Source organism: Bacillus sp. CDB3, assembly GCF_002081505.1.
GTDB lineage: Bacteria > Bacillota > Bacilli > Bacillales > Bacillaceae_G > Bacillus_A > Bacillus_A cereus_AT.
This window is the reverse complement of the sequence record NZ_ALBR01000025.1, coordinates 1-57,671: the sequence shown is the minus strand read 5'-3', so window position 1 is coordinate 57,671 and position 57,671 is coordinate 1. Positions and strand designations below refer to the sequence as shown.

Here is a 57,671-nt window from a genome sequence, read left to right as displayed (position 1 = left end):
AGGTCTCTGGGGCTTCATTATATATTTAGCTCTTTTTGCTTTTTGTTTTGTTTATGTCTATACAGCAATTTTCGGCTTATTAGAGAAATCACTAATAAGGTCAGAATCAATACGACAAGTTGCATAAATGATAAATCAAAATATTTAGCACCTGTAACTATTAAAAGTGTAGAAATCGTGCCTTTTACAATGAAAAAAATAATAATCCATAATCCGCTTTTTTTCCAGTTCATTTTATATTACCCTTTCCTACGTTTAAATTCTTGAAAGATTTAATGATAGTTCTTAAATGTGACAACTTAATAGAAATCTATTATATCAATATAAAAAATAGAATTTTTCACAAAAATCATGTCCAATTACATACGACGATTCCATAATAAATGAAAATGATATTCAGTGTCAATTTTATTGATTATTTGAACACCTATTTTTTCATCTCAATCTCTTCCCACTTTGTTTCTTATAGGCAATAAACTCTTGTCTTCAAACAAAAACACCTCCATTGCATTTGCACACTTAGTATGCGAATGCAAGAGGTGTTTTTTCATGTACCATCAGGTAAGATTTCCTGCTTTGTTTATCAGTTTAAGTTTTTGATACGTAGCTATTTTCTAGTACACGATAACTGGATCATAAGTGTTCAAACTATCATACACAGTTTTTGCAACATTAGGAAGAAGGTTAACACATCCACCTGATCCCCCTGTTAAATAAGCATTATTTGCCCAGTTTGTTCGCCAGCCTGCGTCATGGAATCCTTGACCGCTATTTGTGAATGGAACCCAGTAATCTACTTTAACTGCATAATCAGCTTTACCTACTGCGCTTCCTTTCAACGTGTATGGTGTTCGTTTATATAGGACGTACCACACACCTGGTGATGTATCTTCACTCGTGCTATGTTTACCAGTTACTACATTTGTTGTGACTGCTAATTTTCCATCTTTATAAATCCAAATTTGTTGCTCTGCAATTGAAACTTCCGCATACGTGTCTCCGATGCCATTATTCGATGTTGTTTTATAACCGATACCTTCCTTCTCCCAACCATTTCCGTGAATATTAGAAGCAGATAGCGATTTTTCACCCTTTTCAAAAGCTTGCCCAACTTGTTTTGTTTCTTTTTCAACATCTAGTGCCCAGCCGTAGCCTTGTCCTTTTACTGATATGACCGAACCGGAATGGGTTTTAAAGCTGAAATTTTTATTTAATGTTGATTTAGCATTATTAATTTCAGCAATCTTATTCTTAATATCGCTCGCATCGATTGTAACCTTCATATCCTTTGACATAGAGGCATTTTGAATTAAATCTTTCGCTTTTAAAGGATAAACTTCATTCTGCACTTTATATTCAACTGACTGTTGAAGAAGATTTTGTAGTGCTTTCTCCTCTTTTTTGATAATCGGATCGTCTTCTTTAATAGGCTGTATGTATGTAGACTTCAGATGAATTTCGCTTTTATATTTCTGCTTGTCGTAATCTTTCAGTAGACTAGTAACGTCATACTGTTTTCCTTCAACACTTTTCGAGATAACAATCTTTCCTTGTTCGAGCTTCGCCATAGCATCTTGAGGCGCTTTTAGTTTTTCATTCATAGAGATGAGTTTTTCTTCTACAAGTTTTTTCATCGTTTCACTACGATATTGATCCGCCTTTTCTGGTAGCAATGAATAATTTTTTTCCTTTGAGGAAGGGAAAAATGTCCACTGGCTTTTTAGTAGTTTCTTAACTTGTGGCAAATTTTTTTCCGTAAGTTCTGTTTTTGTCTCTTTTTCATCTAAAATTTGTTGTTGATCGACATAGACTTTGTTTGCTAGTCCAGATGTTTTTAATTTCTGTATTGCCTGATCAGCACTCAAACCACCAACATTGGTATCATTAATCGTAACATTCGAGTTGAAGTGAGTTGCCTGATAATAACTCACTCCCCCAACGAGAAGTGCAATTATACCAACACCCGCTGCGATAAGCTTCCAATTTGTAAAACGTTTTTTTGATCTTACCCGTTTTTTCTCAACTTCTTCAACTGATTCATTTACTGTATTGTTGTTCATCAATCTTTCCCCCGTATACATTAACGTCAATCGATTTTAAAGCAAAACCATTGACTAGTGTACCTCATTTTTCCTGAAATTTCATTATTTTTGACCAGATTTTATCGCATTTAATTGATTAAATTTAGACTTTTTTATAGAAAGACACACTGAATAATCCCTTACAAGTAGTGAATCATTACAATAGATCCGAAAAAGTTAAGTACCATATACTTTTATTCAACTAACTTTTCTCCCATAACAATCTCAAACAAAGTAGCTGCGTTTTTTCCTTCTAATTGAGCATACCGATTATCCCCCGCCATTATTTCTACTTTATCCTTATTAGGACTAATCCAAATTTGATATGACACAGCTTTCGCCTCAATTTTCGGATTTTTAAACTGAAAAATAAACTGATAATCAGCTGAACGCGACATTTCCGATTTTTTATTTTCAAAATGAATTTCATTTAATATTTTCTTTACTTGCAACACCTGATTATTGTCTGTCACTATCTTAAAATCTTCATATTTATCATCACCAACATGTTTCTGCACTTCGATTCTTTGATCTTCATTTCCTAGTATATTTGAACAGCCGGTTACTATGCATATACATATAGCAACAAAAACTAAAACCAATTTTCTAATTCGCATATTAGTCCCCCTCTTTTAATAAAAGGTACCTTTTAGTTTTACATATAAACATTAATAAGGAAGGAGTGCTATTCAATGCAAATGAATACATACACTTGGAAAAGTTATACGTTTCTCATTGTAAGTATATTCGTTACTATTAATCTATTTCTCTTCTCACCTATTTTAGACAGAGTTGGAGTAGAATACGTGGTTCCTTTCGCGTACTTCATATTAGCTTCCGCTGTTATAGCAATTATATTAGCGGTTATCTCATTTTATAGTCGTACTGAAAAGAAAATTTTATCTATTATCGGTTTAACCTTTACGTTATTTAACACAGCAATTATTTTATTTTTCCTTTGGTTCGGTTATCATTTCACGTAAAATATAAATATAATCCGTAACCTAAAAGAAGGATTAGTATTATAGAAATGCTGAGTATCGTGTATATGACCCACCTTAATGTTGTACTCATATAATCACCCCTCTCACGTTTCGATAATTCCATTATATAACAAATAATTCATTGAAAGTTTAGAACGTGCTTTAAAATAAAGTAGGCGAAATAAGGGACACCATTTGACTCCCCTTACTTCGCCTTTAAAGAACAATGAGTGAATCGCTTACTCAAGCAGCTTATTAAGTAATCTTTCACTATTTTTACACAATGATAATTATAGTATTTTTTGACATTTGATCATTATAAATTTAAATGGAGGTTTACTTACCATATTTTTATGTGGCTCCACAATTTCCGTAGTTTCCATCAGTCCATATTTTCCAAAGTCTTGTTGTACCGAGTCAACATCATAAAAATACATTTTTACCCCTTCCATTATCTCGAAGTAGTCTTTACCCAGTTGTTTCCCCTTTCCAAACATTGGGGCATCTTTTGAAATAGTAGTAAAAATCATATATCCGTTTGGCTTTAACTGACTATAACAATCTTTAATAAACTTCTCTCTCTCATCCTTATTCAATAAATGAATAAGTGCATAACAAAATATACCATCATACAGTTTGTTATCAAAAGGCATATCAGTTACTGAACCATGGAAGAAATCAGCATTAAGCTCATTTTGTTTTGCCAATTCAATCGCCGTTTTTGAAATTTCAATACCTGTTACATGTATTCCGTTATCAATAAAAACCTTCGCATTTCTACCGTACCCAATACCAGGAATCAATATATCCTTCACTTTCTTTTCAAGGAAAAAGTCCTTCGCTAAAATTGCGGAGTCTGAAGCTTCAAATCCCCACATCATTTGATTTTCTATAAAACTTGCTTCCCAAAATTCTGTCATACATCAATCTCCTATATATATCGTTGTTTACCATTAAATGTTGAAAAATCATCGCATATTCACGAAATTGTATCAAATTTCAACGTTAATTCAAAACAAAAAGCATTGGATATCCAATGCTTTTTCACACTTACGCAAACAGGGACGTATTCGCATATAAAGCTGGTGAGCCACCTGAATGTACGAATAAAATGTTGTCCTCTTTATTAAATTTACCTTTTCTAATTAAGTCAATGAGTCCCGCTACTGCTTTACCTGTATAAACTGGGTCAAGTAAAATACCTTCAGTTTTCGCAAGTAACTGTACTGCTTCAACCATTTCTGATGTTGGTAAAGCGTAACCTGGTCCTACATATTCATCAAAGCATGTAACTGCTTCGCGTGAAATAGAGTTTGGAATACCTACGTGAGCTGAAGTTTCATCTACAAGTTTTGCTACTTTCTCTTCTTGCTCCGCTTTTCCTCTACTTACATTTATTCCGATTACAGGAATTTTGCTTTGCGTTCCGGAAAAACCAGTAATTAGACCAGCATGCATACCAGCGCTACCACTTACACAAACAACTGAACTGAAATCAATTCCTTGCTCAAATGATTGAGCCATAATTTCTTGCGCACAAGCAATATACCCCATTGCACCAGTAGGGTTCGATCCACCAACTGGTATTACATATGGTGTATTTCCTTTTTCACTTACTTCTTTCGCTACTTTATGCATTTCTTCCATAAGGTCTGTTCCGTTTGGCACAACAATTACGTTTTCAGCACCTAATAAATGATATAAGAAATAGTTTCCGTTAAAGTCTGGCTTTTCTTCTGGCTCAAGCCCTTCTTCTAACACAAGAATACATTTCATTTTTTCTTTTACCGCAGCTGCAAGTGTTAGACGGCAATGGTTTGACTGAATACCACCAGCTGTAATTAACGTATCTGCACCCTTTTCCTGTGCATCCGCAACTAGAAACTCTAACTTTCTCGTCTTATTACCGCCAGCTGTTAAACCAAGTAAATCATCTCGTTTAAAATAAATAGTTGGGCCACCAAGTGCCTCAGAAAAATTGTTTAATTTTTCAATTGGTGTATATGATTCTGTATATTTTTTTCTAGGGAATTTAGCTAAATTCATCAATAACGCTCCTTTTATACTCTTTCACAGTAAATGTAACCCTACTATTATTACATGGAAAAATGATGAAGTCACCTTTCCGGATTAAAAATATATCGAAATTCAGTAAATGAAATTATATCGGCGATATTTTACTTTTACCGGTGATTCAACATAGAATATCGACCTGCCGACAAAAAACGACTTACAAAATCTATTTCTCATCATTCAAAAAAGAGCCCACACATTTAAATGTGGGCTCTCTCCAATCACTTATTTGCCGAAAAACGAAGAAGCTGTGTTAATCCTGGCTCTAAATTCATTTCTCCTTTGTGACGTACGTATACGATTTTGTCGCCATCAAATTTTGGCGGTTTTCCTGGATTATACGTATTCCACTCGTTCGTTCCTTCTACAGTGTACTCCATATATTCTGTTGCACCAACGATTACATTATTTCTATCATCAGCCGTCACATCTGGTGCCATTTGTGCGATTTTTGCATCACTAATTGATAATTTCTTTATATCCTTATCACGTTTATAATCGTAAGCCGTTACGACTACATCGTTACCATATGCTTTTATTTGTAATCCTTGTTTGAAAGAATATCCATCCGGCGCAGTCTTCTCTCCGCCATTTGGTCCAGCCGACATCCAACCAGTTTCAATCCCGCCTGTATTTACAACCGTAAATCCTTTTTCATCTCCGCCTGTAATTTTCTTTTTACCAGCCCAGTCTGGCAAGTTTAAGTCCCAATGCGTATGACTCGTAAAGAAAACAACTTGCGGATAGTCTTTTAATATATCGTACAATTTATCAACGTTTAAATAGTCTTGTAAATACGGGTTTTGTCTTGATCCAGATACTGTATCAGGTAAAACGTGATGAGAGAAAATGAAAATTGGCTTATTTTTATCTTTTTGACTATATTCCTTTAAATTTTGTTTTAACCATCCTAATTGCTCATCACTCATATATACTTCATCCCACATTTTCGAATCGTGGTATTTCATATATTTTTCAGTTCCTAAAAATAAAAGCGGATAACCGTCTAATTCTTTTTTATGATATACCTTATCTTGTCCGCTAAATTTCAGATAGCGGTTAAATAGCGTTTCCTCAGTTACACCATTTGGCCATGTATTTTGAGAGAGTTTCCCATCAGCCGTCCATTTACCTGCATAAAACTCATGATTCCCAACTGTTGACCATACATTTTCCGGGAGCTTATTTTTGTTTAACACACGCTTTACATCATCATATTGTGACTGCTGTCCAGTTGACGTTATATCCCCATTCATAATAAGCGCTCTAGAAAGTGGCGTCACTTTGTTCATATCTTTTAACACATGATCAAAATCCCCTAAATCTCCTTGAATGTCGCTAATAACATTAAAAGTTGTAGCTGACTTTCGAACGTGCTCTTTTACTTCTGCATGTGCTGAAAATGTCGCTAATAACGCCGCCATAACAGCTAATGAAGCAACTGCCTTTTTCATACAAATTCTCCCCCTAATAATAGAATGTACAAATTGACATATTCTGCTTTCTCTTAAATGCTTGTCCAATTCACATTATAAGGAGGGATTGTAAAGATTAATGGAGTAAAAATTTAAGTGTTTTTTAAGAGATTTTGTCTTTTTTACACTACCCATTTAACAATTGGCACCAATTGTTCTATTTACCTATTAATATTAAATGAGTGTAAAATCACACGATAACTCGCTTAGTTTGATACGTTGTGTTTTAATCTATTTTACATAATCTCAATAAAACACTTTACCTTTTTAAATGTTCTTCATTTAATTCGAATAACTCCGGTAAAATAAAACAGCCATCTTTTCTGTATATTTTCACAAAAAGAATACCGTTTTTTCCGTTTTATAGATACAATCTCATTTATTTCTCTTGGTGTTCCGCATTCCATTCACTTAAATAGGATGCATATTCTAATTCATCTGGATTATCATGTAACATAGAAATAAACTCCAATTTATTTCCATCAAAATCCAAAAAGTATACACTTGCAGCTGGCATCCATCTTTGGACAATTGGCTCTTGATTTCCTTTTCCTTGGCTTCCTACCACTTCTATTCCACGATTCTCTAACCACGATCTAGAAGCCTTTAGAAATTCTAAATCTACACCAAAAGCAAAGTGTTTCATCTCAAAATCTTCAATATTATGTACTTCCCATAGTCCAAGCATTTGCTTTTTACTTTCTCCTACCCAAAAGAAAGCCACTTTTCTTTTGGATAGTTTTCTTGCTAATGCTAACCCTAACTTATTTTGATAGAAATCTATCGCCTTTTCTAAATCCCTTACATGTAAATGAGTTTCATATATGTTCTGTATCATTCTACTTGCTCCTTTCTTTATTGGTAACAACGGGTTGAGTAGTTCCTGTAATTCTAAATCCGAAGTATGTATCTCTATATCCAATATACCTATTTACTATTCTATCGAAATTGAAATATGATATATCCAACTGTGGTAGTAAATTCAAATGAAATTTCTACTACTTTTGTAGGAGAAATCTCCATTAAAAAAAGACACAGAGATTTCTCCCCATGCCTACTTATAGCTTTAAAAATTAACTACTGAATATTTTTATTGCGCTCTAATTGGTTTTGAATTCCTGACCTATCAATTTGAATCCAATACTCTGAAATTTTCCCATCTTCTACTCTATACACCGCACTTGCTATTTGAATGATTGGAAGTCCTGTAGGCTGATAGCCATCGATTTCTCCTACATGCATACCTACTTGTTTCCAACGTACATATACTTTACTTCCTTGTACTAAAAATTCTTGAATTTCTAAAGAAAAATTACCGTATACTTCAATCATCTCTCTTACATGTTCAGCATAATCTTCAGGTGTTCTGCAAACTGTTTGTTCTTCTTCAGATACAATTTGATGTGCCAATACTTTTTCTGCCATTAGTTGATTTGAATAATCAGGATTATTCCCTGAACGTACTTCTTCAAAAAACTTTCTAACAATTTGTTCTGGCGTCATTTAAAAACCCCCTTATTAAGAAATCCAATACTAATCATATCATAATTTATCTTAATCTAACTATTAAAGTAAACTGATTCGTGTGTACAATAAAAAGACAAAATCTCTTCTTTCTTAAGATATCCCAATTGTTTCCCCTGAAAATTCACGATACTAATTATCTACTTCTTCACCGCATGAATATACTGCACCGTCTCAAAAGCTTCTAAATAATCGTTTCGTCCTTCAAAATATAATTTATTTATGTCTTCTGGCGATAAATGCTCATAAATGAGTAAGCCCGCCTTTTCTAACAGTGCTTCCATCTCGGCATAAGAATAACATGATTTCATCGGTTCTCCCCCTACTGCAGCCATTTTCACCATGTTTTCAACTCGATTGGATAATCCTTTTTCCATAAATAAGTTTTCATCCGGATAATCGAAAACGATAGAGCTCCCCTCTGGAACCATCTCGAATAAACATTCTATTAAACTAGAAAGCTCTTCTTTTGTTAAATAGTACGTAACACCTAAAAGGCTAAAGAAAGTCTTTTTATTTTCAAATCCTTCATTACGTAACTGTTCATAGGAAAAACCTTTCGTGAAATCCATGGAAACAAAATGAAGATTATTTGGAACTTCAAGTTTTGCTTCTTTTATTCTCTCCTTCTTAAAACCTTGTGTAGTAGGATGATCCACTTCAAATATTTCTATTTTATTTTCTAATTCTTTGTGTCTAAAACTGAACGTGTCTAAGCCAGCACCGAGTATGACGTATTGTTTTGCTCCCAATGTAATTTCATGGAGTAATACTCTTTCACAATATGCCGCACGTGCTAAAGGTGTTGGTGATAATTGAACTTGTGTAATCCATTTTAATATTTCCTTCGAATCATCTTGAAACTTCTCTGCAATATCTTTATTGAAAAAATGTATCCCTTGAACCATATTCATTTCAATATTGTTACGTTCTTTTTGTGAAATTAAATCTTTAGCTACATAATCATCAAAGATTTTAGGACTATCAAATTCACTATGATACGCCCTTCCGAAAGCTGATACTAACGACGTTACACTTGCTTCACCTTTTTTCACGCACATACACTCTCCTTCATTTTCACAACAAAAATAGGGTCCCCCTGGCCAGGAGAACCCTATTATACACGTTATTTTTATATTGGTAAATTATAGCATAAATAAGTTTTTTTGTCAAGTTTTCAACTCTCCTTAACACTTCGAAAAATTGTATGTTTTCAAGAGGAAAATTGAAATTACATACATAATATTCCTATTTTAATGAGCAGGTCCTTTTGAAAAAAAGAAAAACACTCTGAGGTGTCTTTCTTATACTTCATTTTTCACCAATATAAATATTAAAAATTCTAAATTATTCGCCCATCCTTTTTTTAGCAGTATTAGTATCTTGAGATACTGCTATGTGCTCGGTAGCTATAGCTAAACCTGTTTTTGGCATATTAACATAGATTGCTTCAGAAGCACCTTTTTCTATTTGATAGGTTTCATGAAATACACCGACACTCCCATTATCTTTAATCTTATTGTTGTATGATTTCCAAGCATGTGAATGGTTTTTTCCGTGAGCGTAGTTTACTAACTCATCGAATCCTTTCCAGTATTGAATTAAGATTACTTTTCTCCAACTAAATAAAACTTCTGTATGTAAGAAACCCCATTGTGGGTTTTGATACAATTCTTTAATCATAGGTCCCATAGCGTTAAAAACTGGTATCCACTTCCAAAATTTTAATAGGTTATTAATACGCATACCAATAATAAAAACAACAAATTCTTTATCCTTGCTATTGGCTATATGCCTGCCGTTAAAAATTTTAGCTCCCACTTTAATCCCCCTTTTTTACTGAACATAAATAATGTGCAGCTCCCAAATAAACCATAACATTTTCCCATGAATTTTCCAATTACTTTAACATAGATTATGAAAGGCTGTACTTAACAATAAAAGGTATACGTTTCCCACCTTTTTTATTATTAACAGCTATTATTAATATTTACTCTAAATCTCCTTTTCACCAGGAACATTCCCATACTTCAGGGATTTTTTAAAGCTTCAAGTAATTATTCCTTATGCTTCACCTCAAGAGAAATAAACGAAATTAAATTCCCTTCCATATACATATTTCAATAATAATAGTATTGCTTGCCTCTTTCTAAACAGAATATTTTTAGTTCATTTGAGTTAGGACAACATCACATCACAATCCTTCATTTTCACAACAAAAATAGGGTCCCCCTGGCTAGGAGAACCTTATTTCAGACTTTTTTAATATTGGTAAATTACATAATAAATAAGTTTATTTGTAAAATTTTCGGCTCACTACCACTCCGACACTTTGCATATTCTCTAGCAGGAAAATTGTCGATTCACACCGAACATTCCTGATTATAACAATACTTATGGAGGCCAATATGAAAAGATTAGTCATCATCACAGTAGGAAAAACACACAGCGGAAAAACTACATTTGCAAGAGCGTTAGAAAAAGAGTTACCCAACTCTTTCGTTATGGATCAAGATAACCAAGCCGAATTTATTAACACGCATTATGAAAAATTACAGCCGACTAAGGGCCCTAATACATTTAAGCATGGTCTTTCAAAATTCATCGTTGATTATGCAAAAGAATATACAAATTTACACCTTATCATTTGTAATTCCAATCGCAGTAAAAACGGAAGATTATATTTACTAAACGAATTATTTCCACAAAACGAATATGTACGTATATTAGTACATTTTGACATCCCAGATGATGTACTTTATGAAAGAGTGGCTCGAAGCACGCGAATTACAAATATTTTTAGAGGTAACTATTCCAGTTTCAAAGAAGTTCTCAATCGTCAACAGGTTGAATCCCTTCATGAAGGTGTAATAGATCCTGTAGAAAACGAGGCTGATTATTTGTTTGTTATTCGCAATAATAAAGATGTAAACTCTACTATCGAAGAAATTGTTCATCTTGCTGAAGATTTATCCCCTATCCCAAAATAAGAGACTATAAGAATTACATAATCACAGATTATTATGCAAATACTTCCTCTAAGCGCTGAACATGGTATATAATGATATAATAATCTGCTTTTATATGCTCAATTTTACACAATAGAGTTTATTCATAGGAAAGAGGTACAAAAATATGAAAACAAAACAAACAATCGCTGCGTCTACACTAGCTTTAGCAATGATTGCGGGATCTACCCCTACTCATGCAGAAGTAAATGATGCTACTCCCCAGCAAAGTACTGGAGATCGATTAGCTGAAATTAAGCAACATAAACAAGAGTTAGATGCGAAATTGCAGCAACACAAAGAAAATGTGGATCAAACATTAAATGAACTTAACCAAGTTAAGGAAAATGTTGATACAAAGGTTAATGAACTACATGAACGTAAACAAGTTGCAGATGAAAAAATCGGCGAGATTAAGCAACATAAACAAGAGTTAGATGCAAAACTTCAGCAAGATAAACAGATTGCTGAGGATAAAATTGCTGAAATTAAAGAGCATAAAAAACAAGTAGATGACAAAGTCGCTGAAATTAAAGAGCATAAGCAAAATATCGATACAAAGGTTAATGAGATTAAGGAACATAAACAAACTGTCGATGAAAAAGTGAATGAAATTAAGCAGCATAAAGAAAACATCGATCAAAAGGTTAATGAACTTAAGGAAGTAAAAAACAAGTAGATGAAAAATTAGCCGAGTTAAAGAAAGCGAAACAAACTGCTGAGGACAAACTTGCTGAAATTAAAGAAAACAAGCCGAATGCAGGTAACACGTTAGAAGAACTTAAGAAAATCAAACAAAATTTAGATAGTCTTTCAGCTAACTTAGAACTAGCTAAACAAGATGTGAAAAACAAACTAGCTGAGTTACAAGAGGCTAGACAGGACTTAATAAATAAAATAAATGAAATTAAACAAGCAAAACAAACTGTTTCAGACGATTTAACACAGAAAAAACAAGACCTAGATATTAAAATAAACGACTTTAAACATACTGAGAAGAAAATTGACGACAAATTAGCTGAGTTACATACAACGAAGCAAAATGTAGATAACAAAATTAATGAAGTATCGCAACCTAAACAAACGACAGCGAATAATAACAATACTACTGTTCCAGCGAAAAATAATGCTAGAGAGCTCCCTAACGCTGGTAGTGAGCAATCAAGTAACGTGCCACTCGGAATGTTATCTATCTTAGGCGGCGTTTTATTAGTAACACGAAATAAAATTAAAACGTTATTCTCAAAATAAAGCCATTATACCTATTTTAAAATAATTTATAAAAAGGACAACCGCACATATATGTACGGTTGTCTTTTTTCTTTATATTAACTTCCCATCTCTAAGCGTCAATATACGATCACATACATCGAGCATTCTTTCATCATGTGTAATCATAATTGCTGCTTTTTGACTTTCTTTCACTTCACGTTTCATCATTTCAACAACTTCACGTGCACGTTTTGAATCTAAGCTTGCAGTTGGTTCATCAGCTAATATTAAATCTGGGTTGTTCATGAAAGCACGAGCGATTGCTACCCTTTGTTTTTCCCCACCAGATAGTTGATTTGGATAATGTTTTTTTCTTTCTCCTAATCCAAATGCCGCTAATAAATGATCCGCACGCTTTTCTGATTCTTGTTTACTTTCTTTTTTTAGCTTTGCAATATAAAGCAATTGCTCTTTTACATTTAAATATGGAACGAGATTTGCAAATTGGAAAATGAAGCCGATTTTTTTCAAACGAATGTCTGTCATTTCCTTTTCGGATAACTGTGTAATATTTTGCTCACGAATGTAAATATCCCCTTTTGAAGGTGATAGTAATGCACCCGCGATTGATAATAATGTACTTTTCCCTGATCCAGAAGGACCAACGATTCCGATAAATTCTCCAGCTTTCACATCAAGCGACATCGGATGAAGGGCTGTTACTTCAGTATTCCCTTCTCCGTACACTTTACTTACTTTGTCTAATTTTAATAATGAAGTCATTACATCCCGCCTCCAATTGCTTCTAATGCATCAACTTTTAATACTTGGTATAACGAAATAAGTGTTCCTAAAATACTAATTACGATAAAGATTGCTGCATATTGTGCAATCATCGGTGTTGTTAATAAGAACGGCATACCCGCTGGTAAAATCTGTTCTAATCCTTGTACAAGAACAATACTGATTACCATCGCAACGACTGATAAGAATAACGCCTGTACGACTAAGCTATTTGCTAAATAAGAATTTTTCGTTCCAATTGCTTTTAATACACCTAATTGCTGTGTTTTTTGCAGTGTAATTACGTAGAAGAATACACCGATTAGTAACGCAGCGATAACAAGTAAGAATGCAATGATCATCGTTAATGTTCCTTGCTCTTCTTTAAATCCTGGAATGCTTTGTAATACTTCTTTTTTGTCGATAACATGTGCATTTTTAATTTCTTTATCTGTATTAAGCGCAATTGCACTATAATCTTTTTGATTTGGTTGAGAGATAGAGCCCCATACGTCTTCATTTACATAAACGACTGGTGTATGGCTAAACATTTGATCTTTCGTAAATCCAACGATTTTAAATTCTTTCTTTGAAACAGGATCAATAATTGTATCCCCAATATCGATTCCTTTTTCTTTAATTGATTCGTCAGCAACCATTTCGTTGTTTGCTGTACCTAATTTCTCGCCTTTTACAATTTTCGGTTCTAAAAATGAATCCCGTTCGCTTGAGAAAATAGCGACATCAACTTTTTTTGAACTATCTTTCTTTTCATAAGTTGAAATTTTCACACGAAACGGAACTGCTTCTTTCTCGCCTACTTGATTTACTACGTTATCTACATCATCTTGTTTAATTTGTGAACGAAGTAATTTATTTTCCGCATCATCTGCTAAAACGAACTTATTTGCCTCCATATTTTGAATCGATGAAGCATTATCATATGATAATCCATTTGCTAATCCTGAAATGACAAGGACTAAAAATGATAATAACACCATAATAAGTCCGATTAATCCGTATCGTAATTTTGATTGTTTTAATTCACGCAGAGCTAAAAACATTTCGCTCGCTCCTTCCTCTTACTTTCTATGCACTTATCATAAAAAAGAAATATGAACGGAATATGAACAGAAGATTACATAATGAAAATTAAATTTTCAGAAAGTATTGAAAATAATTACAATCCTTGATACAATTCAGTCAAATAATATTGACCGAGTAATTTAATTCAAGGAGTTGATTATGTTGAAGCCCATGTTCACACTAACTACTTATAGCCAACTAAAAGCAATGAGCGATCCACTACGTGTCGAAATGATGATGCGTCTATGCGAACGTCCTTATACAGGACAATTACTATCTGAGAAATTCGGCATTTCAAGGGCAAAAATTCATTATCATTTAAAAGAATTAGAAAAGAATGGTTTTATAGAAATCGTTTATACAGAAGAGAAAAATGGCATCGTTCAAAAGTTTTATCAATCTGTCGCGAAAAGCTTCACCCCTGCTGCAGAACTATTACCTCATTTAGAAATATTAAGCGAATCAGGTCGCCAAATCTTTTTACAAATGACGGAAAGAACGAAAAGCCATATTCTCGCTGCACCCGAAGAAGCTTTTACATTAAGAAAAGAAAGCGAAGACCCTGCTGATTGGAATTATGTTTCATCTTGCTGGGAGTTTGATGCTACGCCAGAACAATTTCAAGTGTGGGTGAAAAAGTTTTATAAATTGATGTCTGAATTAAACGAGATCACAAAAGACGCGGATAAAGATCCAAATAGTAAATCTTATTACATTTCTACTACTGCACTACAAATCGACGAACGAGCAATGCAGCGCTTTGTGAAAAAAGAAGAAAAATCGTAATACGATTTTTTTTACATCAACGGTCAATTTTATTTTACCGAATAAATTTATTTCAAAGGAGTAGATAAAGTGGACGTATTAAAAAACCGGAATTTCCTCTTATTATTTTTAGGGAGAATTTTCACAAACATAGGAGATAGTTTGTATTATGTAGCAGCGATGTGGCTCGTATATGAGCTGAGTGGTAATCCTTTTTATTCTGGATTGGCTGGTTTTCTTACATTATTACCTTCTACACTTCAATTTCTTACCGGTCCATTCGTTGATAGATGGTCAATAAAAAACACCCTCGTAATCACACAAGTTCTGCAATGTATTCTTATTTTAATTATTCCTATTACACACTACTTCGACCTATTAACAGTCCAACTACTACTCATCATTATGCCCATCGTAGCTTTTATCGAACAATTCGCCTATCCCGCACAATCGAAAGCTTTACCACTTCTACTGCATAAAACACAATTATTAAAAGGAAATTCACTCTTCTCATTTGCATATCAAGGCATCGATTTAATTTGTACGACTCTTTCTGGAATATTAGTAGCACTATTTGGCGCCATTACTTTATATGTAATCGACTCTTTTACATTCGCGATTACTGCCCTTGTGTTCTTTTCATTAAAAATGCCAAAGCAAACAGAAACGAGCACATCACTTTCAACTAAACAATATTTCTCTGATTTAAAAGAAGGTTTTTCGATCGTCTTTCGTTCATTAATGGGCGTCTTCTTAATCGGTTCAGTTGTCGCTAATTTTTCAATCGGTATGACGATGGCCATACTCCCTTCTTTCGCTGATTCTTTAGGTGGCGTGAAATTATACGGCTTCTTTTTAGCCGCTATATCAGCCGGCAGTTTAATTGGAGCACTATTCAGTTCATGGGTTGGCAAACGTAATGTTGGCCGCGTCTCCATTATTAGCTTTGCGGCTGGCGCTTTCTTTTGGTTTCTCTCTACGATCGTACCGTTTCAATGGCTATCTACTTTCTTATTCGGCCTAGCTTGGGTACCGATTGGTGCGACCAACATATTATTTGCGACAATTAGTCAAATTGTAATTCCAAATCAATATATTGGACGCATCAACTCAGTCATGCGAAGTATGGGCACAATTGCGATGCCACTTGGTTCTTTAGTTGGCGGATACACTGCGAATGTATATACTAGCCAACTCATTTTCGCACTCGCTAGCATCGGGATTTTATTTATCTCTCTCGTATGGCTAATTCATCCGAAATTACGAGCATTGCCGAAAGCTGATGAGATTACAGCGGATACTTTTGAAGTTCGGTTTAAGGAAGAACGCGGGAAAGGTGCGGCTTTATAGCAGAAAGACAATATTTTCTTTCTGCTATAAAGCTCAACCAAGCATAACCCCGTTCTAAATTTAGGATGGGGTTGTGCTTGGTTAATTTTAGATATAGTTTTAAAAATCAACGTTTTATTAAATTAAACCTTAAAAATTTAAAGTACTACATAATGAAACAACATTTAAAATTACTCATACTTACTTTAATCGCAATATACGTTTAGACGTAGAACCGTCAAGAAAATACGTAGATTTACAATACTAAGAAAGTTCCAGTGAACCTAGAGGATCTAATAAAATCACTTTCCGTAAACTAATATGTTCGGAACCTAAAGAAAGCCTAAAGTACAATTGAACTTCATAAAAAATACACCCCATCAAATTTGCTCACTTTCTAGCAATATTTAATGAGGTATATCGATTGTTCTGCTGTAAAGTTTTATCTATATTAATTATTTTCTTGTGATTTTTGCTCATTAATTTCTTTCACTGCCATATGAAGGAAATTGCGATATTCTACTGAAAAATGACGAGCATGATCATCAAAGAAAATTTGTGGGCAAGCCGCTGGCCACCAGATATTTAATCTCATTTCAGCTCCAGTTGCTGTGTCACGAAATTCTGATAATCCATACCCCCCATATTGTCCCCTCTTCAAGTTGAACACCAGCATAAGATTTATGTGGATAGTCACTATTGACTTCATCAAGTACAAATTGTGGTGTTTTATCTAGTCTAACTACACTTGCACTAGTTGGAAGGCCGCCTAACGTTTCAACGACTCCTGAAGATAGCATAATATAATGTTCTGGATGCGCTGGGAACACTACATTTTTAGCAATATCTCGACGTTCTTCTTCCGTACCTGTGATTGTTTTTCTCATCTTACCGTATTGCCATTTAAAGTAGTCAGTTGCTGTAATCCCTTCAACTTCTACTTTAACAAAGCATTTTTTAAATTCTCCATTTGATTTTTCTAAGTACTCCTTAATAAGTTTCGCACTTTCGTCTAATTGACCTTGGAGTAACTCTTTCATTTGTTCTGGAGAAATTAGACTTTTTAAATTTTGTAATGCACGACGTGAAGCCATAAGCTCCCATTTATCAACTACATTTTCGTCAGCTTCACCTAAGTCTGTTTTAAATTTCATCTCAATATCATTTTGTTTTTTAGTCATTGTAATTACCTCCATTAAATTTTTTCTATTTAAACCTAATTGTAAAAATCAGATTTTATTTAGAAACTTCCATCTTTTTTTTGCTTTTTAGGCATAAACCCAAGCCTAAACCAATTACTGCAACCACAATTGAGTATAAGAAAGTTTCATTGTTTCCAGCAATAAAGGCATCTATTAAAATGGTTTCTTTCAGCTTTTGAATCGCATCAGCTGACATTCCAATCATCTCAGATTTATGTTCTTTTAACATTTCTGTACCATGAAACTGTGTACGATTCGATATCAACGTGACAATAAGACTTGAAGTTATTGCTCCAACTGTTTGACCTAATGTACTGTTCATCGCAGTACCATGAGATACTTCTTCTGGCTTTAATGCATTGAGTGCATTTGTTTGAAGGGGCATTTGAACCATCCCCACGCCAATTAAACGAATTGCATACGTTAAACAAATAACCCACGAAGCCGTTTCTAGTCCTAGATTCCCTAAGATGACAGATGCCACTATCATTAAGGGAAAACCAACTAAAATAAGGGGACGAATTCCAAAACGATCAAATAACTTACCGTTAATTGGTGCTAGTAACCCCATAATCATCGCACCTGGAAGCATGATTAATCCTGATTTTAATGCTGTCATACCTTGAATGTTTTGCAAAAATAGCGGTACAGGAATCATCACCGAATACATTGCAAAGATAGTTGTAATGAGCACGAAAATAGATAATGTATATTTAGGATTCAGGAAAATTTTAAAGTTTAAAATTGGTTTTTCTAAAAAGTTTTGACGAATTACAAAAGCTGCAATTCCTATAACCCCCATAATTAAACTAACGATAACTACTGTAGAATCCCAGCCTTCTTTACCCGCTGTACTAAAACCATAAATTAGACCACCAAAACCAATTGCGCTTAGAATAACAGATAGTACATCCAGTGAACCTGGTTGTGTTTCTTTATCCTTCTTCATAATTTTATATGAGACCACTGTAATAATTAGGGTAATGGGCCAAATCATATGGAATAACCATTCCCATGAAGTTACCTCTAAAACAAGCCCTGAAATTGTAGGTCCAATCGCTGGAGCAAACATCAAAATTAGCCCTACAAATCCCATGGATTTCCCTCTTTTTTCTGGTGGGAATGAACTATACAACAAGTTCATTAATAATGGAGATAAAAGCGAACCTCCAAATGCTTGAACAATACGAGCTATAACAAGAACAGTAAAATTTGGAGCAAAACCTCCAATCATTGTTCCAATTGTAAATAACCCCATACTCCATAGGAATAAATTACGAATTGAATATTTATTTAAGAAAAATGCAGATGTTGGAATGACAATACCACTCACCAACATATAGCCTGTTGTTAACCAAGTTGCACTTGACGCCCCCACATCAAATGTTTTCATGATTGTTGGAATCGCATTGCTCATTAATGTATTACAAAGAATGGCAAAAAAAGCGCCAATCATTACATTCGCTAACAATAACATATTGGGTTTTGTTTGCTGTGCCTGTTTTTGCATATAAAGTTTCACTCCTTCTATTTTATAGACATGTGTTGATTAAAGGTCATATGTATAGTATAAAATAGAATAAGAATAATAAAACCATCACTTTTAATTAAGTGTTTTTAATCCAACATTTTTTTAAAAGTGTCTATTAAATAGGAGGTTTATATGGCAAACAAAATTGATTTACGAGTTATCAAAACACAAAGAGCAATCAAAAACACGTTTATCCAATTAATAGAGGAAGTTGGTTTTGAAAAAGTTAATGTTAGGAAACTCATTGAGCGTGCAGAAGTCAATCGAAGTACGTTTTATCTACACTACCAAGATAAATACGACTTATTAAATAAAATCGAGGAGGAACTGTTAGAAGGACTAAAACAAATTATTATGGATACAACATTAACAAAAACGGTCGAACAAAATTCTACTTCTGACTCACGTTTAGAGAAGATGAATAAGGTGGCATATTACTTATTCGACAATAAAAAAATCATTCGTTTGTTAACTAGTGATAAAGGAGATCCAATCTTTCTAAGTAAAATCGGAGGAATATTTGAATCCATTTGGATTGATAAAAAAGTAGTAATTATTCCAAACATACCAAAAAGATATGCATTTGCCGTTTTGGCGGGGATGTTAACGAATTTAATTGGTGAATGGATTAGAAGCGATTTTGAAGAAACACCAGAACAGTTCTCTCAAATTGCTGTTTACATGACCAAAGAATTACCGAAAAGTTTAGTAGCTAAATACGAAAAAAAAGACTAGCCACTTAGCTAGCCTTTTTTAATTCATCCACCACATTTAAAAAGACAATAAAATTATTTAAATTTAAAACCTAAATTTTATTCAACAATAGCAACCTTTAATGGAATAACTAAAACGTTCAATCAACGATTTACTGGCCATGCCCCCTGCATTTTCCTTAATTGAATAATTTGGCCTGTATGATAAGCATCGTGAAGCATGATGTCCAGCAATTTCCCCTCAAGTGAATTTTGTTCAAGATCTTTTTCGGAAATCGTACTTAATACCTGCCTTAAATTACGTTGAGCATGTTCAGAACGTTCAACGACTTTCTTCCATTCCGTATCATCATTAGATTGCTCAGTAAGATAAAAGGTGTCATTACCATCAAGATTATGTGTCCACTCACGCCCTTCCAAGTTTACAGCAAGTCTTTCTTTGTAGTAAATGAGATGATTAACGTTCTCCCAAATGGTATTCGTTGTCTCTCCAGATGGTGTCCACATAGCCTGTTCGGCTGTAAGTCCTTCTACGGCATGTTTAAACGGTGCATACCAGCTTTCTTTATCGAATGTTGAATCTAGTGTGTTTAATAACAAGTCAATTCGTTTCAAAGTAATCTCCCCCTAAATAGTTACAGTTCTCATCAAACCCTTATAACTCTGTAGGGATTCTACATTTTCAAATAAACTTCCTTCTAATCTTATTCCACAAACTAGTCCAATTATGGAATAGAATAACGCGCATTTTTTCACTTTACACGTAGACTAACAATCAAAAAAAGAAGAGACCATTCCAAATGATCTCTCCCCTTACATTTATTTCGGAAGCTCCACCTGAACAGTCGTCCCTTCCCCTTTTGTACTATACACTGAAACGTTTCCGTTATGCAGTTCAACAATCTTCTGCACGATCGATAACCCTAATCCGCTACCTTCTACGTTTCTCGCTCTCGCTGTATCTACTTTGTAGAAACGATCAAAAATACGATCCATTTCTTCTTTTTCCATACCGATTCCGTTATCGGATATGGAGATCATAACGCTAGATTCTAATTCTTCTACAACAAATTCAACGGTTCCGCCATCGTTTGAAAACTTAATGCTATTCGTAAAAATGTTGCTCCATACTTGATGAAGTAAGTTTTCATCACCTTTTATAACGATGTCCGGCACATCAAATTCGACAGCTATATCTTTCTCACGCCATTTCCATTCGAGCATAAAAATGACGTCTTTAATTTGCTTCTGCAGATTAAATTCTTTTATTTGTAATACTTTCTCTTCTTTATCTAAAGAAGCTAGCGTAAGTAACTGTTTACATAAACTAGACATTCGCTTACTTTCGCCCTCAATAATTCGTAAGTAATGATTTCTTTCTTCTTCACTCATCTTTTCTGTTTGCAATGTTTTCGAAAATCCTTGTATGGAAGAAAGCGGTGACTGGAATTCATGTGAAACGTTCGAAACGAATTCTTGTCTCATTTCATCCAATTCTTTTATACTTTTCGTCATCTTTTGAAAGTTTGTAGATAACGTACCAATTTCATCTTTTCGTTTTACGTCTAATTCAATTTCATATTCACCACTCGCAATTTTTTGCGTAGCCTTCGTAAATTTACGAATTGGACGAACAATATAACCTGCTGCAATCGCTATAAAAATAATACTTAATAACACGATAAAACCAAGTAATACAGCTAAGAAAATTCGCATCTCGCCAAATTGGTTCTGAATGTCAGGGCGAATGAATAAAGCGTACTGTTTATCACCGTGTTGCACTGGTACACCGACACTATTTATTAATTCATTATCGAAAAAACCGGTAATAAATAGGCGAGTCGGATATGTAGAAACGCCATTAAACGTTTCGCCATTCAATACTTTATGAACGGTATCATCACTAATAGACGTCTTACGAAACGCATTGCCGATACGCTTTCCATTCTTTTGATCATCTACAATATAAATTTCATATCCTAATTTCGCAATGGACTGTAAATACGCCTCTTTATTTTCTTCACTTTGCTTTTCATATAACGATTTAACTTCCTCAGCATACTTTAAAATTTTTTCACTATTATACGGTTTTAACTTCACTTGATAATATACGTTCGTTAATAAAAAGCCGATAATACTACTAAGAAGCATAATACCGACTGTCATAAAAACAAATCTAGAATATAGTGATTTCATTTTATTTCAACTCCAACTTATACCCGAGTCCGCGCACTGTCGTAATTTGAAAATCATCCGTTCGTTTTGAGAATCGATCTCGTAGTCTCTTCACATGAACGTCTACTGTTCGTTCATCCCCTTCAAAATCCATTCCCCATACTAATTCAATTAGCTCTTCTCTTGAAAATGTTCTTCCAGGATAACTAGCAAGTTGTGATAATAATTCAAATTCCTTCAGCGGTAGTAAAATCGTTTGACCGTTACACTTTACTTCAACACCTTTACGATCAATTGTCGTTCCGTGAAGTGTAATAATGTCAGCGCTCAGCATTTGATAACGGCGTAATAAAGCTTTCATACGAAAAATCACTTCAGCTGGTTCAAATGGTTTTACAATATAATCGTCCGTACCAGAAACAAATCCTTTTTCTTTATCAACTAACTGATCTTTCGCAGTTAATAAAATAACCGGTATATCATGATACTTCCGGATTTCTTCACATAACGTATAGCCATCCACAAACGGCATCATGATGTCTACTATCGCAAGATGAATATTTTCTTTCTCTAATACGTCTTGCGCTACCTTTCCATCTTCCGCTTCAAAAACTTTAAACCCCTCTTTTTGTAAATGGTAATGTAATAACTCTCTAATATGCTTATCATCATCAGCTAATAAAATATGTATCATCTTCATTAAACCCTCTCTCGTTCATCCTTCTACATCCTTACATTAAGAAAGAATTGGCTTTTTTGCAAGAAAAAGAAAAAGAAAAACAATTACAGCATTAATTTTTTCATGGCAATGAGCTAAATTTTAAAATCCATTAAGTGAAATTATTGAGGTTATCAAAGATACTACGCATTAGAACCACAATACAGTACAACAGATTGTATGATAATGTAGCTTTGGAATAAAGGTTCATAAATAATACCTACAAGCCAATATTTTACGATAAATAAAAAGAATCCATTTTGAAATAGATTTTAAATAGACTAAACTAAGAAGAGGATATTACGTTCAATATATGAGCATATATCCTCTTTTCTTATAAACATTAGATTACTTATACAGATAATAAAAATAAAACTCTATATGTATACCGAATCCAGAAAAGTTTGTATAATTTAGATGACTAACGTATCTCGTAACGGAAAGCGTTGTGAGGTCTTTAGACTGAGCGTTAATTGCTTTAGGCGTACAGTGCTATGAGAGTACAAGAGGTTCTCATAGAGAATAACAACAAAGAATACATATTACTGGATCAAAAAGGATTCCCTGTAATAAATCATTTAGGAGGTGACGATTATTAATGAAACAACAAGAACGTATTATCTTTCGTGAGGTTCAGCGACCACAACAAATTTGGGTATGGATACTCATATTGGGGATTTCCGCACTGATGTGGTATGGATTCATTCAACAAATTATCCTTGATACCCCGTTTGGAGATAAACCAGCTCCCAATGGTGTGTTAATTGCTTTGTGGTTGTTTTTTGGGATTGCCTTTCCTGTATTAATGCTTGGGGTATTGAAGCTAATCATAGAGGTCCGTGAAAAAGGTATTTATGTTCGTTTTGTTCCTTTTCATTTTCAATATAAACAGTACCTTTTCAAAAATATACATCACTATGAAAGCATTACTTACAGTCCACTAAAAAGATTCGGAGGATGGGGAATTCGTTTTAACCTTAAGGGTGAAACGGCCTATAATATGAATGGAAAGAAAGGTATTGAGTTAAAGTTGAAATATAATACAGTGGTAATCGGCACTCAAAAACCGGACGAATTAAAAAAAGCATTGGACTCGGCACAAAAAGCATAATGAAAATTAATCGTCAACAAACGGGCATCATTGTGGAATAAGAAAGGACATTACATATTTAGTCATATAAAATATATAATGTCCTTGAATTTATTTATTTTTTTAAAATTTAGGTCTTGATAATTAAGTGATCAAAATAGATTCTCATATTTTCGCATTAAGATTATTTCATTAAAAAATATTGCTCATTTTCTGCCTTTTTAAAAACTAATTCTTATTAAGCCTTAGAAATATCAACAAACCCTTCTCCAAACACATCACGAACATCGTGTATAGCGATGAACGCAGCCGGATCCGTAGTTTGAACAATCCGCTTTAGCTTCACTACTTCTTGCTTATTAATAACAATATAAAGAATTTCCTTCGGAGTTTTCGTGTAATAGCCATGACCTGAATACACAGTAACCCCTCTGCCCATTAAGGTAGTCACCTTCCCGGCAATTTCATTCGGGTTATCAGAAATAATCGTAATGGCCTTTTTCGGATTCAAACCTTCGATTACAAATTCCATTACTTTCGTTCCTACATATAGCATAATAATTGTCAGCATCAGTTTTTCTGCACCAATGATGAAATAAGATGAAAACGCAACGATTAAATCGAAGAACAGTAGACCATAACTAATGCTCCAACCTAAATACTTATGCGTCATCCTTGCTAAGATGGTAGTACCTGCTGTTGTTCCTCCAACACGAATAATTAGACCAATCCCGCACCCTATAAATATTCCTCCGAAAATGGCATTTACAAGCATTTCATCTGAAGTAATCGTCCAGCCTTCTGTTAAATGAAGAAATAGTGAGTTAGTAACTACAGCGATAATCGTATAAATTGTTGTGATCTTATTTAAAAATTTATAACCGACTATTAACAAAATCGCATTTAAAATTAAGTTAACTAAGCCTGGTGACCATTCAAATAAATAGTACGTAATAATCGTGATACCTGTTACTCCACCCTCACCAAACTCGTTCGGGATAACAAACAAATTGACACCTAACGCAAAAAGAAATGCACCAATAATAATAAAAATAATGTCTGTCGTTCTTTTTTTCATACAGTACCTCACTTCTTATGTAAATATTTATTCTGTCATAAACTCTCACCATTATATCGTGGAATATTCAAATCGAACAGTGGTTTGTTTTTATTTTAATATAGGATGATAAACAAACTTTTCCTAAATACACATATAATTAAAAAAGTAAAACAACTGTATTTATTATGTACTACAAATAAAGTTTTGATTTCACATGCAATTCACGCTAAAAAATGAATATGAACACTCGCACAAACTTCGAATACAAAACAAATAGGCGAAGCTATAGAATAGACTTCGCATCAAGCATTTGATTACAGGGATTTATATTCATACATTCCAGAAATAAATTTACTTATCTTTCTCCATATATTCTTTAATCTTTCGTTCTTCCCACTCTTTTCCGAATATCCCAAATGGAAAAGTTGTCAAACCGTGTATAACGATACCGATTCCCCAACCTCCAAGTGGATATAAAAACCATAATTTACTTGCATCAGAACTTATATTTATAAAAAAAAGCATCAAATTAACTAGTATATAGACCGTTAAATGAATGTAAAACGCTTTTAAATTCTCTACCCTTTTTTTAGCTCGTAAATAAACCTCATCTTGTTCCATCTTTAAACACCTCTTTCGATATTGTGTTTTTTCACCTTCGCTCCAGTGTTAACATCATATTCTAATCGGAAATCCGTTATTCTTAAAAAAACACAAAATAAAAAGGCCCTATATGAAAAGGCCTTTTTAATTGGTTATTACATCTTTTTCATTTGATCTCCCTACCTAATAATTAAAGAATAATCCCTGAAAAACTCCCCTTCAATACTTCTTTTTCAAGTTGATTCATACATGTAAACATCGCAATAATCTTTGTACGATTTTTTTCATCGGGTTCAAATTGTTCAATAATTACATCACAACGAATCGTATCACCGCTAAAAACAGGGCGTAAAAATTCAAAATCCATCTTACGAGCTAATACATTATGATCACCGCCAACTTTCGTAGGAAGCGTTGATGTTAAAAGACCTTGTACAACAAATCGTCCTTGCTCATCCGGTGTAACATGATGAATTCCCTCATCCTTAGATACTTCTGTAAATAAAACAACATCTTCTTTTGTAAAAGTTCGCTCAAAGGTGATTTTTTCGCCTACTTGCAATTTCATCGATACCCCTCCTCAAAAAACAGTTCACAATTAACTAAACTGCTGTTCCCTTTGTTATATAAGAAAAACCGAAACTAAAAATCATTTCGGTTTTTCTAAACTATAGAAGTCTATATTTATCCCGCATTAACGGTCAGTAAGACTCCCGAATGCGAGAAACCTAGGTGGGAGATAACTGCCCGTAAATGCCCGATTGGTTCAACTAATAATCAGTGGGGATGGACAAAACCCCCACTGATTAAAGTTTCACTTTACTTTAACGAATGAACAAACAACCCGCTACGTAGTTTCGGTTCAAACCACGTTGATTTTGGCGGCATTACTTCTCCAGCGTCAGCAATTGCTAATAAAGCTTCCATTGATGTCGGATATAATGCGAATGCTGCTTTATATTCACCGCTATTTACAAGGCGTTCTAGTTCTTCTAATCCGCGGATTCCTCCGACAAAATCAATGCGTGAATCAGAGCGCGGATCATGTATTTCAAGTACTTGGCTTAATAAATGATCTTGCAGGATAGATACATCTAAACCTTTAACGAGATCATTCGCATCAAACGTTTCCTCTTTCACTGTGAGCTTATACCACTTCTCGTTTACATACATACCAAATGTTTTTGGCTCATTTGGTTTATATGGAGAAATCCCTGCTTCTTCTACATAAAAGTATTGTGTAATTTGTTTTAAAAACTGTTCTTCTGATAGGCCATTTAAATCTTTCACAACTCGGTTATAGTCCCAAATAGAAAGTTCATCATGAGGGAATAAAACAGATAAGAAGAAATTAAATTCCTCTTCTCCTGTGTAATGCGGATATTGTTCTCTCCGCATTACACCAACTTTTGCCGCTGATGCTGAGCGGTGATGCCCATCCGCAATATATAGATTAGGAATCTCTTCAAATGCTGCTACTAATTTCGCAATCACATCTTCATCTGCAATCTTCCACGCAACATGCTCGACTCCGTCTTCTGCCGTAAATTTATAAATGGGCGCATGTTCTTCTTTCCAGCTTGCAATTAAGCATTTCACTTCTTCTTTTGTACGATACGTTAAAAAGATAGGTCCCGTATTTGCGTCACACACATCTACGTGGCGAATACGATCTTGTTCTTTCTCATGACGCGTTCGCTCATGTTTTTTAATTGTATCATCCTCATACTCATCAATTGATGTACAAACAACCAGGCCTGACTGCGTTCTTCCTTGCATCGTCAGTTCATAAATGTATAGTGCTGGCTCTTCATCTTGAATGAACACTTCTTCTTGTATAAATTGCTTTAAATTTTCACCCGCTTTTTCATATACGCGATCATCGTACGGTGAAAGTGCCGGATCTAAATCGATTTCTGCTTTATCGACATGTAAAAAAGAATATGGATTCCCTTTTACAACTTCTCTTGCCTCTTCACTATTTAATACGTCATACGGTAAAGCTGCAACTTCTGCTGCTTTTTCTTCTACTGGACGAATGGCCCGAAACGGTCGGATTTTTGCCAAGTTCCTCTCTCCTTTACACAATCATTCGAACGGCTACAACACCTGTAATTTTGCTTATATTTTCCACAATATTCTCTTTAATTATATCATCAATTCCGTTATCAATATCAATCATTGTGTACGCCCAAGAATGTTTACTACGATTAATCATATCTGCAATATTAATATGATGTTCTGCTAAACATCCTGTAATTTGCCCTACCATGTTCGGAACGTTTTGATGCATGATTGTAATACGTTTCTTTCCGATGTACGGAAGTTCTACGTTTGGATAGTTTACTGAATTACGAATATTTCCTGTCTCTAAATATTCACGTAATTGACGAGCTGCCATTACTGCACAATTTTCTTCAGACTCAGACGTAGATGCACCAAGGTGAGGCGTCGCTGTTACATTTTTCATCTTTATTACATTTTCATTCGGGAAATCTGTTACGTAATGTGTAATAATATCTTCTTCTAACGCTTTTTGAAGAGCATTTTCATCTACAAGTTCTCCTCTTGAGAAATTGAATAGACGCATTCCTTTTTTCATCGTCTCTATAGCGTGTTCACCAACAATCCCTTTCGTTTGATTCGTAAGTGGAATATGCAGTGTAATATAATCACAAGTTGCAAAAATTTCATCTAAACTAAATGCTCTTTGCACATGTGTAGAAAGACGCCATGCTGTTTCAACAGATATATACGGATCGTATCCGACAACGTCCATCCCTAAAGCTAACGCATCGTTCGCAACTAAAGCACCGATTGCACCAAGACCGATAACACCTAAACGTTTCCCCGCAATCTCTGATCCAACGAATTGCTTCTTCCCAGCTTCAACAAGCTGTGGTACTTCTTCTCCATCCAACTCTTTCGTCCAGCTCACTCCGTTTATAATATTACGGGAAGACATAATAAGACTTGCGATAATAAGTTCCTTCACTGCATTAGCATTAGCCCCTGGCGTATTAAATACTACAATCCCTTTTTCCGTACAACGCTCAACAGGAATATTATTTACACCGGCACCAGCTCTTGCAATTGCCTTTAAATCTTCTGAAAACGCTTCTTGATGTAAAGAATAGCTTCGAAGTAAAATACCATCTGGATGACCTATTTTGTCTCCAATTTCATACCGATTTCCATCAAAAATTTGCAAACCCTTTTCCGCAATTTGATTTAACGTCTGAACACGAAACATATCCCCATCTCCCTATCTATTTTCAAGCTCAAATTCCTTCATATAAGCTACTAATTGCCCAACACCTTCCGCCGGCATCGCATTGTAAATACTTGCACGCATACCGCCGACTGAGCGATGTCCCTTTAGCGTAACGAAACCGCGTTCTTTTGCTTTTTGTAAAAACTGACTATTTAGCTCTTCTGACGGTGTAGTAAACGGAATATTCATAAGCGATCGATACGTAGGATCAACTGGTGAGGTAAACAATTTAGATTCATCTAAAAAATTGTAAAGAAGTGAAGATTTCATTCTATTTTGTTCTTCAATCGCAGATACCCCGCCTTGTTCTTTCAACCACTCTAGTACAAGTTTCGTTACGTAAATACTAAAGGATGGCGGTGTATTATATAGGGAGTTATTTTTACTGTAAGTTTCATAGTTTAACATTGTAGGACAAGAACGATCTGCCCCACCAATTAAATCTTTTTTTATAATTACAATCGTCAATCCCGCTGGCCCTAAATTCTTTTGCGCACCCGCATATATGAGGCCAAACTTCGTAACATCATATTGTTCTGATAAAATATTTGAGGACATGTCTGCAACAAGCGGCACTCTTTCTAAATGTGGAATATCCACATATTTTGTCCCCTCAATTGTATTATTCGTTGTAATATGTACATAATCTAGTTCTTCATCATTCAGGAAATCATCCATTTTAGGAATCGTAGTAAACTTCTCTTTTGCAGAAGAAGCGATTACTTGCACTTCCCCTACTTTTTCTGCTTCTTGCAGCGCCTTTTTAGACCATGAACCTGTCAGTACGTACCCAGCTTTTTTATACGCACTCATTAAATTTAACGGTATCATAGAAAATTGTAATGACGCACCACCTTGTAAAAATAAAACTTCATACTCATCAGGAATGTTCATTAATTCACGAAGTAAGTTGCTCGCTTCATCAATAATACTTTGGAAATAAGAAGACCTATGGCTCATTTCCATAACAGACATGCCTGTCCCGTTATAATTTACAAGCTCCTTTTGCACTTTCTCTAAAACTGGCAAAGGGAGTATAGATGGTCCTGCTGAAAAATTATACACTCTCTCCATCACCCAGATAACCTCCCTATTTCTCTTTTTTGTTATTATTTAAACTTTCTGAATTATAACCCATATACAATATACGGTCAATTTGTTTTCCGTTATTATGGCGTAAGACGCGATGGAACCGCTTGCATGTGCACCCTGTTTTTTATAAACATACAAAAAAGTGTTAAGTACATAATCGTACTTAACACTCTAGTAATAAAGTATAATAGCTACTTACTCGTAAAGAACCGATCAAAAATTTGATAAATAGCTGAAAGACCAAAGAGCCAATAAATGGTATCCACAAGCGCCGGCATAGAACCAAACCATTTCTCAACTACATTATAATCTAACGCCACAAACAACCAATTCAAACCGCCAAGAATCACCAATATTACTGTAAGGTAAGACAAAAATTTCATTATGATTGCCCCCTAGGTGATAAGATGGTGAAAGGCCTTTCACTAAAATATATGTAATAGATTCTAAAACTTACCTATTTTATAAAAATTATTTTCGATACCATCCATTAATAACTGCCTCTGCTTCTTTACTATGTATTTGATACGAATGATTACTATCATTAGAGCCAATAAACCATATTGAAAAACCTTTAAAATACGGCTTCGGTTCTAATACATCACGGTAAGCACGCCACCCGTTAAGTTGTACATCTTTTGAAAACACATTCGTAACATCTGGGTTCCACGGATTTTGCAGTCCAAGTTCACGTGCTGGAACGTTAAATCCACCAAAATATACTGGCTTTCCTGTTGTTTTATGTAATTTCTCAAGTTGCTGAACAACATTTTGGCCACGATTATATACTGTCGTCGCAAATAAACTTTGTTTTACTTCTTCGTACGATGGATTTCTTTTTCCTGAAACTTCAAACCAACTATCAATACTTACAATGTCCACCTTTTTTAAATACGGACGATTTATTTTTGCCAGAAACTTCGCTTCATAAGATGGATCAAAGCTTGCAGTTAACCACCAGTTCATTTGATACAAAACATTTCCTTTATACTGCTGGCGAACAAAATCGATTGTATCATTCCAATATCCTTCTGCATATTCCATATTAACGAAATTAGAAGCGATTTTCAGCCCGTAAACATTGTACTTACTTGTAATGGAATTAAAAATATCTTGTAAAACAACCGTTTTCCAATTCCAAAAGAAATCGTTAATATTACTCGGGTTCCATTCCGTCTCTCCAATATTTCCTTGCTGAATAAATGGGAACGGTTCCACTATAACTTGAATATTACGCTTTAATAATTCTTGAATTAAAATAATAGCTTGTTGCTTTTGCGCCTGATTAATTACCATATTAGCAGAATTCACATTTGGAATATCAACTTGGATCGGTACATTCACCGTATTTAAATTCAAGCGCTCCACATCTGCTAACACTTTCTCTACATTGCCTACTTCCCATACCGTTACGTTTCCTGATTTTATTTTTCCAGATTGAACAGTATTTAAATCTGCCTGTACATTTCCCTGGAAACAAAAAGAAAACAACATGATACACACTCCTAAAAAACTTATTAAACTCTTATTTTTCTTCACAACTTTCCTCCTATAATTTTTGGCATTCTTGATTATTTTATACAACATTACACATATATTCCAGAAAAATATGAAATGGAATTTTTATTAATAGAAATACTGTTCAACCTCATTCATTATTTATTCATATCAGCCTCCTAAAAATAGTAGGGAAAATTTCAAAAGAGACCCTTACATATAGTAAAAGTCTCTTCTAACATTATCGCGGCTTTAAAGTTAATACTTTCCCTTCAATTCCGTCTGTATTTAAAGTAGTCGTATGATAATCTCCATTGATCCAATCATCTATTTGATCATGACACCAATCGCTTCTAAAATGTCCCGACTGCCCCGGTCCTACTATATGATAACCGTTTGACATATCTTTCGTATCAATAACAAATCTCCAAGAAGCACCATGATTTACAATACCGTTATCTCCGTAACTCGCTGCTTGAACGGTAACTTGACTTCCGCCTATCGGAACTGCTTTCTCACGATTAAATGCAAGTAATGCTAACATACTAGATGATTTCGAAATTGGATGCGTAAAAGCAAGTTGATGGTAATCGCCCCACTTCCACTCTGCAACATCGGGTCCATATTCCTTCTGTAATTTCTTCATTACATTCTCGTACGATGTATGCACAACTTTCGTGAAACCTCCGTACTTCGTAAACCAAGCGCTATTTTCTCCTGCTACTTGTTTTCGAATCAATTCATCAACAACTTGTGACTTCCCTTCAAATAACTCCATCACATCTTTCGGTATTTCTTTTGAAAATAACGTATTCGAAATTTCTTTCATTAACAAATGGTATATTAACGGTGCCGCTTCATCTTTACTATCGTAATAATTCCACTTTGTTAATTGTTTTACGCCTTCTTTCTCTACTTCATTTAAAGATGCTTTATTTAACTCTTTTAAAAATATAGGAGCAAATTCTTTCCCGTATAAATTTTTTTGATCCATCTGTAAATCTTCTAAATCTTTCACCGTATACTTTTCCTTCTCTTGTAAAAACTCTTGAATACGCATTTGCCTATATGGTTGCGCCCACGTATTACTAATATGGTATGGATAATTATCATCAACAATTTTATTATTTGCAGTTGAAATAAAACCTTGTTTTGGATTTATTACTTTTGGAAGCTGATCAAACGGGATATAACCTTCCCATTCATATTCATCTGTCCATCCTGGCACTGGCAAACTACCATCACCTTTTTTACGCACTGGTATATTTCCATTCGCTTTATAAGCAATTGTGCCGTCGTTTGATGCAAATACAAAGTTTTGAGTTGGTGTATGAAAGTCTTGAAGTGCTGTTTCAAACTCATCCCAATTTTTCGCTTTATTCATATTTAGTACAGCCTTTAATTCAGCGGAAGGCTCCAAAGCAGTCCATTTCAAAGCGAATACTGTTTTCGTTTTCTCTTTCCCTTTATCCGCAAACTCTGAAATGACTGGACCATGCCTCGTAACAGTCACGTTATAAGGAATTGTTTTCCCGCCTTTTACTTTAATAGATTCATCAACAACAGTAGCTTTTTCCCACTTATCGTTATACAAAAATTCATTTTCATTATTAGGATTTCGCTTCTCAATATATAAATCTTGCACATCAGGACCTGTATTCGTAACACCCCATGCTATTTTGTCATTGTGACCTAATATAACACCTGGTACTCCAGCGAAAATAACGCCACTCACATTTAAATCTTTCATTTCAAGTTTCGATTGATACCATATTGAAGGTGTCGCAAGAGATAGATGAGGATCATCCGCTAAAATTGGCTTACCAGACGCACTCTTCTCACCGCTTATAACCCAATTATTACTACCATTAAACTCAGGCGGAATTACCGTTTTTGCAAAACTTTGTGCTACATTCACATTTGTATTTTTCAGTTCAGCTAGCAATCTAGGTGCATCTTTCGGATATGTAGGAAATAACTCATTTGCTTGCTCTTTCGAAAGATTTTTTAGCGCCCAATATCGAAACGCTTGCCCGTGCCAATGTCCGCCCAAATCAAACGCCATATACTTTCCAATCGTTAAAGAATCCACAATTGACCATTCAGCAGGCTCATAGCCTAGTAAAGTAAACTCAACCGGCAATTTTTTTTCCTGTTTCGCCTCACGTATAAAAGCGTTCACTCCATCAGCAAATGACTGCAGGGCATATTTCGCTTCCCCATCATATTGACTAACAGAAACTTCTGCCGCCCGCCTTAAACCGAGCGTCCGAAACAACTTATCCCTATCAACAGCTGCTTCCCCAACAACCTCACTTAACATACCAGAAGCTTGTCTTCTACTTAAATCCATTTGGAACAAACGATCTTGCGCTTGTACATACCCTTGCGAGAAATATAAATCATGCGCATTTTCCGCTTTAATATGCGGTACACCTTTACCATCCCGCTTCACCGTAACAGCATGTTGTATATCCTCTAGCTTTATCGTTCCATCTATCTTCGGCATAGATCTAAGCGTATACAAGTTCAAAAAAATCGCAGCACAAATAACTAACAAAAGAACGATACTACTAGACCAAATAAAAATTCTCTTGCCCCTAGTTCGTTTCTTCTTTATGACGACTTCCATATCCATATAACCCCTCCTTTCTCAAACTATTCGCTTCTATTTAAGGAAGAACCTTTTAGAAAAGTTGAAAAACCCCCTTCATTTTCCTATAAATGAAGGGGGAATTCTTAACGTTTGTTACGCCAGCTTTCATTATGACCCAGATTCGACTCGGTCGCTAATTGCACATCATATAATATTTCACTAAAGAAGCGCCTATCTACTTGTTTTGGTACAATGCGTCTCTCATCATCAATTTCGTCATATTCATATGAACCACGGTTCACTGTACCCGCTTTATAAAATTGAATCTCAAATACACATACATCTTCTTCACCTTCATATCCAATCGGCGCTCCGCTAAATGACAGTTGCGCCCCTAATTCAGTGCGAATATCTTCTTTATAAAATGTACAATAAACACCGCCATCTTGAACCGATCCGCGAGTCCATCCAAGTTTCATCATCTTACCAAATAACGAGCGACCATTTAATAAAATACCGCCAAATCTCTCAACAGCAATCTCATCATTTTCCTCTACTACAAACACTGGACGTTCAATTTGTAGAAATGGCTGCACAATTCCGGAATTTGTCAGTTGCTCTTTCCATAGCTCCTTTTCCGCTCCTGATAATTCTAACGGATGAATTAAACCAATAACATTTCCAGGTGAAAGTTCATGATTCTCGCCTATCATTGAATAAAACGAACCATCCTCCACGTAACGGAACATTTTCCGCAACGTTCCTTCCGTATATTCACCCCAAACAAGCGAAATAGCAAATTGCTTCATAATTGGATTTTCCAAAAATACCGATTTCCACGTATTATATGACCAGTAGCGTTTTCGTGATAGAGCGTCTTCCAAACGTTGTTTCTGCATAGAAAGAGCACTTCGGAGTTCGTTCTTTAAAGAGGATAACTCTTTCTTAGCCTCCTCAGCTTTTACTACATCATCTTTTGCATTCGGCTTCGGAAGTGACTTCATACGTTTTCCTTCTTCTGTCTCTAATTCAATTTTCGAATCTGAAGTTAAAATAGCAGTAAAACATCTATTCCCAAAATCAATCTCCTTCTCACCACTTATATCGAAACCAAGATCTGGTGCCAGTTGATCTTCCAACTCTTCTTCTGTTATACCACGTGTTTTCGCAGCAAGACTTAGTGCTTCTTTTGCCGCATTACGCACTAACTTATGCTTATATTTAAATGCCATCGCGTGAATAGACACAAGTGCACGCTTAGATGAGGACAACCCTAGAGCCCGAACAGCATCTGCTGCAATCTTTCCTCTCATATCAAGCACCCATTCATCAATTTTCTTTTTAAGTATACCGACCATTTTATCATCACTATACATGCCATATAACGAAAGAATACCACGTTTCTTCACATCTGCATCTTGAGAAATCCATACTTGATATATTTCTTGTACATATTCCTTCAAGTCTTGTTCATTCAAAATAGTACTAATTACTTCAGCCGCATCTTTCTTCTCAATAACGGAATCTGATATATATTGATTTACATATGCTAGCGGAAGTTTTACATCGGCTATTTCATTTGAATTACGAAGACGAATTTGTGGTTCGTTCCCAATCCATTGCACAAATGAATTTCTTTTTTGTTCCGTTACTATACGACTGCAAAGTTCTTCTATATTTTCTGAATCTCCACCCACTTCAAGTAACGGAGCAAATTTCTCAACAAAAGAAGCATTCTTCTTTTCTTGTAAAGCTTCCTGTACAAGTTGTATATATTTTTCAATCTTATACTCTATTAGTATTTTCATCACATTTTCACGAACAATTTTCTTTTTATTATGAAGTTCAGCTGCTACATCTGTCGCAGCTTCTACATCTTTTGAAAGAATTTTCACTACAGACTCGCGCATTTTTTTAGATGAATCTCCTAAGCATTTGATCAAAATGGGACGCATTTTAATCATATTATCCCTTGCTAACTCTTCTAAAATATACGCTTTGGCCACAGCAGAATACTCATCAAATCGTTCAATGATGTACGCCTGTTCTTTTACAATGACATGAACAAGCGCTTCCTTCGCCTTATTTCTCTCTTCACTGTAGCATGCAGCTTGTTCAACTGCATAAGCGATAAGCTTTTCCTTACTTAACCCATACGAAAGAAGATCTTCTAATACTTGTTTCGGTTCTATCCCTCTGACAGAACATTCGTAAAGAAGTTCGTATAAATTAACACTATCATCATCTCCGAATTGTAGTGTAAGTACAGCTTCCCTCTTCGCTACATCATCTATATCCCAAAGGAGTACAACCTCTAACACTGGCATACCCCAATACATACTTCTAAATTTCGGATTTTTAAGTATTTGCTTCATATCATCAAGTGACACTTTCCCTAATAAATAATCACGATATGTGTCACGTATTGTAGACGATTTAATTTGCAAAGCAGCGACAAAAAATTCTTCTCGCATTTTCCCTCTATTTAACTCATGTCCTTTTTCAGTTAACGTTCGTGCGATAATGAGATAATTAATTTTACTTACATATTGCAAAGTACGTTGAACAAATTCAGAATTTTCTTCCGCCATGAAGCATAGCATTTCATATTCATACGTCTTACAAAATTCCTCATTATTTAAATCATGTTGCCTCAGACGATGCGCAAAAAATCTTTCCTCAGAAATCCAGAACTGTTTACAAAAACTTTGAATTTCATCATACGTTTTCTTATTTACACTGCCAGTTCTTTTATAATTTTGAGGCTGATTGAAAGCTTGACACACGTAACGCGTAGCATGATTCATAAAACCCCAAACGTTTTTCTTCGCTAATATTTCAACATACCGCCTCGCAATATTTGAATACTGATGAATACTAAATAATAGTCGCCAAATATATTCTGGTAAATTTCCACCTAAAAATAATTCCCTATCACTTTCACCTTTTATATATCTTTCAACTGCTTCAATCTTTTCCTTTTCTCCATTCAAATTCAATATAAATTCAGCATGTTCTTCTAATCTCTCGTCCAATAAAAAACTGTATGTACGGAATCTCTCATAATCTACTTCAAACATTACGAGAAGTAACGATAATTGCTGCTGATTTGGTAAAGTGTATAATTGTTCCTCTATATAGTTCGGGTTCTCTTTTGTTAGCCCTTTAAGAAAACCATACGCCTCATTCACATAACTTGAAATATTAGTTAAATATTTACACGCAATTACTACAAGTTTATCTAATGGAAGTGCACTTTTTTCTAAATAAATCTTCATATTAGCAAAATCCACATATTTAAACCTTATTATAAGAACATTTAACAATTGCTCCCCTAACAAATAATAAAATAACCGAAAGAAATCCGGATCTTGTTTATATACTTTCCTAAAATCATTTATAAACTGATTTGCAAAATCGCTTCTTTTTTGATCTCTAATTGTCGTTAGTTGAATATTATTTAAAATCTCTTCTTCTCTCGTTTTTAAATAACGTAATGATAATTTTTCCTGTTCTTCTGTCATATAAATATATTGAAACAACTGAGCTGTATTTGTAGTCAAACTTTGTTCCCCCGCATCTTTTTATCTACTATAAAAATACCCTTATTTAATTGTAGTATAGCATAAAATTCACAAAAACGAACATACATTCTATGTTAAATTAATATAAATTAAAACACACTACTCAAAATACTTCTCCTTCTCTCTAAACTTCCCATTACACACTTTTCTTCACTAGAATCCCCCCACTTTTTTCTATACCAATTCCTCAAAATCCCCTGCACATAAGCGAACGTCCCCTTATTATTCTCAAATGCAATTTTAAGTGCCTCTAGTACTTTATCTCCTGAAACTTTTTGTATCCACTCTTTCAATTCCTTCACGATATATAGAGATAGACTACTTATATTTTGCTCGTAAAATTTATAAACTTCACTATGCGAAGTATCCTTTTCTATATCTTCCTCCTCAGCAACTACTTGTAAACTACTATTATCCTCTTCCTCTGGCATACCAAAATACTGAAGTAATAATGGAATCTTGCATTCTTCTTCAAGACATTTACGCAAAAACTTATGTAGGAACTCTTTACTTTTCACCAGTTTCAGCTCACGTAATACACATTTCTCTATGTTCGCATTAAAAATAGGATTATAGTGTAGCCAATTCATAATGAATAACTCTTTCGTTTCCGCATCATATAAAATCTTCCCGTATTCCACAAACCGGTTCAATAACTTCTCAATAGTCTCCATACTGTAACCAGTTTCAAGCTCTGCCAAACGCTTCGGTAATATGTAAATACCACATTGCTTCGTTTTCGTACCAGTTAACAAATATATGTAAAAGTAACGCTCTTCTGGCGTTAAATCTAATATGAATTCATCTTGCCAAAAGTTCACCTGCACATTACGGTACACCGCCATCAGTTTCCCTCCCGCTCTTTACTAGTAAAAAGGAAAATTCCAATCCTTCAATATAAATATAGGAATGAGCAAACGGTTTTGGCATTCGAGTTCCAAATTTTTTTACTACTACTACGCCGGTTTTATTTTTTCGCACTTGTTTTGTTCTTGTAGTTGTTTTTGTTTTGTTTTTTCTTAGTGATTTATTACTTGGTAGGTGCTTATGAGGGGCTTTGAAGGGGCTTATATAGTGTTTTCATTCCCCTCTTATCTGATATCTAATTACAAATGTCTCCAACAATCTTCATACATTGCAGACAACCATTATGATTCACCTGCTCATATTTACCCGAAAACAAAAAGCACTTGTTGCCTTCATAGACAATTCAGTGCTTAAGGTTGAAAGTTTATAAATAAGAGTGTCTATAATCGACATAGTTGATTGAAATATTTATTTTAGTAACGATAATATGATACATACCGTATTATCTACAACTGAACGTTCTGGGCGAGATTTCATTAACACTGTTAATCCAATTAATGAAGTGACTAGCGTTTGTGCTAAAGCTTTAGCATTCACATCACTTTGCAGTTCTCCAGACTGAATACCTTTGGCGATCAATTCTTGAAATATAATTGAAAGATACATTTGATGTTCTCTAGTCAACACTTCAAATTTTTCATTATGAGGAGAAAGCTCAACCATTGTGTTAATACAAAAACAGCCTTTATTTAATTCTCTTTTATATTCCTCTTCCACCATATTTTCAAAAAATGTACGAATGGCCTCTTTTACAGATTGTTCTTTTTGAAGTTTTGTTCGAATGCTAGTCGCATGTATATTTGTGTATCTCCGTAGTGCAGCTTCAAACAGCCCTTCTTTATCACCAAATGCTGCATATAAACTCGGTCTTTGTATTTCCATTTTAGCAGTTAGATCACTTAATGAAGTAGCAGCGTATCCTTTCTCCCAAAAAAGTTGCATAGCAGCATCCAAAGCTTTTTCTTTATCAAATTCGCGTAGTCGAGCCATTTAACCCCTCCTCTTTTTTCACCTGTTTTCTAAATTACAAATCACGTTTTATGTACCAATCAGTATATTATATATCGTATTAAATTATAAATGATATGTCAAAACAAACTGAAATTACTTTACAATTCATTTGACATATTAACTTATCCCTGATTATATTTTATTTAAGAAATAACATACCGTTCGGTACATTATTTTAAAGATAAAAGGAGATGATATTATGAATGCTAAAGAAAAAATGACAACTGCTCTTACTCAGAATAATGATCAGTTTCAATTCCCTATCAATACAATCATGCCCCGCTATATTATTCTATTATTTTCAATAGCTTGTGGGATGGCTGTGGCGAATATATACTTCGCTCACCCTCTACTTGATTCTTTATCCAATGAGTTTAAGATCAACCATTCAACTATTGGTGTCGTTATTACTATTACTCAAGTTTGTTATGCACTCGGATTACTTTTATTAGTTCCACTTGGTGATTTATTAAACAAAAAAAGACTTATTATTGTTCAAATGCTTTTATCCGTTTTCACTTTAATTGTGATCGGAGTCGCTCCTTCAAGTACCGTACTTTTTATAGGTATGGCCTTAGTCGGAATTCTTGCAACTGTTACGCAGACACTCGTCGCATACGCATCCATTTTAGCTAATCCAAAAGACCGTGGGCGAATAGTAGGTTTCGTCACGAGTGGTGTCGTAATAGGAATTCTACTTGCACGTACATTTGCCGGAACATTAACAGATCTAGCCGAATGGCGTTCCGTTTATCTTACCTCTGCTGTACTTATGCTCTTCGTAATTGGTTTGTTATATCGTAATTTACCTAATCTTGAACATAAAAAAACAGCCATGACCTATCGTAAATTATTACATTCCGTTCTCTTATTATTTGTAGAAGAGCGCCTCTTACGCATTCGCGGAATATTAGCATTGCTCATTTTCACTTCATTCAGTATTTTATGGACTTCATTAGTTTTACCTCTAAGTGCTGCACCATATAATCTATCACATACAGCTATCGGAGCATTTGGTCTTGCTGGAGTTGCTGGTGCATTAGCTGCCACTAAGGCCGGACAACTCGCTGATCGCGGATTCGGAGAAAGAACTACTGGCATAGCCTTATCCTTATTATTACTTTCATGGCTCCTCATTAAATTAATGAACCATTCTCTATTCCTACTTGTTACCGGTGTTATCCTTTTAGATTTAGCTGTGCAAGCTGTACATGTCACGAACCAAAGTATACTTTTCACAGTGCGTCCTGAAGCGAGAAGTCGGCTCACTGCTAGTTATATGATTTTCTATTCTATCGGCAGTGCTACAGGTGCCATTCTTTCCACAAACATTTATGCAAGCTACGGATGGAACGGAGTTTGTATATTAGGTGCATCCGTTAGTGCTTGTGCTCTTTTATTCTGGGCAATGACCTTACGACGATCATGATAAATAACAGGAGAATAATTTATTAGTGCATTTTTTAATACGTGTTTTTCTACAAGGCTATAAAGTGAAGGTTTTGCTCATCCCCCACTGATTATTAGCCTACACCAATCGGGCGTTTACGGGCAGCCCGACTCCCACAAATAGCCGGATAAAATAGCATTTACTTTTTAACATAAATCAACGGCATTTTTATATTAAAAATGCCGTTGATTCCAAATTCTATGTATGCGACTCGCCATTTCATGATAATAGATCATATACTAGCGAAATACATCTATTACAAATTACCTTTAACTTTTCCAACAATCTCGTTTATCGTATTTCGATCTAGCTTGTCACTAATTTCGTATGGCTCACGATCTCCTACTAATTGTACGCCTACGATGTCGTTGCGGTCCTTACCGTATTGCACTTCAATAATAGATCCGCGCTCTATTTGTTTCCAAATGTAACCTGCTTCATCTTTATTGTCTAATGTAATACAGTCCTCAATGTTTTCATTAATTCCAATTAACATATTATCGTCAATATACCCTATCTCGTACTGTTGACGTTCTTTCGCTTTTCCGCTTACTAATATACCCGCGCTACCATATGAGTAATCCATATAGTCCTTTTGCTCCGTTTGTACCGCTTTTGGCTCTTGTACTTCAGTTTTTTCAGTAGTCCCACAACCGGTAAAAAGACCGATTGGCATAACTGCAGTTAATATTACTCTAGTAAATTTCTTTATCATTTATAACTAACCTCACATGATTAAGTTCCAGTTTCATTTATCGCTTTATTAAAGGATAACATGACAGCGCGAAGAAAAAGCCAAATAAAAAATATTTTTTACATTTCCCACTTATATAAGGGACTAGGCCATTTAAACCTAGTCCCTACATAACTTTAACTTTTCTTTACATGCTTAATGATACTTCATTCTTATTTCTTTACTATACCCTGTACAACTTATATGTTAGAAACTTCTTCTTTCATTTTATCCCGCATTAACGCCCGATTGGTGCGGGATAATAATCAGTGGGGGATGCCCCCCGCTGATTAAAGTTTCACTTTATATACCCTATCTCTTTTCTCATCATTCTTGATAAAAGTAAGCTTCCCTTCCGTCACAAAACCTTCTAATAGTAAGCATACTTGTCCATATGCTTTTGGCTTATTCGTTGTGAATCTTTCATCTGATATTTTACCAGCTCGTATTAATTGTTCGCATAGCTCCAGTGCACTTATTTCTTCGGCATTCATTAATTCTAATATATCTTTTTGCAATGGTGATAAAGGTGCAGGTATCTCGGCTACCTCTACCTTTTCTTGTTTATTTTCTTTTTCGTCTTCAAATAAATCTTCAAATGAAATTTGATTCATTACAACTTTTCCTTTCTAACGATTGATTTGTATAACATGAACTGAATCCTATAAAGAGTAGTTATTGTTATGTAGTACTTACCTTATTACATAAATGTCAAACTCATGTACATCGTTTCATATAGTATGTTTTGATTATACCAAATATACGTTCTGTCTTCTATCGTAGATTGAAAAAGAAGCATTTGACTGTCCACAAATTACGAATGAAAAAGGACCTGATATGAATATCAGATCCTTTTTCATTGCTTCTTTTATAAATTTAAGTTCTTGATACATATATCGGTTCATACGTGCTTACATTATCATACACAGTTTTCGCAATACTAAGAGGAAGATTAACACATCCTCCAGATCCACCTTTTCCAGTGGCAGTGCATAATTCTTTTCCTTCGAGGAAGGGAAATATGTCCACTAGATTTTTAATAGAATAAAAGCATATTTTTACTTGCCAGACTTAATTTTTTCGCTATATTCTTCTAAAGTTAACCCTTTTTCTTTTAGATAAACAGCAACTTCTTTTCCTACATAACGATAGTGCCATGGCTCATACTTAATGCCAGTAATATTCTCTTTATCTTTTGGATAGCGGAGAATAAATCCATACTCTGCAGCATTCTTATCTAACCATTTGAATGCATCGGTAGTTTCAAATTTCGCATTTAAATCTTCTACAGTATTCTGCCATTCAACTGAAATAATGTCTAACGCTAATCCAGTATGATGTTCACTTGCACCAGGATACTGAAGATATTCCAATGCCTTAGCACTAGCCTCTTTATCCGACAAACCTTGAGATTTATAGCTTTTAACTGAAGCATCATAATAAGTTTGTTGTAATTTTATAGCTCGATAACCTGATCTTAAATAAAGATTGATTCCCTCTTTTTTTGCAGCTGCTACCATATCTTGATAGGAAGTTGCAATTCTACTATCTATTTTCATATTTGGCTTAGCATTTTGGGTGATACTTGTTAATTCAATTCCTAGTTCCTTTGATAACATATGGTCTCTATTTACAAGGATAATTCTCCAATCATTAACATCAGAGATAGGTAAAACATCTTTTTCCTTCGCATTTATCTCATTTTTATTTTTATCGTTATTATTAGTAGTTTCCTGAGATGTTTGCTTTCCACTACAAGCAGCAAGGCTCCATCCCAGTGCCAATACCAATGCTAAAATTATAAATTTTTTAATTGTATCTCATTCCCTTTTTGTTTATTAGTCTTTATACCAATTTCCCAACACATCTCTAGGAATATCCTTGAAATTCTCCAAAGAAACGGGGCCGACAAATTTTTTAATCCCATGATTTTTAGAATTTTCATCCGAATAATCTTTTAAAAATTGAATTTTAAAATGTGTCTTACCATCAGCATAGTCAGTTACTGTCGGTACGAATGCCGCTTGTCGTATACCAAAAGTTTTATCTTCATACTTGACAAATTGTATATAAGATAGTCCTCCAACCATTGTTTCTAATTTTTCTTGAGCAGAAATAAGGTTTCCAAGAGAATAATAGATTAGCGTTTGATGTCCATCTTTATTTTGTTTCCACTCAACTGGTTGAATTACATGTGGATGATTTCCAATTACTACATCTACACCTAAATCTGTTAAATATTGAGCAACTTCTTTTTGTTGGTTTGAAGGTGTAGAGGTATATTCAACTCCCCAATGCACCATAACAATCACCATATCAGAACTACTCTTTGCCTTTTCCACATCATTTTGTATCGCTTTTTTATCAATTAAATTTAATGCCCAAGACTTATCAGCTGGAATTTTAATTCCATTCGTACCATATGTATAATTAAGTAACGCAAAACGAATCCCATTTTTTGTAATCGTTTTTATTTCATTGCGCTCGTTTTGACTCTCATTAATGCCTACCGGGATAACATCCGGATATTTCTTCCAGTATTCTCTTGTATTCGCAACACCTTTAATACCCATATCCATAGCGTGATTTGTCGCTTGAGTCACTATATTGAATCCAGTATCCACTAAAGATTGACCCACTTCTTCAGGTGTATTGAAAGTAGGATATCCCTGTACTTTTAAATTATTTCCTGCAATCGGGGTCTCCTGGTTCACTATAGCAAGATCACTTGATTTAACAGCTTTTTTGATATTTTCATAAATATAGTTATAATCATATGAACCGTCTTTTTGTTTGCCATCTTTAATTACTGCGTCATGGTATAAATTATCACCCGTTGCTATTAAATTCACTACCGATTTTACTTTTTTATCTTCAGTAAAATTAGGAGACTGTTGAATAGGACTTTTATCTACCCAATTCGGTGTTTTTAATGATTTATCTGTATTTGATTGAGCCGGTGGTAATGATGCTTTAGATGTCTTAACATCTGTATTATCACAAGCGGTTAAAATCACTAAAAAAATAAGACATAATAAAAAAAACTTTTTACTTCTCTGTAAATTATCTAACATGTAATCCTCTTTTCTGTTTTATTACTTATAACCAATTCTAACAAATAACTTTTTAAAACAGCGTATTTTGATTTTACACTTAATTTTGGAAGAACACCCTGTTATATCAACCTCGGAATATACGGAGAATATTTTTCTAACAATCTATCGTTTCCATCAGAATTAATAGATTGCTAGAAAAATATTCTCCGACAGGATGTTGAATTTGATATACCAGTTCCAACTGTAGTAGCTGGTTAATCTAAACAAGAGAGGAGAATAGTTCATATAGCCTCCTCTCTTGCTTTACGTTTGTGAGTGGCTCCAAAAAGAGGGAATCGCTGCCGTCCCCCCTTTAGATAGTGCGAAATCTTTGTAACTAATTTCTTTAAGTTGAGCGACATTCATTACACTGATAACAACAAGTAAGACCCAAGAACTTATTTTACCAATATACGAAAAAAGTAGCAATATTTTCTCCGCCCCATATAAAGAAGCTAATTATGAGAAATGAAAAAGGAAATGGCATTTTATATGGATCGCACTGTGAATTGTACATAAGATTTAGCAAAAACAATAGATAAAGGCTCTGTTGCAAAGTTTTATTTTTAATTTATTATATTAGCTCTACAATCCATGTCCGAACAACTAATTACTTTTTGTTCTTCCTAAAAAATATCCATTCATTCTATTCAATTCCTAATCTCCCTATTTCTTCATTGATCAATAAAAAACAAGCCACCAACTCACAAAGAATGAATTGGATGGCTCTATACTATAAAGAGAATTTGTTATTAAATTACTTCAATTTCCCCTCAAAAACAATCTTTCTACCACACGGTTCAACTTCTGTTTTCCCGTCTTTCTTCACTTCATGAAAGATTGGCTCTTCCATGCGACGAGATGGTGCGTATCCTTCTTGTTCCATGCGTGCTAAGCAATCTGTAATTGTTTCGTTTTCTAGTACTTCAAATTTCTTTTTATTAGGTTGTTTTGTCATGCCCTAACCTACTTTCTATTTTTCTTGATGCGAATTGATTCTTCATGTAAATAATATATAACATTGCGAGAATACCCATTATAATCATAACCGCAATAAAAAAGCTTGTATACTGTATTTTTTCTATAAATACACCTCCTAATACAGGGCCCATAATACTTCCTATACTAAAGGCGATTCCGGATAATATATTACCTGCCGGTAGTAAGTGTCTCGGTAATAAATCTGTCATGAATCCAAGTCCTAATGAGAAGCAAGAGCCAATGACCATACCAGCTAGAAGCATACAAGCAAAGACGATCCAGTAATATTGATCAAATACTGCTGCAAGTAGGAAAATACCAGTACTTACGCTGAACATCCACGTTAAAATACGATCTCTTCCGTATTTATCACTTAACATACCGAGCGGGATTTGTGTAATAATACCTCCAACTGCGAATGCTGGTAATAAGAAGGAAACTTCCGATACAGACCATCCTTTGCGAAGTGCGTATACTGGCAAATTACTATTTAACATCGCTTCAAGTACACCATATGCAAGTGGACCAATAAGTGCAATCCAAGCTAATCCAACGACTTGTTTATAACGAGAAAAGGATGATTCACTTTCAGTTTTCGCCTCATCTTGTGCTGGAAATGCATTTTTCGTTGGTAGTAGTAAAAGCCAGCCAATTAAACAAAGTATAGTAGATACGATAAATGGTGTTGCAAGACCGTACTGAACAGTACTTGCTAAATACGGACCAACGGCGAAACCAATTCCGAAGAATACACCGTATATCGATACTTGTCTACCTATTTTACTCGGGTCCGATGTTGTCGTAATCCATGTTTGTGTTCCAACATGAAGCATATGATCTCCGACTCCAACTAGAAATCTAAGAACGAACCATACCCAGAATGAAAAGGTTTGTGTAAAAAAGAATAATGAAATAATAACGAGAAACCCACCAATCACGATAATTGGCTTCATTCCAAACTTTTGCATCGGTTTTTCAAGAAACGGTGAAATAAATAATATCCCAATGTATAATGCCGTCGCATGAATACCATTAATACTTGAACTAACCCCTTCTTGTTCAAAAATCATTGCAATGGCAGGTAATAGCATGCCTTGTGATAAACCCGAGATTGCTACAATCCCAACCATAATCCAAAAAGTAAAACGCATTGACATCCCTAATCTCTCCCTTTTGTAATCCACCATACTCATTATATACGGTTTACTATATAATAAGAAAGAACTAGTGAACGAAATGATTTCGACTTTTCAACAATAAAAAAGAAGCTAAAAGAATGAGCCTTTTAGCTTCTTAGCCATCCCAAACTTGTGCTTTCACATGGTAATGAAAATGTTTAAAATATGGATTTTCATAAAATAAAGGGCCATATAAGTAGTGATGTGTATGAGCTATTGGTGGCTGCTGCATTTGTAAAGGAACTATAGCTGATGAAACTTGCATATCCATCGGATCTATCATTATTTTTGTATATAAGTGATGATTATATGGCGAATGCGCAATTAAGAGCGGATGATGCATTGATAATCTCCCCTTTTACCTACAATGTTATAGTATATGCAACACCGTTCATTTCGGGGATTATTTCTGTTCTAACCAATACTCTACATGTTTTATAAATACATCTAAACAATCAATAAACGGAGAATGACCGCAATCTTCTAACAATTTTAATTCTGCATTCGGCAAATGTTTTGCTAACTCCTCACCCACTACTTGCGGTACGACATAATCTCTATCACCTTGTATGACGAGTGTCGGAGCTTTAATACGATGAATTTGCTTATTTCCCTCTACAACCCCATTATATTCATCCGAAATATTAAATGTAATGAGCGCATAATTCACATCTACGAAATTACGTTGCGTTAACATATCATCTAAATACTTTTCATAACGATCCGGTTCAGGTTGATTATGTGTATATATTAATAAATTCCATACTGTACGGTAATATAATTTATTCATATTTTTTATCGCATCTAGCACTGGTGCAATTTGTACGGGATCTTGCGCGATTTCTTCTTTCGTTTTTAATAGACTCGTTACGATCGGTTGCCCGTTAATATCTTTTTTAAAGATTGGATAGCCCTTCATTCCTACTGATTCTACTAAAATTAACTTTTCGACAAACGTTGGATGATTCGCTGTAAATTCCATCGCAACACCACCACCCATTGACCAGCCCATTAATGAAAATTTCTCTAGTTTTAATTGATTGATAAATAGTTTTACATCTCCTGCAAAATCTTGTATTGAATCTATCGGCTTATTATATGTTGATTGTCCAAATCCTCTTAAATCAAGAGCGTAAATATGGTATTGATCTTGCAGCTTTTCAATAACTAAATCAAAGTGTTGTGACGATGTCATGTTCCCGTGAATGAGTACAAGAATTTCTGCATTTTGCCTTCCAACTTCCTGATACGCAATCGTTTCTCCGTTCGATAGTGAAACAAACTCCATTGTTGCAGGCTTAATCATCACAAGTTCCCCCATTCTTTTTAATAGAAAGAAAATTCTTTACTTACTTAAAGAATAACATGCAGAATGTATGTTCTCAACAAAAAAGCTATACGAAATTTTTACATAAATCAACATGTCTATTACTAGACAATTATAATAAAAAAGTATATAGTTAGCTAGGTAACTAATTTGAAAGGATCAAACTACATGGACGAAAAACAACATTTTTTTCATATCGTCAGTCAAACTTCTCGTAAATTTACGAAGAAATTTAATGAACGTGTATCTCCAACTGGATTATTTAGTGCACAATGGGCTGTTATATTCCGTATTAATCAAACTGGATCTTGTACCCAAACAGAATTATGCCAGTATTTAAATGTGGAATCACCAACGATGACTCGCACATTAACTCGTATGGAAACGATGGGCTGGATTATTCGTACAGAAGGAAAAGATCGCCGTGAGAAGGTCATTTCATTATCGGAAACAGCACTAGAAATGATTCCAGTATGGCAAGAAGAAGTTGATGCTTTCGAAGAAAAGACGCTAGAAAGTATTAACGAAGAAGAGTTACATCAAGCATTTGAAGTACTACAAAAAATTATAAAAAATTTAGATGATTAAATTGGAGGGATGACGATGCAAAGTGAAAAACTTTGGACGAAGGATTTCCTCGGAACTTGTTTTAGTAGTCTGTTTCTCTTTTTAACATTTTACATGCTTATGACTACTCTGCCCGTCTACGTTATAGACGGACTAAAAGGAAAACCTGAGGAAATTGGTTTAGTTGCAACTGTTTTTCTTATTTCATCTGTTTTATGTAGACCATTCACAGGAAAATGGCTCGATGATTTAGGAAGAAAAAAAATATTATTTATTTCACTTTCACTATTTTTAGCCGCTACTGTTATGTATTTCGGTACGCAAAGTTTATTTTTATTACTTGCCCTTCGCTTCTTACATGGTATTGGATTCGGAATGGCAACAACAGCAACTGGAACAATTGTAACTGATGTAGCACCAGCTCATAGACGCGGTGAAGCACTTGCTTATTACGGTGTATTTATGAGTCTACCGATGGTAATTGGTCCTTTTTTAGGTTTAACAATTATTTCTCATTTTTCATTTACTGCATTATTTATCGTTTGTTCGGTATTTTCATTACTCGCATTTTTATTAGGGTTAGTAGTGAATATTCCTCATGAAAAACCAGTAAGTACACAAACACGAGAAAAAATGAAATGGAAAGACTTAATTGAACCATCTTCTATTCCGATCGCTCTAACAGGATTTGTTTTAGCCTTTTCTTATAGTGGTATTCTATCCTTTATTCCTATTTATGCAAAAGAGCTCGGTTTAAGCGAAATTGCAAGTTACTTCTTTATTTTATACGCACTTGTTGTTGTAATTTCTCGTCCATTCACAGGAAAAATCTTTGATCGTTTCGGTGAAAATGTACTTATTTATCCAGCTATCATAATTTTCACAATTGGAATGTTCATTTTAAGCCAAGCGCAAACTTCATTTTGGTTCCTTGGTGCAGGTATGCTAATCGGTTTAGGATACGGAACATTAATTCCAAGTTTCCAAACGATCGCGATTTCTGCCGCTCCAAACCATCGACGTGGTTCTGCGACAGCTACTTACTTCTCGTTCTTTGATAGTGGCATTGGCTTTGGTTCTTTCATTTTAGGTATAGTCGCTGCCAAATCAAGTTATCATAATATGTATTTTATCGCAGCTATTATCGTTGCGTTCACTTTACTACTTTATTATGGATTACACGGACGAAAACAAAAATTCAAAAAGCAAAGTACAGATGGACAAATATCTGCTTAACGTTTATAAGGAAAGTAAACTTACCCGTTTACTTTCCTTATTTTGTATTTCTTTTAAGACGAGCGTATACTTATAATAGAAACTAAAGGAGGTACATGCATGAATGTAAAGAAATCTCCCCTGCTATTACTGTTACTAGTATTACTATTCGTAGTTACAGGGCTTGGGTTTACTTTTTTTAAACATAATAAAACGACCCCCACTAAAGATAATGTCACAAAAGAAAACTGGTTAGATGATCCTTACTTACGTTGGTCGTATACACATATGAAAGAATTCACTTTAATTAATGAAGTTAAAAACAATCCTGAACAAATTGCTCAATTCCCTACCGCGTTACAAACCTTAGACGATTTTGCTGTGGAGCGTGGATTTGGAAATACGACTCCTCTAAAAAAACTTTTAGACGAAAACAAAACAGATGCTTTTGTCGTTGTACAGAATGGTCAACTTGTTTATGAACGATATTTCAATGAATATAACGAGAGTGATCCTCATGGCATGGCATCATTAGCAAAAGTATTTACCGGTGCAATTATACAATCTCTCGCTGAAGAAAATCGAATTGATGTAGAGAAAACAGCTGACACTTACATAAAAGAGTTAAAAAATACACCATTCGGAACAGCCACACTTCAGCAATTACTGGACATGCAAGTTTCCGCTGAATACCCTACTCACGGATATATGCAGCTAGGACTAGAAAATCAAGATGCACAACTATATTTAGCTAGTAATATTTTGCCCCGAGGTAAAAACTACGAGGGTCCTATGAAAATTTATGATATGTTACTAGAAGCAAAAGAAACTGCACCACCCGGATCCGCTTTTTCTTACAATAACGGATCAACAGAAACACTCGCTTGGATTATCCGAACGATTACAGGGAAATCGTTAGCTGAAAATGTAAGCGAACGAATTTGGTCTCAAATTGGTATGGAAGAAAACGCGTATTACGTTACAGATGAAACAAAAGTAGAACAAGCAAGCGCTGGCTTAAATGCAACTGCTAGAGATATGGCGAGGTTCGGACAATTACTATTAAATAATGGTCAATATAACGGAAAACAAATCGTCCCTTCTGCTATTACAGAAAGTGTGAAAAATGTACAAGAAGGTGAGCTCGCAATTGGTCGTGGTGCTTCCATTTCTTATCATAATCAATGGTGGATTCCACATAATGAACAAGGTGCTTTCGAAGTGTTAGGTAGTTACGGACAAACGCTTTACATCGATCCGAAAGCAAATATGGTAATTGTCCACTTCTCTTCTAACGCTGCGCCTAGTAATGAAATCCATTCGGTTTATTCCGATATGTATATCGATATTGCACATCATTTGGAAAAGCTTCCACAGTAGTGGAGGCTTTTTTTATTTACACAAATCCTATTCCAGTTATCACTTGGTTATTAGAAGTTTCCGAAAGAATTACTCTGTGAGCCACGCCTAAACCCTATTTATCGTGATAATATTTTATAAATTTGAAAACACTAGTGCTTAGGAAAGGAGGGATTGCGAATGTCTGTGAAAAAGCTATTAACTGGATTAATCATTTCACTTGCGATGATTGTAGTTATAACTACTTTAGGTTCGCTCCGTGTATTTGCCGAATCCGACGCTGTGAGACAGCCTATTGAGGTTGAATTGAATGATGATTACTTTAATCCGAGTACCATCACTGTTCCGGTTGGGAAAACGACAACGTTGCTATTAAAAAACAAAGGAAATAGAGAACATACCTTTACGGTGAAAAAGCTCGGAATTGACGTAGAAGTCCCATCAGGAAAAGAAATTACAATTACCGTAAAACCTGAAACTCCCGGTACATATGAACTAATATGTCGGTTCCACTACTTGAAAGGAATGGATGGAAAAGTAATAGTCAAATAACAAGCAGTACCGACCAATCCTTACTTTTTTTATAAAGTGAAACTTAAATTCGCGGGGTGTCCCTCCCCCACGGATTATGAGCTCTCACTAGTCAGTTTTTTACAGGCAGCATAAAATCTTTACGTTGGCGGTACCCATGCCCATCAACTTAAGGTTTTGAAATACCTCCAAAGCAAAAATTTTATCCTTCCACAGCTGTCTATAAGAGTTCAGCTCATTTTTTCGTTTTGCGGAACAACAGATTTTTTAACTTGATAGCAATGGAGTGGTACCCCTAATACCCCAGAAGGAAAAGAAGAGTATAATTCCTTTAACGTACAAGGAGTTCCATATATCATTGTAAAAGATCATGAAAATAACACCCAAAAAAGAAACGAACAAAAATGTTCGTTTCTTTTTCATGGTGTTCAATGCTCAAGAAAACTTATAACCGCATAAGTATATAGAACGACTAGACCAAAGGCACATATTCCCATAATTATAATCGCTAGTGCGCTTTTCTCTTGTCTAAACCCTATAATTCCAAGAATAAATGCACTCCACATTGTTACCTTAACCATTGTAGAAAGGTTGGGAATTGAATATCCACTCAACCAGGTAGAGAAACTTACAATTATGGAAAAAGAGAACAAAGTTAGAACAATAGATAATATATTAATGTGCTTCCCATACTTCAGTTGCATTTCGCTACCCCCCTTTCTTTTCATTAGTGAATAATAGGTAGATGACTATATTTTTATTTTATTCTAAATTTTCTTGAAAGTATACAATGAAAAGAAGAGGCTGTCCCAAAAGTCGCTGAATAGTTACCTTTGGGCAACCTCTTTTCTTTATTTTTTACTTTCCTCTAGTTTAGAGATACTTGCTTCTTTTTCAGGTAACGTATCAACAAAATCCTTTTGAGATTTTAATAGGTCAGATTGTTGTATCCAAGCCTTAAGATTATCTAAAGATTTACGGGCTTCTTTTGCATCGCCAGTAATATCATTCATGTTCAACTTATTAAATGTAGCTAAAAATTCTTGTTGAATCTCACCTTGCAATACATTGGCTTGCTTTGTTAATTCTTTATTTTCATCACTTTTTGCCTCCCCTTCTATATGCATATACTTATATTATTACAATTTCTGTAAAAAACGAAAGGGATACATATGTTATCAATTTGATAAATATTCTGTTGGAGGCATTATGTATCATTTATTATCTTTTTCGATAGACTGAATATATTCAAAGAAATCCGGTGGTTCTTCCATTGCTTCTTTTTTAAATTTTTCAAGTTCTTCACGTTCACGCGGAGACAATTTTTCTAGTAGGGGTACCACCCCATGTCCATCAACTTAAGAAAACAAGTTACCCCAAAACGATAAAAATGAGCTGAATTCTTATAAATAACTGCAAAATAATAAAATTTTTGTTTTGTGGACACTTCAAATTACTAGATTGATGATAACGTGGCGGGACTCCTAAAATAGGATTATAATTAGCATTGCTTTTAACAATGTGACAATGATTATTGTCACACTTCCATTTCGGTTACGATCTATTTTGTTATTTAAGGCGTTAAAAGAAAACTTCAGAATAAATAGGTAATTTATGTTAAAATATAAAGAAAAATGAAAAATGATAAATATTATTAATTATGAAAAGGGAAATATTATAAAATTAGAATTTAATTCGGAAGGATTGAGTTTATTTATATATTCTTAGGAGTGATGGAATGGATAATCCTTATAAAATAGCTGTAATTGGTGGCACTGGTAAGGTAGGTCGTTATATAGCTTCAGAATCGTTAAAAAATGGCTACCAAATTCGTATGCTTGTTCGGAATCCTAAAAAATTAAAGTATAACGATGATAAAATTGAGATTGTAACAGGTACTGCGGAGAATGTAGATGCAATAAGACAACTACTCGAAGGTTGTCATATTGTTATAAATTGCTTTGGTCAACCTATGAGAGATACACCTATATATAGCAAAGTTACCAGAGATATACTTGAAGTAATGAAAGAAAAGGATATTAAGAGATATATTGGCGTTACAGGAGGTTCTCTCAACATTATAGGAGATAAAAAAAGTCTTTTAAATAAGATTGGAGCAAAAATGTTTGAAGTGCTCTTTTCCAAAATGATGAAAGATAAAAGAGAAGAGCTGAATATTCTTTTGAAAAATAAAGACCTTGATTGGACACTAATAAGACTGCCTTTTGTAAAGGAGGGTGTTGAAGTAAGAGCAGTCAAAGAAAGTCTTATCGATATGCCTGGGGCAATGATTTCAAATAAAGAAATAGCAAATTTTATAATTAGCCAGATTGATAATAAAGAGTATATTCATAAAACACCTTTTATTGCGATTTAATATAAGGGTAGCGTCACATCGCCATCAAGCTAGAAAATTGTATCCATAAAACGAAAAAAACGCTATTCTTTTTGTAGAAATATACAGAAAGGGGGCGTTTTTGTTATGAATTTATCGATTTTAGATGAACTAGAATTGTTCTCTAAAGAACTACAACGATATATGTCACCGTATGCTTTGGAACAGTTAGCTAGAGAGATAGGATTTGTTCAACGAAAAAGTAAATATCGTGCACAAGACTTAGTGGCTTTATGTGTTTGGTTAAGCCAAAATATAGCTCATACTTCATTGACACAATTATGTAGTCGATTAGAAGCTAACACAGGCATTTCCATGAGTCCGGAAGGACTCAATCAACGCTTTAATTCTCGGGCTGTACAGTTTTTACAACAAATATTAGCGTATTTACTTAACCAACAATTTCATTCCTCCAACTCAAACAAGATTCCAACTTTGTATACAAACTATTTTCGTAGTATTCGTGTATTGGATTCTACACATTTTCAGGTTCCAGATAAATTTGCTTCTACATATCAAGGTTCAGGAGGTAGTGGTCATAGTGCTGGTGTGAAAATTCAATTAGAGTACGATTTGCTTAGTGGTCAATTTTTACATGTTCATGTAGGTTCGGGAAAGCAAAATGATAAAATTTATGGTTCTACTTGCTTAACGTCTCTTCAACCGCACGATGTATGTATACGTGATCTAGGATATTTCGATTTAAGAGATCTACATACGATAGACGAGTGTGGTGCTTATTTTATTTCACGATTAAAGCTCAATACTCGTATATATCAGAAGAATAGAGAACCTGAATACTTTCAAAATGGAACAATAAAAAAGCAATCTGAATACATCCAACTAGATATGGAGCAATTCATTGACCAATTACAGTCAGGTGAAACATATGAAACTTCCTGAGATTTATATTGGAATGTATCAAAAACTTCCTGCAAGACTAATTCTGTACAAATTAACTGAAACGCAAATGAAACGTAGACAAAAGGATTTAGCATCTAAAGAACATAAGAAGCAAATTACCTATAAAGAACGCAGTAAGCGACTTAGTGCAATTAACTTTTACATTACAAATATTCCTTTGGAATATCTACCAAAGGAACAAGTATACGATTTTTACTCCTTACGATGGCAAGTTGAACTTATCTTTAAAACATGGAAATCATTCTTTCGTATTCATCATTGTAATTCTGTAAAATTAGAACGACTAGAATGTCACTTATACGGACAATTAATTAGCATCTTTCTTTGTTCCTCCACTATGTTCCAAATGCGCCAATTACTCCTCAGCAAGAAGAAACGAGAATTAAGCGAATATAAAGCGATTTATATGATAAAAGATTATTTTCCACTTATTTATCAATCTCTACAAAAAGACACCCAAGAATTAACAAAGATATTGTCTCGGCTGTTTAATCTCTTACAGAAAAACGGACGAAAATCCCATAGGTATGAGAAGAAAACAGTCTTTGATATCTTAGGCGTCGTATATAACTTTTCTATGTCTCACAATCATGTAGCGTAATCAAAAAAACTGAAACCCGATAGGGTTTATTTGGTATGCAAATCTTTCAAGAACTTACACTAGATCTTTAGAAAAAAGAAAAAATCTCACATGAAATTAAACTTATATAAGCTTAGCTTGATAGGCATGGGGTACCACCCCATTATGCAAAAGATAAAAATTGGAAGCCAATAGATGAAAAATAATAATTCCTTATTCAACTAACGCATGCATTAGTTGAACAACCTAAGGCTGCTTCGGTAGCCATTTTTTTGTACCAACTGGCAGTTTAGTTTTCCATATGTGAAAAGGGATTTCTAAGTGATTAATTGAATATATATTTATTGTTTACTAATTTTTAGGAGGTCCCTTTATGGGAGATATGCTTTACTGTATTGCTACATATCAAATTCTTAATGAAGAAAGACTAGGAGCTTCGCACGGTTCTATAATAACTTATAGTGATGCTGTGACGGGATCTCCTGTTAGTGAGATAGGGTATTTTTTAATTTATGTATTATAGTAACGTACCCGAAGAGGTTGATATGGTGACATATCAACAAACTGAGGTGGTACCACGAAATTGCAACTCTCGTCCTCAAAAATTATTTCTTTTGGGTGAAAGTTTTTTTATTATATAAGTTTCATTATGTCATAATTTAAAGTTTTCGAGAGGAGAAATGATATGCATCCTATTTTATTAGATGTTCCGTTACAAATAGAAACAGACAGACTAATTCTTCGAGCACCACTTCAAGCTGGTGACGGGAATGTCGTACACCAAGCTATTAAGGATTCAATTAGTGAGTTAAAGCAATGGTTGCTTTTATTCCAGTCAATTCCTACTGTTGAAGAAACGGAAATTCTCCTGAGAAATGCCCATGTAGATTTTTTGAAAAGAGAAAGCTTTCGCTATCTTATCTATCATAAGGGTACTAATGATTTTATTGGAACTGCTAGCCTTCACGGAATTAATTGGAAGATTTCTAAATGTGAAATTGGATACTGGATTAACACGCAATTTAGTGGCAATGGATATATGACAGAGGTAGTAAGTGAGTTAACAAACCTTGCATTTCAGTTACTCAAATTTAGAAGGATTGAAATAAGATGTGAATCTACTAACACGAAAAGTCGTACGATCCCTGAAAAACTAGGTTTTGAGCTTGAGGGGATATTACGTAATGAAGATCTTTCAGCTGACGGTAAAAAACTAATTGATACCTGCATCTTTGCAAAGGTAAATTAGATTGAAATTTTAATACTCAATTGAGTCTGTGTACATAGTTTATTCCCCTTCTAATCCGTTATTGTAATTTGTTTAGAACTATAGTACATCAATATGTTTAAAATGTAATGTACTGAAATGGTATATTCTATTAAAACAAGAAGATTTACTTCTTATGGTAATAACATCAGTATTACATACAAATTTTTCAATTATTTTATAAATAAATTAATTCATGAAGTTATAAAATTAGGACCGTACATATTAGACATATCTAAAATGTACGGTCCTTTTGTTTACTAGTGATTCACTTATCTAACCTAAAGATACGTATGTGGTCCTTTTACAATTTGAATTTCTTTTTAAGCTTCTTATATTTTCTATATGAACGTCTAACAATGTTTAACATGAAATACGGTATTTTAACAGGGAAAGGCAATTTATAAATAAAAGGCAAGTAAAATGTAAAATATGCCTTTTCTAGGTCTCTCCACTTACTATCTTCTTTTATTTTTAAGAAATCAGATACATCGACTACATATCCCCTTCCGTTTTCCATCATCACATTTTTCCCGTGAACATCACAAGGAGTTAATCCTTGCTTCCTTGCATACTCTATAGCTTCATTGATATCAAGGATTACCTGCTTAGGAATTTTAATCCCCTTATGAATAGCATCGTATAGGTATTCTTTTAAACGTTCTATACTATGAAATTTCTCCTTATACTACTAAGCTTCGAATAAGAAGGATGATTTCCGAATTCTCGGTAATCTT

Annotated in this window: 55 protein-coding genes and 4 pseudogenes; 16 read left to right on the top strand and 43 right to left on the bottom strand. The window is 34.4% G+C overall.

Annotation, left to right across the window (positions count from 1 at the left end; translation table 11 throughout):
- Window positions 1-17: 17 nt before the first annotated feature.
- The 3 genes from CDB3_RS08505 to CDB3_RS08495 all read right to left on the bottom strand — a co-directional run bounded on the left by CDB3_RS08505 (window position 18) and on the right by CDB3_RS08495 (window position 2,698).
- Window positions 18-233 (bottom strand): hypothetical protein, encoded by a 216-nt coding sequence (locus CDB3_RS08505; RefSeq protein ID WP_128854113.1) that lies wholly within the window; start codon window positions 231-233, stop codon window positions 18-20.
- A 381-nt stretch (window positions 234-614) separates the two neighbouring features.
- Window positions 615-2,060, bottom strand: a complete 1,446-nt coding sequence (locus CDB3_RS08500; protein WP_128854112.1) for a L,D-transpeptidase family protein — start codon at window positions 2,058-2,060, stop codon at window positions 615-617.
- A 215-nt stretch (window positions 2,061-2,275) separates the two neighbouring features.
- Window positions 2,276-2,698: a YhfM domain-containing protein gene (locus CDB3_RS08495; protein WP_128854111.1), complete on the bottom strand. Its 423-nt coding sequence runs from the start codon at window positions 2,696-2,698 to the stop codon at window positions 2,276-2,278.
- Between the two features lie 75 nt (window positions 2,699-2,773).
- Here CDB3_RS08495 and CDB3_RS08490 point away from each other — a divergent pair, with 75 nt between their 5' ends.
- A complete protein-coding gene (locus CDB3_RS08490; RefSeq protein WP_128854110.1) occupies window positions 2,774-3,064 on the top strand; it encodes a hypothetical protein in 291 nt (96 codons plus the stop codon).
- Between the two features lie 290 nt (window positions 3,065-3,354).
- On the opposite strand, the gene CDB3_RS08485 is transcribed toward CDB3_RS08490, so the two are convergent.
- From CDB3_RS08485 to CDB3_RS08455, 7 genes are all read right to left on the bottom strand, one after another.
- Window positions 3,355-3,984 (bottom strand): class I SAM-dependent methyltransferase, encoded by a 630-nt coding sequence (locus tag CDB3_RS08485; RefSeq protein WP_128854109.1) that lies wholly within the window; start codon window positions 3,982-3,984, stop codon window positions 3,355-3,357.
- Window positions 3,985-4,114: 130 nt separating this feature from the next.
- Window positions 4,115-5,110: a D-cysteate sulfo-lyase gene (gene cuyA, locus CDB3_RS08480; protein WP_128854108.1), complete on the bottom strand. Its 996-nt coding sequence runs from the start codon at window positions 5,108-5,110 to the stop codon at window positions 4,115-4,117.
- Window positions 5,111-5,358: 248 nt separating this feature from the next.
- Complete coding sequence (locus CDB3_RS08475) at window positions 5,359-6,591, bottom strand: DUF4073 domain-containing protein (protein WP_128854107.1); 1,233 nt, start codon at window positions 6,589-6,591, stop codon at window positions 5,359-5,361.
- A 400-nt stretch (window positions 6,592-6,991) separates the two neighbouring features.
- Entirely contained in the window at window positions 6,992-7,450 is a 459-nt protein-coding gene (locus tag CDB3_RS08470) for a VOC family protein (RefSeq protein WP_097830296.1), read from the bottom strand.
- Window positions 7,451-7,689: 239 nt separating this feature from the next.
- Window positions 7,690-8,115 carry an ester cyclase gene (locus CDB3_RS08465; protein ID WP_128854106.1) on the bottom strand — a complete coding sequence of 142 codons (426 nt, stop codon included), beginning with the start codon at window positions 8,113-8,115 and terminating at the stop codon, window positions 7,690-7,692.
- A gap of 161 nt (window positions 8,116-8,276) precedes the next feature.
- Complete coding sequence (locus CDB3_RS08460; protein ID WP_128854105.1) at window positions 8,277-9,197, bottom strand: class I SAM-dependent methyltransferase; 921 nt, start codon at window positions 9,195-9,197, stop codon at window positions 8,277-8,279.
- A 286-nt stretch (window positions 9,198-9,483) separates the two neighbouring features.
- Complete coding sequence (locus CDB3_RS08455; protein ID WP_128854104.1) at window positions 9,484-9,957, bottom strand: DUF4188 domain-containing protein; 474 nt, start codon at window positions 9,955-9,957, stop codon at window positions 9,484-9,486.
- A gap of 587 nt (window positions 9,958-10,544) precedes the next feature.
- Here CDB3_RS08455 and CDB3_RS08445 point away from each other — a divergent pair.
- The gene (locus tag CDB3_RS08445; RefSeq protein ID WP_128854103.1) at window positions 10,545-11,126 is read left to right on the top strand and encodes an AAA family ATPase; all 582 of its coding nucleotides are present in this window, start codon (window positions 10,545-10,547) and stop codon (window positions 11,124-11,126) included.
- Window positions 11,127-11,271: 145 nt separating this feature from the next.
- A pseudogene (locus CDB3_RS08440) lies at window positions 11,272-12,395 on the top strand (LPXTG cell wall anchor domain-containing protein).
- Between the two features lie 72 nt (window positions 12,396-12,467).
- Here CDB3_RS08440 and CDB3_RS08435 read toward each other — a convergent pair.
- Together CDB3_RS08435 and CDB3_RS08430 are read right to left on the bottom strand one after the other, a co-directional pair.
- Window positions 12,468-13,139, bottom strand: a complete 672-nt coding sequence (locus tag CDB3_RS08435) for an ABC transporter ATP-binding protein (RefSeq protein WP_128854102.1) — start codon at window positions 13,137-13,139, stop codon at window positions 12,468-12,470.
- Window positions 13,139-14,203 (bottom strand): ABC transporter permease, encoded by a 1,065-nt coding sequence (locus CDB3_RS08430; RefSeq protein WP_128854101.1) that lies wholly within the window; start codon window positions 14,201-14,203, stop codon window positions 13,139-13,141. Before CDB3_RS08430 ends, CDB3_RS08435 begins: the two co-directional genes overlap by 1 nt.
- Window positions 14,204-14,384: 181 nt before the next feature.
- Between CDB3_RS08430 and CDB3_RS08425 the strand changes: the two genes are divergently transcribed.
- A complete protein-coding gene (locus tag CDB3_RS08425) occupies window positions 14,385-15,011 on the top strand; it encodes an ArsR/SmtB family transcription factor (protein ID WP_128854100.1) in 627 nt (208 codons plus the stop codon).
- Between the two features lie 69 nt (window positions 15,012-15,080).
- A complete protein-coding gene (locus CDB3_RS08420; protein WP_128854099.1) occupies window positions 15,081-16,340 on the top strand; it encodes an MFS transporter in 1,260 nt (419 codons plus the stop codon).
- A gap of 430 nt (window positions 16,341-16,770) precedes the next feature.
- On the opposite strand, the gene CDB3_RS32230 is transcribed toward CDB3_RS08420, so the two are convergent.
- The 3 genes from CDB3_RS32230 to CDB3_RS08410 are packed head-to-tail and all read right to left on the bottom strand — an operon-like array spanning window position 16,771 to window position 19,031.
- Window positions 16,771-16,914, bottom strand: a complete 144-nt coding sequence (locus CDB3_RS32230; protein ID WP_256869699.1) for a hypothetical protein — start codon at window positions 16,912-16,914, stop codon at window positions 16,771-16,773.
- A 19-nt stretch (window positions 16,915-16,933) separates the two neighbouring features.
- Window positions 16,934-17,500, bottom strand: coding sequence for a hypothetical protein (locus CDB3_RS08415; protein WP_256869698.1), 567 nt, complete (start codon window positions 17,498-17,500; stop codon window positions 16,934-16,936).
- 55 nt (window positions 17,501-17,555) lie between these two features.
- Window positions 17,556-19,031, bottom strand: coding sequence for a DHA2 family efflux MFS transporter permease subunit (locus CDB3_RS08410; protein WP_128854098.1), 1,476 nt, complete (start codon window positions 19,029-19,031; stop codon window positions 17,556-17,558).
- A 153-nt stretch (window positions 19,032-19,184) separates the two neighbouring features.
- On the opposite strand from CDB3_RS08410, the gene CDB3_RS08405 reads away from it, so the two are divergent.
- Window positions 19,185-19,787: a TetR/AcrR family transcriptional regulator gene (locus CDB3_RS08405; RefSeq protein WP_128854097.1), complete on the top strand. Its 603-nt coding sequence runs from the start codon at window positions 19,185-19,187 to the stop codon at window positions 19,785-19,787.
- A 122-nt stretch (window positions 19,788-19,909) separates the two neighbouring features.
- On the opposite strand, the gene CDB3_RS08400 is transcribed toward CDB3_RS08405, so the two are convergent.
- The 3 genes from CDB3_RS08400 to CDB3_RS08390 all read right to left on the bottom strand — a co-directional run bounded on the left by CDB3_RS08400 (window position 19,910) and on the right by CDB3_RS08390 (window position 22,640).
- Window positions 19,910-20,380 (bottom strand): DinB family protein, encoded by a 471-nt coding sequence (locus CDB3_RS08400; protein ID WP_128854096.1) that lies wholly within the window; start codon window positions 20,378-20,380, stop codon window positions 19,910-19,912.
- Window positions 20,381-20,584: 204 nt separating this feature from the next.
- Complete coding sequence (locus tag CDB3_RS08395; RefSeq protein ID WP_128854095.1) at window positions 20,585-21,961, bottom strand: sensor histidine kinase; 1,377 nt, start codon at window positions 21,959-21,961, stop codon at window positions 20,585-20,587.
- Between the two features lies 1 nt (window position 21,962).
- The gene (locus CDB3_RS08390) at window positions 21,963-22,640 is read right to left on the bottom strand and encodes a response regulator transcription factor (protein ID WP_179139679.1); all 678 of its coding nucleotides are present in this window, start codon (window positions 22,638-22,640) and stop codon (window positions 21,963-21,965) included.
- 616 nt (window positions 22,641-23,256) lie between these two features.
- On the opposite strand from CDB3_RS08390, the gene CDB3_RS08385 reads away from it, so the two are divergent.
- Window positions 23,257-23,769: a DUF6141 family protein gene (locus CDB3_RS08385; protein WP_128854094.1), complete on the top strand. Its 513-nt coding sequence runs from the start codon at window positions 23,257-23,259 to the stop codon at window positions 23,767-23,769.
- A 217-nt stretch (window positions 23,770-23,986) separates the two neighbouring features.
- Here CDB3_RS08385 and CDB3_RS08380 read toward each other — a convergent pair whose 3' ends face one another.
- The 12 genes from CDB3_RS08380 to CDB3_RS08325 form a co-directional block, all read right to left on the bottom strand.
- Complete coding sequence (locus tag CDB3_RS08380) at window positions 23,987-24,826, bottom strand: YitT family protein (protein ID WP_088229640.1); 840 nt, start codon at window positions 24,824-24,826, stop codon at window positions 23,987-23,989.
- A 333-nt stretch (window positions 24,827-25,159) separates the two neighbouring features.
- Complete coding sequence (locus tag CDB3_RS08375) at window positions 25,160-25,429, bottom strand: 2TM domain-containing protein (RefSeq protein ID WP_128854093.1); 270 nt, start codon at window positions 25,427-25,429, stop codon at window positions 25,160-25,162.
- Window positions 25,430-25,601: 172 nt separating this feature from the next.
- Window positions 25,602-25,979, bottom strand: coding sequence for a hotdog family protein (locus tag CDB3_RS08370; RefSeq protein WP_128854092.1), 378 nt, complete (start codon window positions 25,977-25,979; stop codon window positions 25,602-25,604).
- Between the two features lie 251 nt (window positions 25,980-26,230).
- Window positions 26,231-27,478 carry a DUF1015 domain-containing protein gene (locus CDB3_RS08365; RefSeq protein WP_128854091.1) on the bottom strand — a complete coding sequence of 416 codons (1,248 nt, stop codon included), beginning with the start codon at window positions 27,476-27,478 and terminating at the stop codon, window positions 26,231-26,233.
- Window positions 27,479-27,491: 13 nt separating this feature from the next.
- Complete coding sequence (locus CDB3_RS08360; RefSeq protein WP_128854090.1) at window positions 27,492-28,664, bottom strand: 3-phosphoglycerate dehydrogenase family protein; 1,173 nt, start codon at window positions 28,662-28,664, stop codon at window positions 27,492-27,494.
- A 12-nt stretch (window positions 28,665-28,676) separates the two neighbouring features.
- Entirely contained in the window at window positions 28,677-29,759 is a 1,083-nt protein-coding gene (gene serC / locus CDB3_RS08355) for a 3-phosphoserine/phosphohydroxythreonine transaminase (RefSeq protein WP_128854146.1), read from the bottom strand.
- 209 nt (window positions 29,760-29,968) lie between these two features.
- Entirely contained in the window at window positions 29,969-30,160 is a 192-nt protein-coding gene (locus CDB3_RS08350; protein WP_002084566.1) for a DUF378 domain-containing protein, read from the bottom strand.
- Between the two features lie 88 nt (window positions 30,161-30,248).
- Entirely contained in the window at window positions 30,249-31,316 is a 1,068-nt protein-coding gene (locus tag CDB3_RS08345) for a glycoside hydrolase family 113 (RefSeq protein ID WP_128854089.1), read from the bottom strand.
- Window positions 31,317-31,515: 199 nt separating this feature from the next.
- On the bottom strand, window positions 31,516-33,906 hold the full coding sequence (locus CDB3_RS08340) for a penicillin acylase family protein (RefSeq protein ID WP_128854145.1): 2,391 nt from the start codon (window positions 33,904-33,906) through the stop codon (window positions 31,516-31,518).
- A gap of 107 nt (window positions 33,907-34,013) precedes the next feature.
- A complete protein-coding gene (locus CDB3_RS08335; RefSeq protein WP_128854088.1) occupies window positions 34,014-37,433 on the bottom strand; it encodes a DUF4132 domain-containing protein in 3,420 nt (1,139 codons plus the stop codon).
- A 110-nt stretch (window positions 37,434-37,543) separates the two neighbouring features.
- Entirely contained in the window at window positions 37,544-38,299 is a 756-nt protein-coding gene (locus tag CDB3_RS08330) for a DnaD domain-containing protein (protein ID WP_128854087.1), read from the bottom strand.
- A gap of 430 nt (window positions 38,300-38,729) precedes the next feature.
- Complete coding sequence (locus CDB3_RS08325) at window positions 38,730-39,311, bottom strand: TetR/AcrR family transcriptional regulator (RefSeq protein WP_128854086.1); 582 nt, start codon at window positions 39,309-39,311, stop codon at window positions 38,730-38,732.
- 220 nt (window positions 39,312-39,531) lie between these two features.
- On the opposite strand from CDB3_RS08325, the gene CDB3_RS08320 reads away from it, so the two are divergent.
- Entirely contained in the window at window positions 39,532-40,761 is a 1,230-nt protein-coding gene (locus tag CDB3_RS08320; RefSeq protein WP_128854085.1) for an MFS transporter, read from the top strand.
- A 277-nt stretch (window positions 40,762-41,038) separates the two neighbouring features.
- Here the strand turns inward: CDB3_RS08320 and CDB3_RS08315 are convergent, their stop codons facing one another.
- The 9 genes and pseudogenes from CDB3_RS08315 to phaZ all read right to left on the bottom strand — a co-directional run bounded on the left by CDB3_RS08315 (window position 41,039) and on the right by phaZ (window position 48,090).
- Entirely contained in the window at window positions 41,039-41,497 is a 459-nt protein-coding gene (locus CDB3_RS08315; protein ID WP_097830329.1) for a hypothetical protein, read from the bottom strand.
- Between the two features lie 308 nt (window positions 41,498-41,805).
- On the bottom strand, window positions 41,806-42,129 hold the full coding sequence (locus tag CDB3_RS08310; RefSeq protein ID WP_128854084.1) for a DUF3895 domain-containing protein: 324 nt from the start codon (window positions 42,127-42,129) through the stop codon (window positions 41,806-41,808).
- 444 nt (window positions 42,130-42,573) lie between these two features.
- A complete protein-coding gene (locus CDB3_RS08300; RefSeq protein WP_306295551.1) occupies window positions 42,574-43,305 on the bottom strand; it encodes a M15 family metallopeptidase in 732 nt (243 codons plus the stop codon).
- A gap of 48 nt (window positions 43,306-43,353) precedes the next feature.
- On the bottom strand, window positions 43,354-44,589 hold the full coding sequence (locus CDB3_RS08295; protein ID WP_128854082.1) for a CapA family protein: 1,236 nt from the start codon (window positions 44,587-44,589) through the stop codon (window positions 43,354-43,356).
- 285 nt (window positions 44,590-44,874) lie between these two features.
- Window positions 44,875-45,152 (bottom strand): annotated as a pseudogene (locus CDB3_RS08290) (DUF817 family protein); the annotation flags it as partial.
- Between the two features lie 215 nt (window positions 45,153-45,367).
- Complete coding sequence (locus CDB3_RS08285; protein WP_000166302.1) at window positions 45,368-45,568, bottom strand: NETI motif-containing protein; 201 nt, start codon at window positions 45,566-45,568, stop codon at window positions 45,368-45,370.
- Entirely contained in the window at window positions 45,552-46,748 is a 1,197-nt protein-coding gene (locus tag CDB3_RS08280; protein WP_128854081.1) for an MFS transporter, read from the bottom strand. Before CDB3_RS08280 ends, CDB3_RS08285 begins: the two co-directional genes overlap by 17 nt.
- A 136-nt stretch (window positions 46,749-46,884) precedes the next feature.
- A complete protein-coding gene (locus tag CDB3_RS08275) occupies window positions 46,885-47,112 on the bottom strand; it encodes a hypothetical protein (RefSeq protein ID WP_128854080.1) in 228 nt (75 codons plus the stop codon).
- Window positions 47,113-47,172: 60 nt separating this feature from the next.
- Window positions 47,173-48,090 (bottom strand): intracellular short-chain-length polyhydroxyalkanoate depolymerase, encoded by a 918-nt coding sequence (gene phaZ / locus CDB3_RS08270; RefSeq protein WP_128854079.1) that lies wholly within the window; start codon window positions 48,088-48,090, stop codon window positions 47,173-47,175.
- A 174-nt stretch (window positions 48,091-48,264) separates the two neighbouring features.
- On the opposite strand from phaZ, the gene CDB3_RS08265 reads away from it, so the two are divergent.
- The 4 genes from CDB3_RS08265 to CDB3_RS08250 all read left to right on the top strand — a co-directional run bounded on the left by CDB3_RS08265 (window position 48,265) and on the right by CDB3_RS08250 (window position 51,789).
- Window positions 48,265-48,684, top strand: coding sequence for a MarR family winged helix-turn-helix transcriptional regulator (locus tag CDB3_RS08265; protein ID WP_128854078.1), 420 nt, complete (start codon window positions 48,265-48,267; stop codon window positions 48,682-48,684).
- A 15-nt stretch (window positions 48,685-48,699) separates the two neighbouring features.
- Window positions 48,700-49,899 carry an MFS transporter gene (locus CDB3_RS08260; protein WP_128854077.1) on the top strand — a complete coding sequence of 400 codons (1,200 nt, stop codon included), beginning with the start codon at window positions 48,700-48,702 and terminating at the stop codon, window positions 49,897-49,899.
- Between the two features lie 99 nt (window positions 49,900-49,998).
- On the top strand, window positions 49,999-51,258 hold the full coding sequence (locus CDB3_RS08255) for a serine hydrolase domain-containing protein (protein WP_128854076.1): 1,260 nt from the start codon (window positions 49,999-50,001) through the stop codon (window positions 51,256-51,258).
- Between the two features lie 159 nt (window positions 51,259-51,417).
- Window positions 51,418-51,789 carry a cupredoxin domain-containing protein gene (locus tag CDB3_RS08250; protein WP_128854075.1) on the top strand — a complete coding sequence of 124 codons (372 nt, stop codon included), beginning with the start codon at window positions 51,418-51,420 and terminating at the stop codon, window positions 51,787-51,789.
- Window positions 51,790-52,196: 407 nt separating this feature from the next.
- On the opposite strand, the gene CDB3_RS08245 is transcribed toward CDB3_RS08250, so the two are convergent.
- The 3 genes from CDB3_RS08245 to CDB3_RS32225 all read right to left on the bottom strand — a co-directional run bounded on the left by CDB3_RS08245 (window position 52,197) and on the right by CDB3_RS32225 (window position 53,111).
- Window positions 52,197-52,472, bottom strand: a complete 276-nt coding sequence (locus CDB3_RS08245) for a hypothetical protein (RefSeq protein WP_128854074.1) — start codon at window positions 52,470-52,472, stop codon at window positions 52,197-52,199.
- A gap of 147 nt (window positions 52,473-52,619) precedes the next feature.
- Window positions 52,620-52,895, bottom strand: a complete 276-nt coding sequence (locus CDB3_RS08240) for a hypothetical protein (protein WP_256869692.1) — start codon at window positions 52,893-52,895, stop codon at window positions 52,620-52,622.
- Between the two features lie 87 nt (window positions 52,896-52,982).
- A complete protein-coding gene (locus tag CDB3_RS32225) occupies window positions 52,983-53,111 on the bottom strand; it encodes a hypothetical protein (protein WP_256416312.1) in 129 nt (42 codons plus the stop codon).
- A 395-nt stretch (window positions 53,112-53,506) separates the two neighbouring features.
- Between CDB3_RS32225 and CDB3_RS08235 the strand changes: the two genes are divergently transcribed.
- The 4 genes and pseudogenes from CDB3_RS08235 (at window position 53,507) to CDB3_RS08225 (ending at window position 56,916) form a co-directional block, all read left to right on the top strand.
- Entirely contained in the window at window positions 53,507-54,145 is a 639-nt protein-coding gene (locus CDB3_RS08235) for an NAD(P)-dependent oxidoreductase (RefSeq protein WP_000369880.1), read from the top strand.
- A 105-nt stretch (window positions 54,146-54,250) separates the two neighbouring features.
- A pseudogene (locus tag CDB3_RS08230) lies at window positions 54,251-55,688 on the top strand (IS4 family transposase).
- A 352-nt stretch (window positions 55,689-56,040) separates the two neighbouring features.
- Entirely contained in the window at window positions 56,041-56,190 is a 150-nt protein-coding gene (locus tag CDB3_RS31600; RefSeq protein WP_179139678.1) for a hypothetical protein, read from the top strand.
- 162 nt (window positions 56,191-56,352) lie between these two features.
- Complete coding sequence (locus CDB3_RS08225; RefSeq protein WP_128854073.1) at window positions 56,353-56,916, top strand: GNAT family N-acetyltransferase; 564 nt, start codon at window positions 56,353-56,355, stop codon at window positions 56,914-56,916.
- A 322-nt stretch (window positions 56,917-57,238) separates the two neighbouring features.
- Here CDB3_RS08225 and CDB3_RS32220 read toward each other — a convergent pair.
- Window positions 57,239-57,671: pseudogene (locus tag CDB3_RS32220) on the bottom strand (serine/threonine protein kinase); the annotation flags it as partial.

Coding starts and splice junctions, on each gene's coding strand:
- CDB3_RS08505 (WP_128854113.1), bottom strand. CDS start 233: ATGAACTGGAAAAAAAGCGGATTATGGATTATTATTTTTTTCATTGTA.
- CDB3_RS08500 (WP_128854112.1), bottom strand. CDS start 2,060: ATGAACAACAATACAGTAAATGAATCAGTTGAAGAAGTTGAGAAAAAA.
- CDB3_RS08495 (WP_128854111.1), bottom strand. CDS start 2,698: ATGCGAATTAGAAAATTGGTTTTAGTTTTTGTTGCTATATGTATATGC.
- CDB3_RS08490 (WP_128854110.1), top strand. CDS start 2,774: ATGCAAATGAATACATACACTTGGAAAAGTTATACGTTTCTCATTGTA.
- CDB3_RS08485 (WP_128854109.1), bottom strand. CDS start 3,984: ATGACAGAATTTTGGGAAGCAAGTTTTATAGAAAATCAAATGATGTGG.
- cuyA (WP_128854108.1), bottom strand. CDS start 5,110: ATGAATTTAGCTAAATTCCCTAGAAAAAAATATACAGAATCATATACA.
- CDB3_RS08475 (WP_128854107.1), bottom strand. CDS start 6,591: ATGAAAAAGGCAGTTGCTTCATTAGCTGTTATGGCGGCGTTATTAGCG.
- CDB3_RS08470 (WP_097830296.1), bottom strand. CDS start 7,450: ATGATACAGAACATATATGAAACTCATTTACATGTAAGGGATTTAGAA.
- CDB3_RS08465 (WP_128854106.1), bottom strand. CDS start 8,115: ATGACGCCAGAACAAATTGTTAGAAAGTTTTTTGAAGAAGTACGTTCA.
- CDB3_RS08460 (WP_128854105.1), bottom strand. CDS start 9,197: ATGTGCGTGAAAAAAGGTGAAGCAAGTGTAACGTCGTTAGTATCAGCT.
- CDB3_RS08445 (WP_128854103.1), top strand. CDS start 10,545: ATGAAAAGATTAGTCATCATCACAGTAGGAAAAACACACAGCGGAAAA.
- CDB3_RS08435 (WP_128854102.1), bottom strand. CDS start 13,139: ATGACTTCATTATTAAAATTAGACAAAGTAAGTAAAGTGTACGGAGAA.
- CDB3_RS08430 (WP_128854101.1), bottom strand. CDS start 14,203: ATGTTTTTAGCTCTGCGTGAATTAAAACAATCAAAATTACGATACGGA.
- CDB3_RS08425 (WP_128854100.1), top strand. CDS start 14,385: ATGTTGAAGCCCATGTTCACACTAACTACTTATAGCCAACTAAAAGCA.
- CDB3_RS32230 (WP_256869699.1), bottom strand. CDS start 16,914: ATGAGATTAAATATCTGGTGGCCAGCGGCTTGCCCACAAATTTTCTTT.
- CDB3_RS08415 (WP_256869698.1), bottom strand. CDS start 17,500: ATGACTAAAAAACAAAATGATATTGAGATGAAATTTAAAACAGACTTA.
- CDB3_RS08410 (WP_128854098.1), bottom strand. CDS start 19,031: ATGCAAAAACAGGCACAGCAAACAAAACCCAATATGTTATTGTTAGCG.
- CDB3_RS08405 (WP_128854097.1), top strand. CDS start 19,185: ATGGCAAACAAAATTGATTTACGAGTTATCAAAACACAAAGAGCAATC.
- CDB3_RS08395 (WP_128854095.1), bottom strand. CDS start 21,961: ATGAAATCACTATATTCTAGATTTGTTTTTATGACAGTCGGTATTATG.
- CDB3_RS08390 (WP_179139679.1), bottom strand. CDS start 22,640: ATGAAGATGATACATATTTTATTAGCTGATGATGATAAGCATATTAGA.
- CDB3_RS08385 (WP_128854094.1), top strand. CDS start 23,257: ATGAAACAACAAGAACGTATTATCTTTCGTGAGGTTCAGCGACCACAA.
- CDB3_RS08380 (WP_088229640.1), bottom strand. CDS start 24,826: ATGAAAAAAAGAACGACAGACATTATTTTTATTATTATTGGTGCATTT.
- CDB3_RS08375 (WP_128854093.1), bottom strand. CDS start 25,429: ATGGAACAAGATGAGGTTTATTTACGAGCTAAAAAAAGGGTAGAGAAT.
- CDB3_RS08370 (WP_128854092.1), bottom strand. CDS start 25,979: ATGAAATTGCAAGTAGGCGAAAAAATCACCTTTGAGCGAACTTTTACA.
- CDB3_RS08360 (WP_128854090.1), bottom strand. CDS start 28,664: ATGTTTCGTGTTCAGACGTTAAATCAAATTGCGGAAAAGGGTTTGCAA.
- serC (WP_128854146.1), bottom strand. CDS start 29,759: ATGGAGAGAGTGTATAATTTTTCAGCAGGACCATCTATACTCCCTTTG.
- CDB3_RS08350 (WP_002084566.1), bottom strand. CDS start 30,160: ATGAAATTTTTGTCTTACCTTACAGTAATATTGGTGATTCTTGGCGGT.
- CDB3_RS08340 (WP_128854145.1), bottom strand. CDS start 33,906: ATGGAAGTCGTCATAAAGAAGAAACGAACTAGGGGCAAGAGAATTTTT.
- CDB3_RS08330 (WP_128854087.1), bottom strand. CDS start 38,299: ATGGCGGTGTACCGTAATGTGCAGGTGAACTTTTGGCAAGATGAATTC.
- CDB3_RS08325 (WP_128854086.1), bottom strand. CDS start 39,311: ATGGCTCGACTACGCGAATTTGATAAAGAAAAAGCTTTGGATGCTGCT.
- CDB3_RS08320 (WP_128854085.1), top strand. CDS start 39,532: ATGAATGCTAAAGAAAAAATGACAACTGCTCTTACTCAGAATAATGAT.
- CDB3_RS08315 (WP_097830329.1), bottom strand. CDS start 41,497: ATGATAAAGAAATTTACTAGAGTAATATTAACTGCAGTTATGCCAATC.
- CDB3_RS08310 (WP_128854084.1), bottom strand. CDS start 42,129: ATGAATCAAATTTCATTTGAAGATTTATTTGAAGACGAAAAAGAAAAT.
- CDB3_RS08295 (WP_128854082.1), bottom strand. CDS start 44,589: ATGTTAGATAATTTACAGAGAAGTAAAAAGTTTTTTTTATTATGTCTT.
- CDB3_RS08285 (WP_000166302.1), bottom strand. CDS start 45,568: ATGACAAAACAACCTAATAAAAAGAAATTTGAAGTACTAGAAAACGAA.
- CDB3_RS08280 (WP_128854081.1), bottom strand. CDS start 46,748: ATGTCAATGCGTTTTACTTTTTGGATTATGGTTGGGATTGTAGCAATC.
- CDB3_RS08275 (WP_128854080.1), bottom strand. CDS start 47,112: ATGCATCATCCGCTCTTAATTGCGCATTCGCCATATAATCATCACTTA.
- phaZ (WP_128854079.1), bottom strand. CDS start 48,090: ATGGGGGAACTTGTGATGATTAAGCCTGCAACAATGGAGTTTGTTTCA.
- CDB3_RS08265 (WP_128854078.1), top strand. CDS start 48,265: ATGGACGAAAAACAACATTTTTTTCATATCGTCAGTCAAACTTCTCGT.
- CDB3_RS08260 (WP_128854077.1), top strand. CDS start 48,700: ATGCAAAGTGAAAAACTTTGGACGAAGGATTTCCTCGGAACTTGTTTT.
- CDB3_RS08255 (WP_128854076.1), top strand. CDS start 49,999: ATGAATGTAAAGAAATCTCCCCTGCTATTACTGTTACTAGTATTACTA.
- CDB3_RS08250 (WP_128854075.1), top strand. CDS start 51,418: ATGTCTGTGAAAAAGCTATTAACTGGATTAATCATTTCACTTGCGATG.
- CDB3_RS08245 (WP_128854074.1), bottom strand. CDS start 52,472: ATGCAACTGAAGTATGGGAAGCACATTAATATATTATCTATTGTTCTA.
- CDB3_RS08240 (WP_256869692.1), bottom strand. CDS start 52,895: ATGCATATAGAAGGGGAGGCAAAAAGTGATGAAAATAAAGAATTAACA.
- CDB3_RS08235 (WP_000369880.1), top strand. CDS start 53,507: ATGGATAATCCTTATAAAATAGCTGTAATTGGTGGCACTGGTAAGGTA.
- CDB3_RS31600 (WP_179139678.1), top strand. CDS start 56,041: ATGGGAGATATGCTTTACTGTATTGCTACATATCAAATTCTTAATGAA.
- CDB3_RS08225 (WP_128854073.1), top strand. CDS start 56,353: ATGCATCCTATTTTATTAGATGTTCCGTTACAAATAGAAACAGACAGA.